This is a genomic window from Allobosea sp. GW822-FHT05A11 (genome assembly GCF_058800455.1).
In genome coordinates this window covers 440,888-483,115 of record NZ_JBXAMI010000006.1, presented here as the reverse complement: position 1 = coordinate 483,115, position 42,228 = coordinate 440,888, and the positions used below count along the sequence as shown (strand labels likewise).

General features: G+C 67.6%; 38 protein-coding genes (1 of these 38 running past the window's edge). 30 read left to right on the top strand and 8 right to left on the bottom strand.

Going from position 1 to position 42,228, the window contains the following annotated elements; translation table 11 throughout:
- On the bottom strand, window positions 1-1,055 hold a 1,055-nt coding region (locus AC1RLU_RS22050), incomplete at its 3' end, for a HAMP domain-containing protein (protein ID WP_492798210.1).
- A gap of 364 nt (window positions 1,056-1,419) precedes the next feature.
- Between AC1RLU_RS22050 and hslV the strand changes: the two genes are divergently transcribed.
- The 18 genes from hslV to trmB all read left to right on the top strand — a co-directional run bounded on the left by hslV (window position 1,420) and on the right by trmB (window position 19,326).
- Complete coding sequence (gene hslV, locus AC1RLU_RS22045; RefSeq protein WP_492798209.1) at window positions 1,420-1,989, top strand: ATP-dependent protease subunit HslV; 570 nt, start codon at window positions 1,420-1,422, stop codon at window positions 1,987-1,989.
- Window positions 1,986-3,005 (top strand): hypothetical protein, encoded by a 1,020-nt coding sequence (locus AC1RLU_RS22040; RefSeq protein ID WP_492798207.1) that lies wholly within the window; start codon window positions 1,986-1,988, stop codon window positions 3,003-3,005. Before hslV ends, AC1RLU_RS22040 begins: the two co-directional genes overlap by 4 nt.
- A 175-nt stretch (window positions 3,006-3,180) precedes the next feature.
- Complete coding sequence (gene hslU / locus AC1RLU_RS22035) at window positions 3,181-4,491, top strand: ATP-dependent protease ATPase subunit HslU (protein ID WP_142114176.1); 1,311 nt, start codon at window positions 3,181-3,183, stop codon at window positions 4,489-4,491.
- A complete protein-coding gene (gene murJ / locus AC1RLU_RS22030) occupies window positions 4,491-6,062 on the top strand; it encodes a murein biosynthesis integral membrane protein MurJ (protein WP_492798204.1) in 1,572 nt (523 codons plus the stop codon). The genes hslU and murJ overlap by 1 nt, the downstream gene beginning before the upstream one ends.
- 46 nt (window positions 6,063-6,108) lie before the next feature.
- Window positions 6,109-7,158, top strand: coding sequence for a tryptophan--tRNA ligase (gene trpS / locus AC1RLU_RS22025; protein ID WP_492798203.1), 1,050 nt, complete (start codon window positions 6,109-6,111; stop codon window positions 7,156-7,158).
- A 73-nt stretch (window positions 7,159-7,231) separates the two neighbouring features.
- On the top strand, window positions 7,232-7,726 hold the full coding sequence (locus AC1RLU_RS22020) for a universal stress protein (protein ID WP_061971136.1): 495 nt from the start codon (window positions 7,232-7,234) through the stop codon (window positions 7,724-7,726).
- A 101-nt stretch (window positions 7,727-7,827) separates the two neighbouring features.
- Window positions 7,828-8,388, top strand: a complete 561-nt coding sequence (locus AC1RLU_RS22015; RefSeq protein WP_142114178.1) for a NifU family protein — start codon at window positions 7,828-7,830, stop codon at window positions 8,386-8,388.
- A gap of 55 nt (window positions 8,389-8,443) precedes the next feature.
- Entirely contained in the window at window positions 8,444-9,130 is a 687-nt protein-coding gene (gene tsaB / locus AC1RLU_RS22010) for a tRNA (adenosine(37)-N6)-threonylcarbamoyltransferase complex dimerization subunit type 1 TsaB (RefSeq protein ID WP_091857695.1), read from the top strand.
- Between the two features lie 71 nt (window positions 9,131-9,201).
- Entirely contained in the window at window positions 9,202-9,681 is a 480-nt protein-coding gene (locus AC1RLU_RS22005) for a GNAT family N-acetyltransferase (RefSeq protein WP_492798202.1), read from the top strand.
- A gap of 84 nt (window positions 9,682-9,765) precedes the next feature.
- Window positions 9,766-10,566, top strand: coding sequence for a lysophospholipid acyltransferase family protein (locus AC1RLU_RS22000; protein ID WP_492798200.1), 801 nt, complete (start codon window positions 9,766-9,768; stop codon window positions 10,564-10,566).
- 105 nt (window positions 10,567-10,671) lie between these two features.
- The gene (gene miaB, locus AC1RLU_RS21995; RefSeq protein WP_492798198.1) at window positions 10,672-12,042 is read left to right on the top strand and encodes a tRNA (N6-isopentenyl adenosine(37)-C2)-methylthiotransferase MiaB; all 1,371 of its coding nucleotides are present in this window, start codon (window positions 10,672-10,674) and stop codon (window positions 12,040-12,042) included.
- Window positions 12,043-12,297: 255 nt separating this feature from the next.
- On the top strand, window positions 12,298-13,404 hold the full coding sequence (locus AC1RLU_RS21990; protein WP_091857694.1) for a PhoH family protein: 1,107 nt from the start codon (window positions 12,298-12,300) through the stop codon (window positions 13,402-13,404).
- Window positions 13,401-13,973 carry an rRNA maturation RNase YbeY gene (gene ybeY / locus AC1RLU_RS21985; protein WP_492798196.1) on the top strand — a complete coding sequence of 191 codons (573 nt, stop codon included), beginning with the start codon at window positions 13,401-13,403 and terminating at the stop codon, window positions 13,971-13,973. The genes AC1RLU_RS21990 and ybeY overlap by 4 nt, the downstream gene beginning before the upstream one ends.
- 11 nt (window positions 13,974-13,984) lie before the next feature.
- Window positions 13,985-14,974, top strand: coding sequence for a hemolysin family protein (locus AC1RLU_RS21980; RefSeq protein ID WP_061971125.1), 990 nt, complete (start codon window positions 13,985-13,987; stop codon window positions 14,972-14,974).
- Complete coding sequence (gene lnt / locus AC1RLU_RS21975; protein WP_492798194.1) at window positions 14,974-16,569, top strand: apolipoprotein N-acyltransferase; 1,596 nt, start codon at window positions 14,974-14,976, stop codon at window positions 16,567-16,569. Before AC1RLU_RS21980 ends, lnt begins: the two co-directional genes overlap by 1 nt.
- A 125-nt stretch (window positions 16,570-16,694) precedes the next feature.
- Window positions 16,695-17,108 carry a helix-turn-helix domain-containing protein gene (locus AC1RLU_RS21970; protein ID WP_061971122.1) on the top strand — a complete coding sequence of 138 codons (414 nt, stop codon included), beginning with the start codon at window positions 16,695-16,697 and terminating at the stop codon, window positions 17,106-17,108.
- A 128-nt stretch (window positions 17,109-17,236) separates the two neighbouring features.
- Window positions 17,237-18,469, top strand: a complete 1,233-nt coding sequence (gene metK / locus AC1RLU_RS21965; protein WP_091857656.1) for a methionine adenosyltransferase — start codon at window positions 17,237-17,239, stop codon at window positions 18,467-18,469.
- 161 nt (window positions 18,470-18,630) lie between these two features.
- The gene (gene trmB / locus AC1RLU_RS21960) at window positions 18,631-19,326 is read left to right on the top strand and encodes a tRNA (guanine(46)-N(7))-methyltransferase TrmB (RefSeq protein WP_492798193.1); all 696 of its coding nucleotides are present in this window, start codon (window positions 18,631-18,633) and stop codon (window positions 19,324-19,326) included.
- Here trmB and AC1RLU_RS21955 read toward each other — a convergent pair.
- A complete protein-coding gene (locus tag AC1RLU_RS21955) occupies window positions 19,301-20,389 on the bottom strand; it encodes a DUF2336 domain-containing protein (RefSeq protein ID WP_492798191.1) in 1,089 nt (362 codons plus the stop codon). The genes trmB and AC1RLU_RS21955 overlap by 26 nt on opposite strands.
- Before the next feature lie 219 nt (window positions 20,390-20,608).
- Here AC1RLU_RS21955 and rimP point away from each other — a divergent pair, with 219 nt between their 5' ends.
- The 7 genes from rimP to AC1RLU_RS21920 all read left to right on the top strand — a co-directional run bounded on the left by rimP (window position 20,609) and on the right by AC1RLU_RS21920 (window position 28,443).
- The gene (gene rimP / locus AC1RLU_RS21950; protein ID WP_492798190.1) at window positions 20,609-21,304 is read left to right on the top strand and encodes a ribosome maturation factor RimP; all 696 of its coding nucleotides are present in this window, start codon (window positions 20,609-20,611) and stop codon (window positions 21,302-21,304) included.
- A gap of 5 nt (window positions 21,305-21,309) precedes the next feature.
- Window positions 21,310-22,902, top strand: a complete 1,593-nt coding sequence (gene nusA, locus AC1RLU_RS21945; protein WP_061971116.1) for a transcription termination factor NusA — start codon at window positions 21,310-21,312, stop codon at window positions 22,900-22,902.
- 14 nt (window positions 22,903-22,916) lie between these two features.
- Window positions 22,917-23,606 carry an RNA-binding protein gene (locus AC1RLU_RS21940; RefSeq protein ID WP_274532900.1) on the top strand — a complete coding sequence of 230 codons (690 nt, stop codon included), beginning with the start codon at window positions 22,917-22,919 and terminating at the stop codon, window positions 23,604-23,606.
- Window positions 23,603-26,425: a translation initiation factor IF-2 gene (infB, locus tag AC1RLU_RS21935; RefSeq protein ID WP_492798189.1), complete on the top strand. Its 2,823-nt coding sequence runs from the start codon at window positions 23,603-23,605 to the stop codon at window positions 26,423-26,425. The genes AC1RLU_RS21940 and infB overlap by 4 nt, the downstream gene beginning before the upstream one ends.
- A 154-nt stretch (window positions 26,426-26,579) precedes the next feature.
- Window positions 26,580-27,038, top strand: a complete 459-nt coding sequence (gene rbfA, locus AC1RLU_RS21930; protein ID WP_061971111.1) for a 30S ribosome-binding factor RbfA — start codon at window positions 26,580-26,582, stop codon at window positions 27,036-27,038.
- On the top strand, window positions 27,028-27,975 hold the full coding sequence (gene truB, locus AC1RLU_RS21925) for a tRNA pseudouridine(55) synthase TruB (protein WP_061971110.1): 948 nt from the start codon (window positions 27,028-27,030) through the stop codon (window positions 27,973-27,975). The genes rbfA and truB overlap by 11 nt, the downstream gene beginning before the upstream one ends.
- Before the next feature lie 6 nt (window positions 27,976-27,981).
- On the top strand, window positions 27,982-28,443 hold the full coding sequence (locus AC1RLU_RS21920) for a DUF3592 domain-containing protein (protein ID WP_492798188.1): 462 nt from the start codon (window positions 27,982-27,984) through the stop codon (window positions 28,441-28,443).
- Window positions 28,444-28,449: 6 nt separating this feature from the next.
- On the opposite strand, the gene hemA is transcribed toward AC1RLU_RS21920, so the two are convergent.
- The 3 genes from hemA to AC1RLU_RS21905 form a co-directional block, all read right to left on the bottom strand.
- Entirely contained in the window at window positions 28,450-29,661 is a 1,212-nt protein-coding gene (gene hemA / locus AC1RLU_RS21915) for a 5-aminolevulinate synthase (RefSeq protein ID WP_492798187.1), read from the bottom strand.
- A gap of 81 nt (window positions 29,662-29,742) precedes the next feature.
- Window positions 29,743-31,002, bottom strand: coding sequence for an allantoate amidohydrolase (locus tag AC1RLU_RS21910; protein ID WP_091857645.1), 1,260 nt, complete (start codon window positions 31,000-31,002; stop codon window positions 29,743-29,745).
- 92 nt (window positions 31,003-31,094) lie between these two features.
- The gene (locus AC1RLU_RS21905) at window positions 31,095-31,841 is read right to left on the bottom strand and encodes an SDR family NAD(P)-dependent oxidoreductase (RefSeq protein WP_113584792.1); all 747 of its coding nucleotides are present in this window, start codon (window positions 31,839-31,841) and stop codon (window positions 31,095-31,097) included.
- Window positions 31,842-32,252: 411 nt separating this feature from the next.
- Here AC1RLU_RS21905 and AC1RLU_RS21900 point away from each other — a divergent pair, with 411 nt between their 5' ends.
- Window positions 32,253-33,059, top strand: a complete 807-nt coding sequence (locus tag AC1RLU_RS21900; RefSeq protein WP_492798184.1) for a WecB/TagA/CpsF family glycosyltransferase — start codon at window positions 32,253-32,255, stop codon at window positions 33,057-33,059.
- Between the two features lie 10 nt (window positions 33,060-33,069).
- The gene (locus tag AC1RLU_RS21895; protein ID WP_091857643.1) at window positions 33,070-33,972 is read left to right on the top strand and encodes a DUF6492 family protein; all 903 of its coding nucleotides are present in this window, start codon (window positions 33,070-33,072) and stop codon (window positions 33,970-33,972) included.
- Here AC1RLU_RS21895 and AC1RLU_RS21890 read toward each other — a convergent pair.
- Window positions 33,964-35,202, bottom strand: a complete 1,239-nt coding sequence (locus AC1RLU_RS21890) for a lipopolysaccharide biosynthesis protein (RefSeq protein ID WP_492798182.1) — start codon at window positions 35,200-35,202, stop codon at window positions 33,964-33,966. The genes AC1RLU_RS21895 and AC1RLU_RS21890 overlap by 9 nt on opposite strands.
- Before the next feature lie 111 nt (window positions 35,203-35,313).
- Between AC1RLU_RS21890 and AC1RLU_RS21885 the strand changes: the two genes are divergently transcribed.
- Window positions 35,314-36,414: an endo-1,4-beta-xylanase gene (locus AC1RLU_RS21885; RefSeq protein ID WP_492798180.1), complete on the top strand. Its 1,101-nt coding sequence runs from the start codon at window positions 35,314-35,316 to the stop codon at window positions 36,412-36,414.
- A gap of 111 nt (window positions 36,415-36,525) precedes the next feature.
- Window positions 36,526-39,042, top strand: coding sequence for an exopolysaccharide transport family protein (locus AC1RLU_RS21880; protein ID WP_492798178.1), 2,517 nt, complete (start codon window positions 36,526-36,528; stop codon window positions 39,040-39,042).
- A gap of 25 nt (window positions 39,043-39,067) precedes the next feature.
- Here AC1RLU_RS21880 and AC1RLU_RS21875 read toward each other — a convergent pair whose 3' ends face one another.
- Window positions 39,068-40,117 (bottom strand): glycosyltransferase family 2 protein, encoded by a 1,050-nt coding sequence (locus tag AC1RLU_RS21875; RefSeq protein ID WP_492798176.1) that lies wholly within the window; start codon window positions 40,115-40,117, stop codon window positions 39,068-39,070.
- Window positions 40,118-40,251: 134 nt separating this feature from the next.
- On the opposite strand from AC1RLU_RS21875, the gene AC1RLU_RS21870 reads away from it, so the two are divergent.
- Window positions 40,252-41,457 carry a glycosyltransferase gene (locus tag AC1RLU_RS21870; RefSeq protein WP_492798174.1) on the top strand — a complete coding sequence of 402 codons (1,206 nt, stop codon included), beginning with the start codon at window positions 40,252-40,254 and terminating at the stop codon, window positions 41,455-41,457.
- A 57-nt stretch (window positions 41,458-41,514) separates the two neighbouring features.
- Here AC1RLU_RS21870 and AC1RLU_RS21865 read toward each other — a convergent pair whose 3' ends face one another.
- A protein-coding gene (locus AC1RLU_RS21865) for an AbrB family transcriptional regulator (RefSeq protein ID WP_091857635.1) crosses the window boundary here: on the bottom strand, window positions 41,515-42,228 show its 3' portion. It continues 396 nt past the right edge of the window; only the last 714 of its 1,110 coding nucleotides appear in the window; its start codon lies off the right edge, out of view; its stop codon occupies window positions 41,515-41,517.

Here is a 42,228-nt window from a genome sequence, read left to right as displayed (position 1 = left end):
GCCGTCTCGACCCGGTTCGTCAGGTCCCCGCCAGCGATCGCAGACAGCGCACCGGCGAACTCCGTCGTCGCACCGTCAACAACCGCGTTGATCTCGTTGATGCCGGCCACCAGCCGCTGCATCTGCTCGTCGGCATCCTCGATCTGCAGGCGCGCCGAGAAATCGCCGGCTGCGGCCGCAGCAACGACCTCGCCGACATCCGAGACCACCGCTTCCATCGATTGCGCCCTGGCGAGGCGCGTGGCTGCGGCGGCCCGTTCCTGTTCCTGTAGCAGGGCGACCTGCTCGGTGCTCTGGCGCAGCACGGATACGGCGCGCGCCATCGTGCCGATCTCGTCCTCGCGCTGGGCATGAGGCACGTCGATGCGGGTATCGCCGGCGGTCAGCTTCTCCATGACCCGGCTGAGATCCAGGATCGGGCGGGTGATCGAACGCTGGGCAAAAATGAGCGCGACACCGACCGAAACCAGCAGCGTCATCAGCAGCACGACCGGCATCAGCCATTGGACCTGCCGGGTGAAGGCAGTCGCCTCGTCGCCGACCGCGATGCTGGCCTTCTCGACGCGCTGGCTGAAATTGATCAGCAGGTCGTTCAGGGCCTTGCGGTTGGTGCGGTTGGCTTCGTTGTTGCCCTGCTCGTTGGCCGCCGCAGGCGAAACCTCGCGGCCCAGCCGGGCGGTCTCGGCCCGGAAGGTGATGAACTCCTCGACCGCCTTGGCGATCTGGTCGACGACAGCGCGTTCTTCCGGCGGTGCGACCTTCTGCAGATCGGCGGAGAACCTGCGCAGCGTCGGGAAGCGATCCTCGATGCCCTTGGCGAAAGGCTCGGCCTCCTTGCTCGTCTTTGCCATGTAGACGCCGCGTGAATCCATCACCACCGCAGTGACCACGCCGTTGATGCGCTGGGTGAGCAGCGCGACATTGGCCTGGAGATCGGCGCGTGTATTCAGGTCGTCGGCCTTGTGCAGGCCGTAGAGACTGATGATCGCCGACAGGATGGCGCCGCCGGCGACGATGGCCAGCATGGCAAGGATTTTCAGGCGGATTGATTTCATGAATGGCGCCCCGAGGCGGCTCCCCGACATTGGAAGCCGCTCTAAATTCTGACCTTTGGGCGTTAATGATAAAAAACTGCTTAAAAGCTTAAGGGGGTGAATATTCTCTGTTTTTCTGCCGATGCTTAAACGCAGCGAAAGGACTCGCCCGCAGCAGGATCGAACTGATCCTTGGCAGGGCTTTCCGGCCATATCGAAAGCTCTGGCTTGTCTTTGAGAGAGTATCCTGACTCAAGGGAAGAGTCCGCCTTCCGCCAAACGGCCTGTCGGGGTGGTCTAGCGGCCTGCCTCTTGATAGAGCCGCCCCGCCTGAACATGTTTGGCGTGACCCGCCGCCCCGTCTCGATCCCCGGTTAGCCATCTCATGTCCGAAAACAGCAATGTCCCCGTCATGCACGCCACCACCATCCTGATGGTGCGCAAGGGCGGGCGCGTCGTCATCGGCGGCGATGGCCAGGTTTCGCTCGGCCAGACCATCATGAAGGGCAATGCCCGCAAGGTCCGCCGCCTCGCCAAGGGCGAGGTGATCGCCGGCTTCGCCGGCGCCACCGCCGACGCCTTCACCCTGTTCGAGCGCCTGGAGAAGAAGCTCGAGCAATATCCCACCCAGTTGCTGCGCGCCTGCGTCGAACTCGCCAAGGACTGGCGCACGGACCGCTATCTGCGCCGGCTGGAGGCGATGCTGCTTGTCGCCGACAAGGAGGTCTCGCTCCTGATCTCCGGCACCGGCGACGTGCTCGAACCTGAGGCGAGCGAGCACGGCGCGGTGATGGCGATCGGTTCGGGCGGCAATTACGCCCTCTCGGCGGCCCGCGCCCTGATCGATGTCGAGCCCGATGCCGAGGCGATCGTGCGCAAGGCGATGAAGATCGCCGGCGACATCTGCGTCTACACCAACCATTCGCTCGTCATCGAGACGCTGGAGGCGGTGTGAGCGCAGAATTTTTTCGAGAGCTGGATAAAGCTGCACGCGAGCGCCAAGTGGCTGACGCCAAGTTCCAGCAAAATGGCGGAATACGGATGTGGCTTGGCTCGCTTGCTTCAGCGGCGGCCCTCTTTGCATTTGGAAAATCTGTGCTGGTTTTCGGCCTGGTGATCGGTGGTTTGAGTGTCATGTTTTTTACATGGCTGTGCGCCGAGCTCGTCAGCCGCCCCTTTCGACTGGCCTTGCCGAGCATCGTGCTTCTCATCGGTTTTTCCGCTGGAGCATTTTTCGCAAGCAGCGGGCTTTTAGACCCCTTGGTGAGACAAATCGCCCAAGAGCCCACCGCGCTAACCGCTTCGCTCAATTCGCATCAAGCGCTTAGGACCGGCGGCAGCTTGATCTTTGCGGCTTTTTTCGTAGGCCTTTACTACTGGCGCTTTAGGGTGCCGCTCGCTGTCTCGGTCGCGTCTGCGCTATTCTTCATTGGCGCATTCAGCCTCTTGTTCTACCAGTCGACCGAAGCCGCCAACCGCTGGGCCTTACCAATTACTCTCTCTTTTGGTCTCGTGATGGTGGCCTTGGCCGTCAGATACGATCTCACGGATCCGTCCCGTGCAACGCGGCGAAGCGATGTTGCTTATTGGCTGTATCTGCTTGCCGGCGTCGCTGGCTCACAAGCGATTCTGGGGAGCTTGGAATCGGAACCCGCCACAAGCGTGCACATGATCGGCTTATCTATACTTCTGCTCCTGTTTGGCGTCATTGGCTTGGTTCTGGAGCGGAATATTCTGTTCAGCGCAACCATTCTTTCTTCAGGGCTATCAGTCGCTTACTCAGCTTGGCGAAGTGCTGATTCTGGGCAATTGAGCCCCTTGTTGTGGTTGCTTTTGGCAGCGCTCGGAATCTTGGGCTCCGCGGTTTGCTGGCGACCCTTGCGCCTCGCGGTAGTCCCGCGTCTGCCATTGGGACGCTTGGCTGATAAATTGTCGCCGATACAACCTGAGAAGACGAGAGCCTGCCCGTGACGGCCAAACCGATTCACGGACATCTCTCCTGCACCGCTTCATGGTTCCCATGATGACTTCTTTATTCCCCCCGCGAGATCGTTCCCGAGCTCGATCGTTTCATCGCAAAGGCGAGCGGGAGCGAAGCCGTCCGATTTCCCAGTAAGACGATGAAGCCCAATAGCGAGTACCAGCAGTGACCAGCTTTTCCCCTCGTGAGATCGTCTCGGAGCTCGACCGTTTCATCGTCGGCCAGAGGGACGCCAAGCGCGCCGTCGCCATCGCCCTGCGCAACCGCTGGCGCCGCCAGCAGCTCGAAGGGCCGCTGCGCGAGGAGGTCTCGCCGAAGAACATCCTGATGATCGGGCCGACCGGTTGCGGCAAGACCGAGATCGCCCGGCGCCTCGCCAAGCTTGCCAACGCGCCCTTCCTCAAGGTCGAGGCGACCAAGTTCACCGAGGTCGGCTATGTCGGCCGCGACGTCGAATCGATCGTGCGCGACCTGCTGGAGGTCGCGATCGCGCTGGTGCGCGACAGCCGGCGCAAGGATGTCCAGGCCAAGGCCCATGTCGCGGCCGAGGAGCGCGTGCTCGATGCGCTGGTGGGCGCCAATGCCAGCCAGGCGACGCGCGATTCCTTCCGCCGCAAGCTGCGCGCCAACGAGCTCGACGACAAGGAGATCGAGGTCGAGGTCGCGGCCGGCGCCGGAGCCTCCGCGCCGATGTTCGAGGTCCCCGGCATGCCTGGCGCCTCGATCGGCGCGATCAACCTCTCCGACATGCTCGGCAAGGCTTTTGGCCAGAAGGGCAAGCCCAAGCGCGTCCTGGTCAAGGACGCCTACCAGCCGCTGCTCGCCGAGGAGAGCGACAAGCTGATCGACCAGGATGCGATCATCCAGGCGGCGATCCGTGAGGTCGAGGAGAACGGCATCGTCTTCCTCGACGAGATCGACAAGATCTGCGCCCGCGAGGGCAAGGGCGGCGCAGACGTCTCCCGCGAGGGCGTGCAGCGCGACCTGCTGCCGCTGATCGAGGGCACCACCGTCGCGACCAAGCACGGCGCGGTGAAGAGCGACCACATCCTCTTCATCGCATCCGGCGCCTTCCACGTCTCGCGCCCCTCCGACCTGCTGCCGGAACTGCAGGGCCGCCTGCCGATCCGCGTCGAACTCAATCCGCTCGACATCGAGGATTTCAAGCGCATCCTGACCGACACGGAAGCAAGCCTGATCAAGCAATCCGTTGCGCTGATGGCGACAGAGGAGGTCTCCGTTACCTTCACGCCCGACGCGATCGACGCCATCGCCCGCATCGCCGTCGAGGTGAATTCCACGGTCGAGAACATTGGCGCCCGCCGGCTCCAGACCGTGATCGAGCGCATTCTGGACGAGATCTCGTTCACGGCACCGGACCGCTCGGGCGAAGCCGTGACGATCGATGCGGCCTATGTCGAGGCCCGCATCGGCGACCTTGCCAAGAATGCCGACCTGAGCCGGTTCATCCTCTGATGGAGAAACCGGCGGTATCAGCGCCGGAATCCTCCCGTCTCGCGCGCGATTCTGCCGTCGTCGGGGCGGCCACGGTCGCATCGCGCCTGCTCGGCTTCGCGCGCGACGTGCTGATCGCCCGCCTGCTCGGAGGCGGGCCGGTCGCGGATGCTTTCCTCGCGGCCTTGCGCCTGCCCAATCTCGTCCGGCGTGTGCTCGGCGAGGGCGGGCTCAATGCGCCCTTCGTGCCGCTCTATCTGGCGATCAAGGGCGAGCGCGGCGAGGCGGCGGCGCGCGACTTCGCCGGCGAGGCCGCTGCGCAGATCGGGTTCTTGTTGCTGGTGCTCGTCGGGTTGGGTGAGCTTTTCGCGCCCTGGCTCGTGCTGGGCCTGGCCGGCGGCTTCGCCGAGGCGCCTGAAACCCTGGCTCTGGCGGCGTCCTACACCCGGCTGATGCTGCCTTTCCTATTCCTGACGACGCTGGCCGCCATGCTGGCAGCACTGCTCAATGCCGAGAAGCGCTTCACCGTCGCGGCCCTGGCGCCGGCGCTGATGAACGCGATCCTGCTCGTCGTCCTGTTGCTGCTGCACGCCAGCGAGACGCAGCCGGAAGCGGGGGCGCGCTGGCTCGCGCTCTGCACCAGCCTGACCGGCCTCGCCCATCTCGTCATGATCCTCGCGGCGCTGCGTGGCCCCGGCCTGCCGCGCCCGAGCCTGCGCTGGTCGCCGGACATGACGCGGCTCGTTCGCACCGGCGGCGCGACCTTGCTCGCTGCTTCCGCCGCCCAGCTTGTCCTGCTGGTCGCGACGCAGATCGCCTCGACCGGGCCGGGCGCCGTCGCCGCGCTCTACTATGCCGACCGCGTCTTCCAATTGCCGCTCGGCTTCGTCGGGGTCGCGATGGGCACCGTCGTGCTCTCCGACATGGCGCTGGCAGCGAATCGCGAGGGTCCCGACGCCATGCTCGGGCAGGCTCTGGCGCTGGGCCTCGCGCTGGCCCTGCCCGCCGCGACGGCGCTCGTCGCCCTGGCCGAGCCGATTGTCTCGGCGCTGTTCGAGTATGGCCGCTTCGACGCCGGCGATCGCGCCCGCACGGCGGCGGCGCTGGCCATGTTCGGTTACGGCCTGCCCTTCGCCATCGCCGCCAAGGTTTTCGGCCAGGTCTATTTCGCGCGCCGGGCGCCGCGCCTGCCGCTGATCTCCGGCGGCGTCGCAGTGCTCGTCGCCGCCTTCGTCGGGTTCAGCCTGGCAGATCAGGGCAATGCGGCGGAAATGGCTGCGCTCGCAGCGACATGCGCCTTCGTGGCGCAGGCCTGCCTGCTCGGCGGAGCGTTGTTGCGGGACGGAATCTGGCGCCCGAGCATCGGCAGCTTGCGGCCGATCGCCGCCAGCCTCGGTGCCAGCGCGATCATGCTCGCCGTATTGGAGCTGTTGCTCAGGCTGCTGGCGCCGCTCCTGGCCTTCGATCAGCTGGCGCTGCATCGGGTCGGGGGGCTTGGTCTGCTCTGCCTCGGCGGGCTGGCGTCCTATGGCGCGGCGGGCCTGATGCTCGGGGCTTTCGGTGCTCTCCCCTTGCGCAAGCGGCGGGGTTGAGCCAGAAGCGCCGCTTCCCTTCTCCATCGTGACGACGGAGTGCCCCATGTCGGGTTTTCATCAGCGCGTATTCTCAGGCATGCAGCCGACCTCGACGCTGCATCTCGGCAATTATCTGGGCGCGCTGACCAATTGGGTCGCGATGCAGAAGACGCATGATTGCGTGTTTTGCGTCGTCGACATGCATGCGATCACGATGTGGCAGGACCCGGCCGACCTGAAGCGTGCCATCCGCGAAGTCACGGCCGCCTATATCGCGGCCGGCATCGATCCCAAGCGCAGCATCATCTTCAACCAGAGCCAGGTGCCCGGCCATGCCGAGCTTGCCTGGATCTGCAATTGCATCGCCCGGCTCGGCTGGATGAACCGCATGACCCAGTTCAAGGAGAAGGCCGGCAAGGATCGCGAGAACGCTTCTCTCGGCCTCTACGCCTATCCGAGCCTGATGGCGGCCGACATCCTGCTCTACAAGGCGACGCATGTCCCGGTCGGTGAGGACCAGAAGCAGCATCTCGAGCTGACCCGCGACATCGCCCAGAAATTCAACAATGATTTCGGGCCGCAGATCGCGGAGCGCGGTCTCGGCACCGGCGAGCTCGGCTTCTTCCCGCTGCCCGAGCCGATGATCATGGGCCCCGCCCAGCGCGTGATGAGCCTGCGCGACGGCACCAAGAAGATGTCGAAATCGGACGCTTCCGATTATTCGCGCATCAACCTGACCGATGATGCCGAGGCGATCGCCCAGAAAATCCGCAAGGCCAAGACCGATCCCGAGGCGCTTCCCTCCGAGGAGAAGGGGATGGAAGGCCGGCCGGAGGCCGAGAATCTCGTCGGCATCTATGCCGGGCTCTCCGGCACGTCGAAGCAGGCGGTTCTCACGCAGTTCGGCGGCGGTCAGTTCTCCGGCTTCAAGGCGGCGCTGGTCGATCTCGCGGTCGAGAAGCTCGCGCCCATCGCCGGCGAGATGCGCCGCCTGCTGGCGGAGCCGAAGCATATCGACGACATCCTCGGCGCGGGCGCCGATCGGGCCGAAGCGATCGCCGCGCCGATCATGCGCGAGGTCAAGGACATCGTCGGCTTCGTCCGGAGCCGGTGACGCTAGGTGGACTTGCGCCGGGGTGCCGGCACAGGCCACCATGCTCGTCCCTGAAGCGGCGGCAGGACAGTTCATGGTCAAGAGACGGCGGTCCTACGAGACGGGCCATCGCCCGAAATTCCTCGCCGTGGTCGATGGCAGCGAGGAATGCGGCAAGGCGATTCGCTTCGCCGCGCGCCGCTGCGCCCGTGTCGGCGCGGCGATCGTCCTGCTCGGCGTCGCCACACCGCCCGAGCACGAGACCTGGCTCGGCGTCGGTGAGGTCATGCAGGCCGAAGCCGAGGCCGAAGCCGAGAAGCGACTGGAGACGGCCGCCGCGGCCGTACGGACCCTTGCGGGACTCGAACCCGAGAAGGTCGTGCGCATCGGCAACAAGGCCGACGAACTGGTCAAGCTGATCGAGGAGGACGAGGATATCTCGTTGCTCGTGCTGGCGGCCGGCACGAGTAGCAAGGGGCCGGGCCCGCTCGTCAGCGCGCTCGCCGGCAAATCCTCGGCGAGCTTCCCGATCCCCGTCGCCATCGTGCCGGGCCATCTTGAGGACGAGGAGATCGACGCCCTCGCTTGAAGGCGTGCGACTGTGATTCCATGCCGCTGGAATGATTCCAGCCGGCGGCCTATATCGGAGCCAGGAACGGCGACCTTGAATCGCCGGTACCGGAGGTATCCATGTTCATCCAGACCGAAGCCACGCCGAATCCGGCAACCCTGAAGTTTCTTCCCGGCCGCGCCGTCATGCCCGACGGCACGCTCGATCTGCGCGATCTCACTGACGCCGAGCGTTCGCCGCTGGCGCAGCGCCTGTTCGGCGTCACCGGCGTTTCCGGCGTCTTCCTCGGCTCCGATTTCATCACCGTCACCAAGTCGGACGGCGAATGGCCGCATCTGAAGCCGGCGATCCTCGGCGCCATCATGGAGCATTTCATGTCGGGCGCCCCGGTCCTCGCAGCCGGCTCGGCAGCGGATGTGATCGAGGAGGGCGAGTTCTTCGACCCCGCCGATGCTGAGACCGTCGAGACGATCAAGGACCTGCTCGAAACCCGCATCCGCCCGGCGGTCGCCGGCGACGGCGGCGACATCACCTTCCGCGGCTATCGCGACGGCACGGTCTATCTCGCGATGAAGGGCTCCTGCTCGGGCTGCCCCTCTTCGACCGCGACGCTGAAGCACGGCATCCAGAACCTGCTGCGCCACTTCCTGCCGGATGTGCGCGAAGTCGAAGCCGTCTGAGCGGAACGGGATTGCTGGTGACGATGAGCGTGGCCTGTCGCGGAATGACATCCTGATGCGCATTCTCGCGATCGATACCGCGCTAGGCGCCTGCTCGGCCTGCGTGCTGGATACGGCCGACATGGTGAAGCCCCTGGCGATCGAGCAGATCGCCATGGAACGCGGTCATGCCGAAGCGCTGATGCCGCTTGTCGAGCGTGTCATGAAGGATGTCGAGGGCGGCTTCGGTTCGCTCTCGCGCGTCGCCGTGACCGTCGGTCCCGGCAGCTATACCGGCCTGCGCGTCGGTGTCAGCGCGGCGCGCGCCATCGCTTTTGCGGCCGGAATTCCCGCCGTCGGCGTCACCACCGTCGCGGCTTGCGCCGCGCCCCTGATCGGGCGCGAATCGGGCCGCGTCATTGCCGCCGCGCTCGATGCCAGGCACGGGCAGGTCTGGTTCCAGGCCCTGACGGCGGAGGGCAAGCCCCTGGTCTCGCTCCGGCAGGTCAGCTACCGCGACGCGGCCCGCGCCATCGGCGCCGGGCCGGTCAGCCTCGTCGGCTCCTCGGCGCTCGCCGTCGCCAACGAAGCCTGGGCGATCGGCCTCGATGCGCTGGTCATCGACGATGCCAGGGCGCCCGACATCGCCTGGGTCGCCCGGCTCGGCTTCATCGCCGATCCCGACAGCGCGCCGCCGCGGCCCCTCTACCTGAAGGCGCCGGAGACGACGCCGCAGGACAAAGCCCGCCTGCCGCGCCGGTGAGCGCATCCCCCAAATGGTGGTTGCCGCGGCGTCAGTCTGTGCGAACAGGCGGCATGGATTGGCTACGCAGATTGCTTCACCCTGATTCGGCTCCGCTGCGCACGATGCGGCTCGATGCCGGCCGCGCCCGTGATGTCGCGACCTTGCACCATCAGGGCGGTTTCGCCCGTGGCTGGGAGCCGGCCGAATGTGCGGCGCTGATTGCCGATTCGGCGGTGTCGACTGACGGCGTCTTCAGCGGCGGCAGCAGGCATCCAGAGGGTTTCGTCATCTCGCGCAAGGCCGCCGACGAGGCGGAAATCCTCAGCATCGTGGTTGCTCCTGCACGCCGCCGCGACGGTTTCGGCCGCGCGCTGCTGGCGTCGCATCTCGCCCGGCTGGCCGAAGAGGGCGTGGCCCATGTCTTCCTCGAGGTCGAGGATGGCAATCTTCCGGCCGAACGGCTCTATCGCCATTTCGGCTTTCGCGAGGTCGGGCGGCGCAAGGGTTACTACCCCAAGCCGGACGGCTCCCGCGCCACCGCGATAGCGATGCGGCTCGATCTTGCGTGACAAGCCGGCGCAATCGCGCCATTGACGGCATCTCGACCTCCCGATGGGATTGCCCGTTCCGCCGATGACCGGACCCGCCTGCGCATGAACGGCCTCCGCATCGGTGCGCTCGCCCGATTGGCGATGCTGTGTACCGGCACGCTCGGGCTTGTCCTCGCCCAGCTCGTCGTCATGCGTGTCGCACCGTCGCGGCGAGGCGCTTTGCCGCTGCGCTTCCATCGCCTGACCTGCTGGTGCCTTGGCGTGCGGCGGCAGGTACGCGGTGCGCCGCCGCCGGCCGGAACCGGTGCGCTGATCGTGTCCAACCACGTCTCCTGGCTCGATATCGGCGTGATCGGTGCCGAACGGGAACTCGCCTTCGTCGCCAAGAGCGAGGTCGGCCAATGGCCGGTGGTCGGCTTCCTCGCCAATCTCCAGCGCACCCTCTACATCGACCGGCAGCGCCGTAGTGCGACCGCCGGCATGGCCGCCACGATGGGCGCACGCATCGCCGGCGGCGAGGAGGTCGTGCTCTTTGCCGAGGGTACGACCGGCGACGGCACGCGCATCCTGCCCTTCCGCTCCTCCCTGCTCGGCGCCGCGCATCAGGCGATGGGCGACGCCACGGCGGATGTGACAGTCTATCCGCTGACCCTCACCTATACCGGCTGGCAGAACCTGCCGGGCGGCCGCGTCGGCCGCGCCGCGCTCGCCTGGTACGGCGATACTGAGCTCTGGCCGCATCTGAAGCATGTGCTGGAATGCGGCGCGATCGATGTCGAACTTGTCTGGGGCGATCCGATCGTGATGGGCCGTGCGACCTCCCGCAAGGAGGCGACGCGACTGGCCGAAGCCTCGGTCCGCAAGGCCCGTCGCCGGGCCGTCACCGGTCGCCCGGAAGCCTGAAGCTGCTGGTCCGCTGCTTGCTTCCCATCCGTTTGCATCCTGCGGCCGTTCCCAAGGCGCCCGATCCGCAGTAAAGGATGCGCTTTGGAGACCCGATCCGCGGCGATGAAGAAAGTCCATATCAAGTCCTTCGGCTGCCAGATGAACGTCTATGACGGGCAGCGCATGGCCGATATCCTGAGCCATCAGGGCTATGAGGAGACGGCGACGCCGGAGGGCGCGGACCTGATCCTGCTCAACACCTGCCATATCCGCGACCGGGCGGTGCAGAAGGTCTATACCGAGCTCGGCAAGCTGCGCGACATCAAGAAGGCGCAAGGCACTGAGGGCCAGGAGACGAAGATCGTCGTCGCCGGCTGCGTCGCCCAGGCCGAGGGCGGCGAGATCCAGCGCCGCCAGCCCGCGGTCGATCTCGTGGTCGGGCCGCAGGCCTATCACCGCCTGCCCGAGCTTCTGGCCGAGGCCGGCAAGCGCCGCGTCGTCGACACTGATCTGCCGGCCGAGGACAAGTTCGGCTTCCTCCCGGCGCCGAAGCGGCAGGCGATTCTGGCGCGCGGCGTCTCGGCCTTCGTTACGGTGCAGGAGGGCTGCGACAAGTTCTGCGCCTTCTGCGTCGTGCCCTATACGCGCGGCGCCGAGTTCTCGCGTCCCGTCGCGCAGATCATGGCCGAGGTCGAGCGCTTGGCCGAGGCCGGCGTGCGCGACGTCACCCTGATCGGCCAGAACGTCAACGCCTATCACGGCGAGGGGCCGGACGGCGCCGTCTGGAGCCTGGCGCGCCTGATGCACCGCGTCGCCGCGGTGCCGGGCATCGCCCGCATCCGTTATACAACCAGCCACCCCAGAGATATGGACAGCGACCTCATCGCCGCGCATCGCGACCTGCCGCAGGTGATGCCCTTCCTGCATCTGCCGGTGCAGGCGGGCTCGGACCGCATCCTCGCCGCGATGAACCGCAAGCATACCGGCGACGAGTATCGCCGCCTGATCGAGCGCATCCGCGAGGCTCGGCCCGACATCGCCTTGTCCTCGGATTTCATCGTCGGCTTCCCCGGCGAGACCGATGCCGATTTCGAGGAGACGATCCGCCTCGTCGACGAGATCGGCTTCGCGTCCAGCTATTCCTTCAACTATTCGCCGCGCCCCGGCACGCCGGCGGCCGAGCTCACGGCGCAGGTTCCGCGCGAACTGATGAACGAGCGGCTCTACCGCCTGCAGGCGCGCATCGAGCATCACCGGCAGGCCTTCAACGCCGCCATGGTCGGACGGACTGTGGATGTGCTCCTGGAAAGAGCGGGGCGGTATCCCGGACAGCTTGCCGGCAAGTCGCCCTATCTGCAGGCTGTGCAGATCGGGAGCGAAACGAATCAGATCGGCGATATCGTGCGCGTGATGATCGAGAGGACGAGCACCAATTCCCTGTTCGGCCGGCTGGTGGAGCCTGGCGACGCCAGTGGGAAGGGTCTGGCCGCTTGAGCGCGCCCCGCCTCGTCACCATTTGCCAGGGATGGGCGGTGGCCTGTCATCAGGCTGAAATTGTTGCGTCCGGTTATGCTGCGAGACGACCCGGCCGGGCGCTCCTGCCCGTCTGGAATAGGTACCGGGGCCGGACCATCCTCCGCCACCCCGGCCTGAAGCGAGGCGACGCATTTGGCACAGGCTGATTCGACGACGCAAAGACCCGACCGGAACCCGCGGCGCGATCTCGCGCCAGCCCGCCCCGAGGGCGGTGTGCGCGAAAGCGCGGGCCGTGACGGGCTGGCGGCGACGGAGGTCGTGCTCTCCTTCGACGACAACGGCCTGGCCAGCCTGGTCTTCGGTCAATACGACCAGAACCTCGCCCATCTCGAGCGCCGCCTCGGTGTCGTGGTCAGTCCGAACGGCAACCACGTCACCGTCAAGGGCCCGCGCGAGACGGCCGAGCAGGCCGGGCGCGTGCTGAAGACGCTCTATGCCCGTGCCAAGGCCGGCGCGCCCGTCACCCTCGGCGAGGTCGACGGCGCGATCGAGGAAAGCAACGTCCAGCGCTCGCTCTTCCCGACGGCCGATGCCGGCAAGACCTCCTTCGACGCGGTCGTGACGCGCAAGCGCGGACCTGTCAGGGCGCGCAATGCCGCGCAGGACGCCTATCTGCGCCAGCTCAAGCGCCATGAGCTCGTCCTCGCCGAAGGCCCGGCCGGCACCGGCAAGACCTGGCTCGCCGTTGGCCATGCCGTCTCTCTGATCGAGCAGGGCGTGGTCGAGCGCATGATCCTGTCGCGCCCGGCGGTGGAGGCCGGCGAGCGGCTCGGCTTCCTGCCCGGCGACATGCGCGAGAAGGTCGATCCCTATCTGCGCCCGATCTACGACGCCCTCAACGACTTCATGGAGGCACGCCATGTCGAGCGCGGCCTGCAGACCGGCATGATCGAGATCGCGCCGCTCGCCTTCATGCGCGGCCGCACCCTGACCAATGCGGTCGTGCTGCTCGACGAGGCGCAGAACACCACCTCGATGCAGATGAAGATGTTCCTCACCCGCCTGGGCGAGGGCTCGCGCATGATCATCACCGGCGATCCCTCGCAGATCGACCTGCCGCCGGGCCAGCGTTCCGGCCTGAACGAAGCGGTGAAGCTGCTCAAGGATGTCGAGGGCGTGGGCTATGCCCGCTTCGAGGAGGGCGATGTCGTCCGGCATGATCTGGTGCGACGCATCGTCATGGCCTATGAGAGCGCAGCGCGCCATGAGCGCGAGGAACGGGAGGAGCGCTTGCGCAATCCCGATGTGCCCCCGGATCTCAACCGGGAAGGCGACAGCGAAGGGCTGAAGCGGATGTTGGCGCGGGAGCGGCCGCGATGAACGATCGACCTCGCGGGCGGCGCCTGGCGCCGCCACCCGAGAAGACGTCTCCGGAAATCCATCTCGACCTCAGGGCGCAGTCGCGCCGCTGGCATGAGCTGGGCAAGCTGGCGAGCCTGCGTGCATTGCTGAACGAGGCGCTCGACGCCGGCATCGCGGTCGCGCCGCGCAAGCCCATGCCCGGCGCCGAGCTCAGCCTGCTGCTCACCGACGACAGGCGCATTCGCACCGTCAACCGCGACTGGCGCGGCTTCGACAAGGCGACGAACGTGCTCTCCTTCCCGACCGCTCCGCCGGAGCGCATCGCGCAGAGCCCGCTGCTCGGCGACATCGTCATCGCCTATGAGACCGTGCTGCGCGAGGCCGAGGCCGAATCCAAGAGCGTGAGCGACCATCTGCGCCACCTCGCCATCCACGGCCTGCTCCATCTCCTCGGCGAGGATCATGAGACCGAGGCCGAGGCGCGCCGCATGGAAGCGCTCGAAATCGCGGCGCTTGCTCGTCTCGGCGTGTCCGATCCCTATGCCGGTGCCGAACTCGTCACGGCGCTTAGCCCTTCTTCCCCGTAAGCCCCACGATCATGAGCGACGACAGTCGACAATCCCAGAACGAAACCGCCGGCCGTGGCCTCGGCCATTGGCTCGGACAATTCCTCGATCGGCTCGGCCTGCGCGGCGGCGGTACCGCCCGCGAGGAAATCGTCGAGGCCCTGGCCGAGGAGAATGGTGAGCTCGCCGATCTCTCCGCCCAGGAACGCGCGATGCTCACCAATGTGCTGAGCCTGCGCGAGCGCCGCGTCGACGACGTGATGATCCCGCGCGCCGATATCGTCGCCGTCCCGGCGGATGCGACGCTGGACGAGCTGCTCGCGCATTTCCGCACCGCCGGCCATTCGCGCCTGCCGGTCTTCGACGACACGCTCGATGATCCCCGCGGCATGGTCCATATCCGTGACTTCCTCGAATACATCGCCGAGAAGGCACGGCCCGGGGAGAACCGGCCGCCGGAAGAGAACGGCAAGCTCGCCATTCCGCATACGCTCTCGGCTGTCGACCTCTCGACGCGCCTGTCCGAGACGAAGCTGCTGCGCCCCGTCCTCTATGTTCCGCCCTCGATGCCGGCGGTCGACCTGCTCGTCCGCATGCAGTCGACCCGCACCCATATCGCGCTGGTCATCGACGAATATGGTGGCACCGACGGCCTCGTCTCGATCGAGGACCTGATCGAGATCGTCGTCGGCGATATCGAGGATGAGCATGATCTCGAGGAGACCCCGATCGTGCCCGCCGGCGAGAACCGCTTCACGGCGGATGCGCGCGCGACCCTCGCCGAGCTCAAGGAAGCGACCGGCGTGGACCTCTCCGGCAACGAAGTGGCGGATGACATCGATACGCTCGGCGGGTTGATCGTCACGCTGGCAGGCCGCGTGCCGACCCTTGGAGAGATGGTGAAGGGGCCGGATGGCCTCAGCTTCGAGATCCTCGATTCGGACCAGCGCCGCGTGAAGCGCCTGACCATCCATTGTCACGGCGAGCCCGCCACGGAGGAACCGGCGATGGAGCCGGGCTGATGGGGCTGTCGGGGGCAGCGGAGGCCGTCATCCTGGGCTGGGGCTGGCGGAAGCGCCTGGTCGCGCTCATCGCCGGGGCGAGCGGCGCGCTTGCCTTGCCGCCGCTCGACCTCTGGCCACTCGTCGTCGTGCCGATGACCATCGCGGTCTGGCTGATCGACGGCGCAGTGGGCACCAGCGCCTGGCGCCGCTTCCGGGCCGCTTTCTCGGTCGGCTGGTGGTGGGGCTTCGGCTTCTTCCTCGCCGGCCTGTGGTGGCTCGGCGCCGCCTTTCTCGTCGAGGCCGACAAGTTTGCCTGGGCGATGCCGCTCGGCGTCGTTGCCCTGCCCGCTTTCCTCGCGCTCTTCCCGGCCTGCGCCTTCGGCCTGGCGCGGCTGGCCTGGCCCAGGGGCGCCGGGCGCATCCTCGTGCTCGCGGCCATGCTCGGCATCAGCGAATGGCTGCGCGGCCATGTCCTGACCGGCTTTCCCTGGAACCTCTACGGCATGATGCTGGCAGGCGAGATCCATCTCGCGCAGGCCGCCTCGCTGGTGGGGCTCTACGGCCTGACCCTGTTCGCGGTGGCGATCGGCGCGGCCCCGGCCGTGCTCGGAACGGCCCGGACGCCGGCGGGGCGCAACCTGCCTCTGCTGCTGGCGGCGGTGGCCTTGGCCGGCCTCTTCGCCTTCGGATACTGGCGCCTGCCGTCCGGCCCGTCGCCGCTCGTGGCAGGGGTGAAGCTCAGGCTGATGCAGCCCAACCTGCCGCAGGATGCCAAGTTCAACGGCAATAACGGCGCGGCGATCCTCGAACGCTATCTGGAGCTGAGCGATCGGGCCACCAGCCCGACCACGCCGGGCCTCCAGAGCGTCACGCACCTGATCTGGCCGGAATCGGCCTTTCCCTTCCTGCTCGGCCGCACGCCCGGCGCCCTGTCGCGCATCGGCGCGGTCCTGCCGCCGGACGTGACGCTGATCACCGGTGCGGCGCGCGCCGGCGAGACGCTACCCGGCGAGAGCCGGCCGCCGATCTACAACGCGATCCAGGTGGTCAATGACGAGGGCGTCATCGTCGCCAGCTACGACAAGGTCCATCTCGTCCCCTTCGGCGAATACCTGCCGCCGTTCCTGGAGACGCTGATCCGCCGGGTCGGTCTCTCCGAGTTCGTTTCGATTCCCGGCGGCTTCGCTTCGGGCAGCGCGCGGATGCCGCTCGCGATCAAGGGGTTGCCGACGGCGGCGCCGCTGATCTGCTACGAGGCGGTGTTTCCGGGCGACGTCGCCGCCCGCGGCCCGCGGGCCGGCTTCTTCCTGAACCTGACCAATGACGGCTGGTTCGGCCAGACCAGCGGCCCTTACCAGCATTTCGCGCAGGCGCGTCTGCGCAGCATCGAGGAAGGCCTGCCGCTGGTGCGCGTTGCCAATACCGGGATTTCCGCGGTGGTCGATCCCTACGGCCGCACCGTGGCGAGCCTGCCGCTGGGCGTCGAGGGCGTGCTGGACTCGAGCCTGCCGCGCAGCGGCCCCGTCACGCTTTACGCCAGGGCGGGGGATATCGCCTTCGCGGGATTGCTGCTGCTTTTTCTCGCTTTTTCCCGGTTTCGGGCCCGGAATTAATCCCGATTGGAACTTTTTCGCGGCAAAGGGTGGATTAGCTGCGGCGCCTATAATAAAGGACGGCTACCGCGCCGACCAGGATGGCGGCTCCTGGTCATGACACTGATGCCTAAGCAGGGTGAATCATGATCAAGAAGGTCCCCAATCCGATCGACAAGCATGTCGGCAGCCGCGTCCGCATGCGTCGGATGCTCGCGGGCGTCAGCCAGGAGAAGCTGGGCGATGCACTCGGGCTGACCTTCCAGCAGGTGCAGAAATACGAGAAGGGCTCCAATCGCATCAGCGCGAGCCGCCTCCAGCAGATCGCCAAGATGCTGGATGTGCCGGTGGCCTTCTTCTTCGATGGCGCTCCGACCGGCGACCTGCCGGAGCCCGGCTTCGCCGATTCCGCCGCGACGACCTATATTTCCGAGTTTCTGGCGACCAGCGAGGGCGTGCAGCTCACCAAGGCCTTCACGCAGATCAAGAGCGGCCGGGTTCGCCGGCGCATCATCGATCTCGTCGAGGCGCTCGCGGAGGAAGACGCCGGAAAGGCGTGATATCGTCCTCGTTTCGTTCGATGTGACGAACGATCCTCCCGATAAGCGGACTTTTCCGCTTGACGACGAACGCGTCCGCTGTAATGACGGGTCCTCGTCGGGCTGGCGCCGCCGCGCCGGCCTTTTCCATGTGCCGATTCAGGGAAGCGCCGACCGTGTCACGCCAGAATTACCTGTTCACCAGCGAGTCCGTCTCGGAGGGGCATCCCGACAAGGTCTGCGACCGCATCTCCGATGAGATCGTCGATCTGTTCTTCAAGGAAGCGGCCAAGGCCGGCATGGATGCGAGCAAGGTCCGCGTCGCCTGCGAGACGCTGGCGACCACCAACCGCGTCGTCATCGCCGGCGAGGTTCGTACCTCGCTCGACGAGAAGGCGATGAAGAGCAAGGTCAAGTCGGCCGCGCGCAAGGCGATCAAGGCGATCGGCTACGAGCAGGACGGCTTCCACTGGAAGAAGTGCAAGATCGACGTGCTGCTGCATCCGCAATCCGCGGATATCGCCGTGGGCGTCGATGAGGCCGGCAACAAGGATGTCGGCGCCGGCGACCAGGGCATCATGTTCGGCTATGCCAGCCGCGAGACGCCCGAGCTGCTGCCCGCCCCGATCTATTACGCCCACAAGATCCTCGAGACGCTGACGCTCGCCCGCAAGAAGGGCGAGGGCGCGGCCGCCAAGCTCGGCCCCGACGCCAAGAGCCAGGTCACGGTCAAGTACGAGAACGGCAAGCCGGTCGGCGTCACCCAGATCGTGCTCTCGACCCAGCATCTCGACGAGTCGCTGACCTCCGCCGACGTCCGCAAGATCGTCGAGCCCTATATCCGCCAGGCGCTGCCGGATGGCTGGATTTCCAAGGACACGGTCTGGCACATCAATCCGACCGGGAAGTTCGTGATCGGTGGCCCGGACGGCGACGCCGGCCTGACCGGCCGCAAGATCATCGTCGACACCTATGGTGGTGCTGCTCCCCATGGCGGCGGCGCCTTCTCGGGCAAGGACCCGACCAAGGTCGACCGCTCGGCGGCCTATGCGGCGCGCTATCTCGCCAAGAACGTGGTCGCGGCCAAGCTCGCCGATCGCGCCACGATCCAGCTCTCCTACGCCATCGGCGTCGCCAAGCCGCTGTCGATCTATGTCGACCTGCACGGCACCGGCAAGGTCGACGAGGCCAAGCTCGAGGAGGTCCTCGGCAAGCTGGTCGATCTCTCGCCGAACGGCATCCGCAACCATCTCGGTCTCAACAAGCCGATCTATGCCAAGACCTCGGCCTATGGCCATTTCGGCCGCAAGGCCGGCCGCGACGGCTCCTTCTCCTGGGAGAAGACCGATCTCGTCGACGCGCTGAAGAAGGCCGTCGCCTGAGACTGACCGTCGGGTCATGAATGGAAAGGCCGGGGTTCACCCGGCCTTTTTTCTTTGACTTGATGGATCAGGTCGCTGAAACACCGCCGTCGTTCCGGATCTCCACTGCGCTGCGCCCGGAATGACGACGCTCTATCGGACAAAGCGATACGAATACGATCATGACCCACGACCCCGATCATGACGACCGCGCCTTCTATGGTCGCCGCAAGGGCAAGGCCCTGCGCGACGGCCAGAGCCATCTGATCGAGCACACGCTGCCGCGCCTGCGCCTGCCGGAAGGCGAGATCGCCGATCTCAAGGCGCTGTTCCCGCAAGCTGTCGAGGCGGTCCGGCTGGAGATCGGCTTCGGTGGCGGCGAGCATCTCTTGATGCGGATGCGCGAGAGCCCGCAGATCGGCTTCATCGGCGTCGAGCCCTTCATCAACGGCATGGCCAAGTTCCTGGCCTTCGCCGAGCGCGAGGGGCTGACCAATATCCGCGTCTGGGACGACGATGCCGCCCTTCTGCTGCCGCGCTTCCCGGCCGGCAGCCTCGATGCGATCGATCTGCTCTATCCCGATCCCTGGCCCAAGCGCCGCCAGCGCAAGCGCCGCTTCGTCTCCGAGCATACGCTCGGCCTGTTCGCCCGCGCGCTCAAGGCCGGCGGGCGCTTCCGCTTCGCCAGCGATATCGACGACTATATCGGCTGGACGCTGTCGCGCCTGATGGCCTCGCCCGATTTCGACTGGACCGACGAGCGGCCGGGCGACTGGCGCACGCCCTATCCCGGCTGGATTCGCACCCGCTACGAGGCGAAGGCGGTCCGCGAGGGGCGCATCTCCAGCTATCTCACGGCTTTGCGTCGCGCATCCTGAGGAAGCCGAGCACGCGCTGGGCGGTCCCCTGGGCGAGGTTGCGGAAGCTTTCGCGGGCGCGGTCGACGGAGGCCTGTGACTTGCCGAAATCCTTGCGCAGCGAGATCAGCGCCGCTGTGGTCTCCCACGACCAGCCGAGCGCGCGCGCCACCAGCAGCACCGCTTCGCGGTCGCTGCCGAGAATGATCTGCTCGCTCGCCGGCAGGCCGAGCTGCGCCAGCACGGCGACGCCGCAGATCGCATGTTCGGCCGCGCCGTCGCGGGCGTAGTCACGGACCTTGGCCTCGTCGAGCAGGCCGGCTTCGTTCAGTTCGCGGATTTCGACGAGGGCGGCGCTGATGGCACCGAGCTCGCCGGGCATCTGGCCTCCGGCGGCGATCGCGTCCGCTCCGCGTTCGACCGCGCCGTCGACCTCGCCCGCCAGCACGGGTTCGAGGCTCTCGCTGAGCCGGCGCCGGGCGGAGTTCTTGGCGGCAGTCATGAGCTGGTCGACGAGTTCCGCCGGAATGTCGCGCCTCAAGCCCAGCGTATGCTGGAGCGCATCGTCTTGCGCCGCCCGCATCACCAGCACGCCCATGCCGTGGCGGGAGAAACGCGCGGTCTGGTTGGCCGCGACCGCATGGGTGACGACGCGCCCGCCGCGCAGGATCAGGAAATCGGTGACGGGCTCGCCGAGTTCGGGCCGTTCGGTGATCGCGAGCATATGGTCGCGCCCCTTGGCGGCGGAGATCGCCACGAGATCCTGGTCGTTCAGGCGCGGCGACTGCACCAGCACGGCGCGCGCCACGGCGATCTCGTCGAGGGCGAGCTGGCGCACGATGCCGCTCGGCGCATTCGGCACCGGCGCGAGCCGCTCCGACAGTTCGACGCGGGCACGCAGTTCGATGGCGCGCGACAGCCGCCCGATTACGACGTCGAAGACGCCGACCTGCTCCTCGTCCATATGGACGGCCGTGGCCAGGAACAGATCCGTCAGCCGCGACAGGACGTCGGCGCGCTCTTCGTTCGAGCCGCGCAGCATCGTGGATTCGAGATCTCGCAGCAGCGAGCCGACCGCACTCATACCTGATCCTCAACCGCTATCCCGTCATGCAGTCTGGCATGCGAAGGATGACCATCGGGTTAGCGCCGCCGTAACCGAGCTTGCATATCGGGGCGATGCGGACTAAATAGCGGGCAACAGCTCTGGTATCGGTTAACGCCGATGATCAAGAGCGGGCCCACCGGCCCGCTCTTTTTTATTGGCCGCGACCCGCCGGAGGCAGACGGAACGGTCCGGGCCATGAGTGAACCCACCCACGAGCCGACAACGGCACCCGATCAGGAACCCCGCCTCGTCGTCGAGGGTGGCGTCGCGGCGCGTGTCGCCGTGATCATCGAACCGGCGATCGTCGATCTCGGCTACCGGCTGGTGCGTGTGCGCGTCAGCGCCCAGAATGGCTGCACCGTGCAGATCATGGCCGAACGGCCGGACGGCACAATGAATGTCGAGGGCTGCGAGGCGATCAGCCAGGCGGTGTCGCCGGCGCTCGATGTCGACGACCCCATTCAGGCGGCCTATCATCTCGAGGTCTCGTCGCCGGGCATCGACCGGCCGCTGGTGCGCGCCAGCGATTTCGAGCGCTGGGCCGGCCATCTCGCCAAGATCGATACGAGCGAGCTGGTCGCCGGGCGCAAGCGCTTCCGTGGTATCCTGCGCGGTGTCGCGGGCCAGGACGCGCTGCTGACGCGCGACGACGCCAGGAGCGAGGAAGAGCGTGACGTCGCGATTCCGATGCGGGCGATCGCCGAGGCCCGCCTCGTCCTGACCGACGCGCTCGTCACCGAATCGCTGCGCCGCGGCAAGTCCGGCCTGCCGCCGGAGATGCCGGCCGCCGAAGAGATCGCCAGCCCTAGGAAGGGCCGAGGGAAATCGCTGGGACCGCGGCCGACGAAGGCCGGCGAGACGGCCCCGCCAGACAATAACGAAGAGGAGTGAGCGTCATGGTCGTCAGCGCCAACCGGCTCGAACTGCTGCAGATCGCCGACGCGGTCGCCCGCGAGAAGTCGATCGACCGCCAGATCGTCGTCGACGCCATGCAAGACGCCATCGCCAAGGCCGCCCGCTCGCGCTACGGCGCCGAGACCGACGTCCATGCCGAGATCAACACCAAGACCGGCGAACTGCGCCTCGCCCGCCATCTCCAGGTCGTCGACCTCGTCGAGAACCCGGCGATCGAGATCACGGTCGACGAGGCCAAGCGCCATAATCCGGCGGCCCAGGCCGGCGACGTCATCGCCGATCCGCTGCCGCCCTTCGATTTCGGCCGCATCGCCGCCCAGTCGGCCAAGCAGGTCATCGTCCAGAAGGTCCGCGAAGCCGAGCGGGACCGCCAGTACGACGAGTACAAGGATCGCATCGGCGAAATCGTCAACGGCGCGGTCAAGCGCGTCGAATACGGCAATGTCTTCGTCGATCTCGGCCGTGGCGAAGCCATCATCCGCCGCGACGAGATGATCCCGCGCGAGACCTTCAAGGTCGGCGACCGGGCCCGGGCCTATGTCTACGACGTGCGCCGCGAGCCGCGTGGCCCCCAGATTTTCCTGTCGCGCACCCATCCGCAGTTCATGGCCAAGCTGTTCGGCCAGGAAGTCCCCGAGATCTATGACGGGATTGTCGAAGTCAAAGCTGTCGCCCGCGACCCTGGCTCGCGCGCCAAGATCGCCGTCATCAGCCGCGATTCCTCGATCGACCCGGTCGGCGCCTGCGTCGGCATGCGCGGCTCGCGCGTGCAAGCCGTCGTCGGCGAATTGCAGGGCGAGAAGATCGACATCATCCCGTGGTCGCCGGATGTCGCGACCTTCGTCGTGAACGCCCTGCAGCCGGCGGAAGTCGCCAAGGTCGTGCTCGACGAGGAAGCCGACAAGATCGAGGTCGTGGTGCCCGACGAGCAGCTCTCGCTCGCCATCGGCCGCCGCGGCCAGAACGTCCGCCTCGCTTCGCAGCTCACCGGCTGGGACATCGACATCCTGACCGAAGCCGAGGAATCGGAGCGCCGCCAGAAGGAATTCGTGCAGCGCACCGACCTGTTCATGAACGCGCTGAACGTCGACGAGACGGTCGGCCAGCTCCTGGCCTCGGAAGGCTTCCGCAATGTCGAGGAGGTCGCCTATGTCGACCTCTCCGAGCTCGCCTCGATCGAGGGCTTCGACGAGGACACCGCCGGCGAGATTCAGAGCCGCGCCCAGGAGCATCTCGCCGCGGTCGAGGCAGAGTTCGACGAGAAGCGCCGGGCGCTCGGCGTCGAGGACGCCTTGCGCGAGGTCGAGGGCGTCACCACATCCATGATGGTCGCGCTCGGCGAGAACGACGTGAAGAGCGTCGAGGATCTCGCGGGTTGCGCCACCGACGATCTCGTCGGCTGGACCGAGCGCAAGGATGGCGAGACCACCCGCCACGCCGGCTATCTCGATGGGTTCGACCTGTCGCGCCAGGAGGCGGAAGCGATCATCATGGCCGCGCGTATCCACGCCGGCTGGATCGAGGCGCCGGCCGAGGAGCCTGAGGCGGAAGCCGACGAGGCGGCCGAGGCCTGAGCGGAGCCCGCGTAGTGAAAGCGGCGGCGCAGAAGGAATCGGAACGGAGTTGCGTGGTCACCCGTGCGGTGAAGGCGCCTGACGATCTGATCCGCTTCGTTGCCGGGCCGGACGGCACTTTGGTGCCGGATTTGCGGCGGAAACTGCCCGGACGTGGCGTCTGGGCCAGCCTCAGCCGCAAGACGGTCACCGAGGCGATCAAGCGCAAGGCCTTCGAGCGCTCGCTCAAGGCGAAGGTCGCGGTTCCCGCCGACCTTGCGGAGATGATCGATGCGCTGATGCTGCGCGATGCGCTCCAGGCGCTGTCGATGGCCAACAAGGCGGGGCTCGTGATCGCGGGCTTCGCCAAGGTCGAGGCCCTGATCGGCTCGGGCCGTTGTATCGGCGTCATCGCGGCCAGCGATGGGGCCGATGACGGCAAGCGCAAGATCGGCCAGGCCATCAGGCGGATCGGGGTGGCCCGTGAAGCCGAAGGGCTCAAGGCCCGTGAACTGCCCGTCGTCGCTATTTTCACGGCGGCGGATTTGGAATTGGCGTTGGGGCGGGCACATGTGATACATGCCGCCCTTGCTCCGGGACCAGCGGCCGAGGGCGTCCTCTCCCGCTGGCGTCGGCTCGTCCGCTACCGGACGGACGATGCCGCCGCATCCGACCAGAACGATACCGAAGACACGACCGAACCGGCAGGACCGAACGCGGAATGACCGATACCAAGACCCCGGGCGACAAGACGCTGACCGTCAACCCGCCCAAGACCCTGTCGCTGAAGCGGCCTGTCGAGCAGAGCACTGTTCGCCAGAGCTTCTCGCATGGGCGTACGAAGCAGGTCGTCGTCGAGGTGAAGCGCCGCGCCGCCGGGCACGAGGTCAAGGAGCCGGTCGCGCCGCGTGCGCCCCAGGCCCCGGCTCCCCAGGCGGCCCCGCCCCGCCCGGCCGCTCCGCAGCCGCCCCAGCGCCCGGCCAGCAGCATGCTGCTGCGCACCCTCTCCGATGAGGAGAAGGACGCCCGTCAGCGCGCCCTTTCGGAGGCCCGCAGCAGCGAGGCCGAGGCCCGCCGCATCGCCGAGGACGAGGCGCGCCAGCGTGCCGCCGCCGCCGAACGCGAGCGCCAGGAGCGTGAAGCCGCCGCCGCGCGTCAGCGCCAGGAGGAAGAGCGTCGCCGTCAGGAAGACGACCAGAAGCGCCGGGTCGAAACCGCCGCGCGTCAGCGCGACGACCAGCCCGCCCGTCCGGCTTCGCCGCCGCCGCCAGCCCGTGAGGATGCGCCTGCGTCCCAGGCGCCTGCGCCGCAGCCGACCCAGTATTTCGGCCGTCCGGCTCCCTCAGGTCCGCGCGAGTTCACCTCGCGTCCGCCGGTGCGCGATACCGGTGCGCGCCCGCCGCGGCTCGACAGCCGCCCGCCGCGTTCCGATGCGCCGCGCACGCCCCGCATCGACACGACGGCCCCGTCCGAGCCCGCGATCGCCCGGCCGGTGCGCCAGGCGCCTTCGGCCAACACGACCCGCAACCGCTCGGATGATGTCGACGTCAAGGCTGCGTTCCGCCGCCCCGGCCTGAGCGCCGGCGCCGGCCGTGGCCCGGCTCCCGCCGCGCCCAAGACGCCGAAGACCACGAATGACAAGCCGCGCGGCCGCCTGACGCTCTCGACCGCAACCGGGAGCGAGGACGAGCGGACACGTTCGGTCGCCTCGTTCCGCCGGCGCGTGCAGCGCATGACCGGCCATCGGGCTTCCGATGTCCAGAAAGAGCGCGTGATGCGCGAGGTGATCATCCCCGAGACGATCACCATCCAGGAACTCGCGAACCGCATGACGGAACGCGGCGTCGACGTCATCCGCCTGCTGATGAAGCAGGGCGCGATGCACAAGATCACCGACGTGATCGATGCCGACACCGCCCAGCTCATCGCCGAGGAAATGGGCCACACCGTCAAGCGCGTCGCCGAATCCGACGTCGAGGAAGGCCTGTTCGACACGCCGGATACCGACGAGACCCTGGCCTCCCGCCCGGCGGTCGTGACGATCATGGGCCATGTCGACCACGGCAAGACCTCGCTGCTCGACGCTATCCGCAAGACCAAGGTCGTCACCGGCGAAGCCGGCGGCATCACCCAGCATATCGGCGCCTATCAGGTGACGACCCCGCTCGGCACCCAGGTGACCTTCATCGATACCCCCGGCCACGCCGCCTTCACGGCGATGCGCGCCCGTGGCGCCAAGGTGACGGACGTCGTCGTGCTGGTCGTGGCCGCCGATGACGGCGTCATGCCGCAGACGGCCGAGGCGATCCATCATGCCAAGGCGGCCGGTGTGCCGCTGATCGTCGCGATCAACAAGGTCGACAAGGCCGATTCCAACCCGGATCGCGTGCGCGCCGAGTTGCTGCAATACGAGATCCAGGTCGAGACGCTCGGCGGCGAGACGCTGGAAGTCGAGGTCTCCGCCAAGACCGGTCACAACCTCGACAAGCTGCTGGAAGCGATCTCGCTTCAGGCCGAGCTGCTCGATCTCAAGGCCAATCCCGATCGCGCGGCCGAAGGTACGGTCATCGAGGCCAAGCTCGATCGTGGCCGCGGCCCGGTCGCCACCGTGCTCGTCCAGCGCGGCACCCTGCGCACCGGCGACATCATCGTGGCCGGCGCCGAATGGGGCCGTGTCCGCGCCCTGATCGCCGATACCGGCGCGCAGGTGAAGGAGGCTCCGCCCTCCATGCCGGTCGAGGTTCTCGGCTTCAACGGCACGCCCGAGGCCGGTGATCGCGTCGCGGTCGTCGAGTCCGAGGCCCGTGCCCGCGAGATCACCGATTACCGCGAGCGTCAGCGTCGCGACCGCCTCGCCGCCCGCGGCGCGGCCTCGGGCGCCGGCCGCTCGCTCGCCGAGATGATGCGCGAACTCAAGGAAGGCGCCGGCCGCAAGGAATTCCCGCTCGTCGTCAAGGGCGACGTGCAGGGTTCCGTCGAGGCCATCGTCGGCGCTCTTGAAAAGGTCGGCAACGAAGAGGTTCGCGCCCGCGTGCTCTCGTCGGGCGTCGGTGCCATCACCGAGTCGGATGTCACGCTCGCCCAGGCTTCGGGCGCGGTGGTCGTCGGCTTCAACGTGCGCGCCCACAAGGAAGCGCGCGAGGCGGCCGACCGGGCCGGCGTCGAGATCCGCTACTACAACATCATCTATAACCTCATGGATGACGTGAAGGACGCGATGTCGGGCCTGCTGGCGCCGACCTTGCGCGAGACCATGCTCGGCAACGCGACGATCCTCGAGATCTTCAACGTCTCGAAGGTCGGCAAGATCGCCGGCTGCCGCGTCACCGACGGCACGATCGAGCGCGGCGCCAATGTCCGCCTGATCCGCGACAACGTCGTGGTTCACGAGGGCAAGCTCGGCCAGCTCAAGCGCTTCAAGGACGATGCCAAGGAAGTCGTGGCCGGCCAGGAATGCGGCATGTCCTTCGAGAACTATCAGGACATGCGTGCCGGCGACGTGATCGAGTGCTATCGCGTCGAAGAGATCAAGCGCAGCCTCTAAAGGCCGCGCTTCCTGAAACAGCGCGTCATGGCCGGGTTGCAAGCCCGGCCATCTCGTGACGAGAAGAGCGCGTCCAGCGCCTTATCTTCCTGAGACGGCGGGCTCTGTCCCGCCGTGACGTTTGATCCGGTCCGATCCCGGAGAAACGAGAACCATGGCAAAACCTGCGAAACCCACCGGTCCTTCCCAGCGGCAGTTGCGCGTCGGCGAACTGATCCGCCACGCGCTCGCCGAGATGCTGGCGCGCGGCGACATCCATGACGATGTGCTGGCAAAGCACGTCATCACCGTGCCGGAGGTGCGCCTCTCGCCGGATCTCAAGCTCGCGACGGCCTACATCATGCCGCTCGGCGGGCAGGATATTAAGCCGGTGCTCAAGGCGCTCGAAGCCAACAAGCGCTATATGCGCGGTGAGATCGCGCATCGCGTAAACCTGAAATACGCGCCGGATATCCGCTTCCGTGCCGATGAGAGCTTCGCCGAGGCCGAGCGCATCGACGCGCTGCTCGATACCGACGAGGTGCGCCGCGATACGCAGGTCGAGCGCCTCAGGATCGACCAGGACCACGAAGACCAGGCTCCCGAAGAAGACCGCCGTGACGATGACCGCTGAGAATCCATCCGAAACCGTCCCGGACCAGGAAGCCACCCCGGCGCCGCGCCCGAAGAAGCGCGACGTCCATGGCTGGGTCATCCTCGACAAGCCGATCGGCATGACCTCGACCCATGCGGTCAGCGTCGTGAAGCGCGCTTTCGGCGCCAAGAAGGCGGGCCATGCCGGCACGCTCGATCCGCTGGCCTCGGGCCTGCTGCCGATCGCATTGGGCGAGGCGACCAAGACCGTTCCCTTCGTCATGGACGGCCGCAAGGCCTACCAGTTCACCGTCGCCTGGGGCTCTCAGACCAATACCGACGATACCGAGGGCAGCGTCATCGCGACCTCGGACAAGCGCCCCGACGAAGCCGCGATCACAGCCCTGCTGCCCCGCTTCACCGGCACGATCCTGCAGACGCCGCCCAAGTTCTCGGCGATCAAGATCGCCGGCGAGCGCGCCTACGATCTCGCCCGCGATGGCGAGGAGGTCGAATTGCAGGCGCGGCCCGTCGAGATCGACGCGCTCACCATCGTCAGCCATGACGGCGCCACCACGACCTTCGAGGCCGAATGCGGCAAGGGCACCTATGTCCGCGCCATCGCCCGCGATCTCGGCCTCGCGCTCGGCTGCCTCGGCCATGTCGCGCATCTGCGCCGCACCCGCGTCGGGCCGTTCACGGTGGCTGAGGCCGCAAGCGTCGAGACCCTGCGCGAGAGCCCTGAGAGCGCGCTCTCGGCCCTGCAGCCGGTCAAGGCGGCTCTGACGCTGATCCCCGAGATCGTGCTCCACCGTGATGCCGCCGCCCGCCTCAAGCGCGGCCAGAGCGCCCTGCTGCGTGGCGCCGGCGCCCCGATCGAGCTGGAGGCCGCCTACGCCACCTGCGCGGGCACGCTGGTGTCGACGGGCTCGGTCCAGAACGGCGAGTTCGTCCCCCACCGCGTCTTCAATCTCTGAGGGCGGATGGGCGAAAGCCGCAGGAAGCAGCAGTTCGGGGGCCCGGCCCAGGATGGCCGGCTCCTGTTCTGGCGCATCGGCTGCGTTTTCGGCATTGTCGCCGTCATCCTCACGACGGTCTGCTACTTCATCTACAGCCACAACCAGAAGCTGCTGGCGCGTGCCGACCGCGCCGCCGGGACCGTGGTCGAACTGCGGCACGGCGGCGGGGATTCCACCTATCGGCCGGTCGTGAGCTTTCAAACGGCGCAGGGACGGTCCGTCACCTTCGTGACCTCATGGGGCACGAGCCCGCCGGCCTATAGCAGGGGCGACCGGGTGACCGTCCTCTATGACGCTGCGACCCCGGAAAAGGCCGAGATCGAGGGCTTCCTGTCCCTGTGGATGGGAACCCTGATCCTCGGTGGACTGGCGACGGTCTTCGCGCTGCTTTCGGCTGTCCTGATGATCGTGGCGAAGCGGGGCTGAAAAGCCTCAGGCCGCCCGCTTCAGCCCGTCGCGCGCCCAGATCGCACTGAGCGCCGCCACCAGCGTGTCGATATCGGCGTCGGAATGGAACGGCGACGGCGTGATCCGCAGACGCTCCGTGCCGCGCGGCACGGTCGGGTAGTTGATCGGCTGGACATAGATGTCGAAACGATCGAGCAATTCGTCGCTGATCGCCTTGCAGGCCTTCGCCTCGCCGACCATCACCGGCACGATATGGCTGGGATTGGCGAGATGCGGGATGCCGGCCCGGTCGAGCTTGCGGCGCAGCGCCGCGACGCGGTCCTGCTGGCGCTCGCGCTCCGCGGAGCTTTCCTTGAGATGCCGGATCGCGGCGATGGCACCGGCCGCCACGGCCGGCGGCAGCGAGCTGGAGAAGATGAAGCCGGAGGCGAAGCTGCGGATGAAGTCGCAGAGCGCGGCCGAGCCGGTGATGTAGCCGCCGATCACGCCATAGGATTTCGCAAGGGTGCCCTGGATCAGGGTGAGCCGGTCGGTCAGGCCCTCGCGCTCCGAAATGCCGCCGCCGCGCGCGCCGTAAAGGCCGACGGCATGGACCTCGTCGATATAGGTCATCGCGCCGAACTCGTCGGCGATGTCGCAGAACTCGCGGACCGGCGCGATGTCGCCATCCATCGAGTAGATCGACTCGAAGGCGATCAGCTTCGGCCGGGCGGGATCGAGCGCCGCGAGCTTGCGGCGCAGGTCGGCCGGGTCGTTATGGGCGAAGATGTGCTTCTCGGCGCGCGAATGACGGATACCCTCGATCATCGAGGCATGGTTCAGCCCGTCGGTCAGCACGATGCAGCCGGGGATGCGCGCGGCCAGCGTCGAGAGCGAGGCCCAGTTCGAGACATAGCCGGAATTGAAGATCAGCGCGGCTTCCTTGCCGTGCAGATCGGCGAGCTCGCGCTCCAGCAGGACATGGTAATGGTTGGTGCCGCCGATATTGCGGGTGCCGCCGGCGCCGGCGCCACTGCCGTCGAGCGCCTGATGCATCGCGGCGAGCACCTTGGGATGCTGGCCCATGCCGAGATAGTCGTTCGAGCACCAGACGGTGACCTCGCGCGGGCCGCTCTCGCCATGATAGGTCGCGATCGGGAAGCGGCCTGCCTGGCGTTCCAGGTCGGCAAAGACGCGGTAGCGGCCCTCGCCGCGCAATCCGTCGAGTTCACGGCGGAAGAAATTCTCGAAATCCATGGCCAGCCTCCTGCGGCGCGCTTTTCCTAGGCCTTTCGGACGGCCTTCGGAATGGTGCGCGGTGTCGCGGCTGGAATTGTTCTACTTCGCCTGTTCGGCCAGCTCCAGAATCGTTTCGATGAGGACGCGGATGGCGATGCCGGCATCGGCCTCGGTCATGTTCTCCAGGGGCGAATGGCTGATGCCCTTTTCATTGCGCACGAAGAGCATGGCGACGGGCGCGACCGCCGCGATCGCCATCGCGTCATGCCCGGCGCCGGACGGCAGGCGGCGGCCGGCGAGGTTGCTGCCGCACCGGGCGATGCCGGCGGCGAGCGCATCCTGCAGCCTGGGCTCCATCGGCACGGCCGCAGCCCTGGCATAGGGGATGATCTCCAGCCCGACACCGCGCCGCTGTGCGATTTCGCCGAAGCGTTTGCGGATCTCCGCATCCATCGCCGCAAGGGTCGCATCCTTCGGGGCGCGAAAATCGATGGTGAATTCTGCCGAGCCGGGAACGACATTGGTCGCGCCGGGGTCAGGCCTGAACACGCCGACGGTGCCGACGGCGAGCTCGTGCGCAGCCGCGATCTGCTCGAGTGCCAGCGCCATCTCGGCGGCGGCGGTCAGCGCATCCTTGCGCAGCGCCATCGGCACGGTGCCGGCATGGCCCGCCACGCCGGTGACGCGCACCTGTGCCCGGCTCTGGGCATTGATGGCGGTGACGATGCCGACCGGCTCGTTCTCCGCCTCCAGCACCGGCCCCTGCTCGATATGGACTTCGAGATAGGCCTGGATCGAGCCGGGCTTGCGCGCGAGCGCTGCGATCCCTGCCGGATTGCCGCCGAAGGCGACGAGCGCATCGCCGAGCTTGACCCCTTCGCTGTCGCGCGCTTCCAGCCAGGCCGGATTATAGGCACCCGCCAGCGCTTCCGAGGTCGAGAGATGCGTCGGAAACCTGACGTTTTCCTCGTCGCCGAAGCCGACCACCTCGAGCGGGAAGGGTAGGCTGATCCCGGCGTCGCGCAAAGCCTGCGCTGCCAGGATGCCCGCGACGACGCCGAGATTGCCGTCGAAGCGTCCGCCATCCTTGACCGTGTCGATATGCGAGCCGATCAGCACGGCAGGCGCGCCCGGCACGGTGCCTTCGCGCCGTCCCTGCACCGAGCCCGCGGCATCGATGAAGGCGCTGAGCCCCGCCACCTCCATCGCGCCCTTGACCCACTCCGCCGCCTGCTTGTGCGCAGGCGAGAGATAGAGCCGCGTCAACTTGCCGGGCTCGTCGCTGAAGCGGTTGAGACCGGCCAGCGCCGCGAAGGCGCGGGCGCCGAGGACGGCGGCGGAGGGGAGCGTCTGCGTCATGCCGCCAAGCTAGATCAGGGTTTCGAAAACCGCGACCGGCAATTTCGCTAAGCAGCTTCTCCCCGGCGGCATGATCCGCCGCGCTCGCCCCGTCAGTACGTCGCGCGGCCGCCCGAGAGGTCGAACACGCCGGCCGTGGTGAAGCTGTTCTCGGCCGAGGCCAGGAAGGCGACCATGGAGGCCACCTCGTCCGGCAGCAGGAAGCGTCCGCGCGGAATCTTCGCCAGCATGTAGCCGATATGCTCCTCGCTCATCTGGTCGAAGATGCGGGTGCGCGCCGCCGCCGGCGTGATGCAGTTCACGGCGATGTCCTTGTCGGCGAGCTCCTTGCCGAGCGACTTCGTCAGCGCGATCACCGCCGCCTTCGAGGCGGAATAGGCGGAGGCATTGGGATTGCCCTCCTTGCCGGCGATCGAGGCGACCAGGACGATGCGCCCGTAATTGCGCTTGACCATGCCTGGGATCACCGACCGGCAGCAATGCAGCGTGCCGTCGACATTGAGCTTCATGACCTTGGCCCAGTCCTCCAGCGGATATTCCCAGGTCTTGTGATTGGGTCCGGCGATGCCGGCGCTGGTGACGAGGATGTCGATGCTGCCATGCTGGGCCTCCAGCGCGTCGCTCGCCTTCTGGACGGCAGCCGCATCGGTCACGTCCACGCCGACGCCGATCGCGCCATGGCCGATCTCGGCCGCGGCCTTGGCTGCGAGCGCGGCATCCACATCCCAGATCGCGACGGTCGCGCCGCTCTGGGCAAAACGTTCGGCGACGGCGCGGCCGATACCTTGCGCCCCGCCGGTCACGATGGCGACGCGCTTCTTTAAATCGATTTGGTTCATGCCCAGCCCTCCCGAACGTCTTATGCGAATCACCCTAGCCGGCCGGATTGGCACCGGCCAGAGGGCATCGCCGCTTCGGTGAAATGCGCAGGGCCGCTATGCATTTCGTTAAGGATGATCGCAAAAAGATCAGAGCCGAGGGTCTTCGCCGCGTGCCGGATCGGGGCAGCCGGGCCGGGCTCTGTTTCGGGGCGGCACGGCACCCGGAGGGGTGCGGCGGCGTGGCCCCGGTTATCGTTCCGGTTCGGTACAAGGCCTTGTTGCTGCAAGAGGATTGCCATTAACGCGCCTTCGCGGATCGCGGGAAGAAGCCGTTCACCTTTCAGCCGGCTTTGCCTTGACCCGAGGCCCGGAACGGCCAAGACATCGTGATGTTCGCAATGGGCCGCTGCGCCCCTGATCGAGAGCACCGTGTCCGCAACCGCCTCCATCACGATCGCTCGCGAAGCCGGAAGCCGAAAGCGACCGGGCTATGCCAAGCGCGATATCGGCGGGATCGGCATCGCCGTGATGGAGCGTGAGGCGGCGATCGCCGAGGTCACCGACGCGGTGCTGACAGGCGGCCACATGAAGCTCGCCTTCTGCAACGCCAATCTGGTGAATGTCGCGGCCGACAATGCCGCTCTGCAGCGCAGCCTCTCGACCTTCCTCGTGCTGGCCGATGGCATCGGCGTCGATCTCGGCAGCTGGATGCTCTACGGCAAGGCCTTCCCGGCCAATCTCAACGGCACGGATTTCTTCCCCACGCTCTTCGCCCGCTCCGAGCGGCCGATGCGGGTCGCCCTGCTCGGCGGCCGACCGGGCGTCGCCGACCGCGCGGTCGCCAATCTGGCGCAGCGCTATCCGGCACATCGCTTCAGCGTCGTCTCGCACGGCTATTTCACCGCCGACGAGGAAATCGTGCTTCTCGGCAAGCTGAAGGTCGAGCGTCCGGACCTGCTGCTGGTGGCCATGGGCAATCCGCTGCAGGAGCGCTTCATCGCCGACAAGCTCGGGCCGCAGCATGGCTCGGTCGCGGCCGCCGTCGGGGCGCTGTTCGACTTCTTCGCCGACGAAGTGCCACGTGCGCCCGAGCTGATGCGCCAGATCAGACTCGAATGGATCTACCGGCTCTGGCTCGAGCCGCGCCGGCTCTGGCGCCGCTACGTTCTCGGAAATCCCGCTTTCCTCCTGCGCATGGCCCGGCAATATGCCGTGGGGGGCCGACGGAGCGGGTGAGTCCAACCAATTGAATGAAACTTTTGCCCTGGCGACGCCGAGCTACAGGGGCGATATCGAGCGTTGCCGGCTGCTCTGCGCCAGCATCGATCGCTTCGTCACCGGCCATGCGGTCCATTATCTTCTGATCGAGGACCGCGACGTCCCGCTGTTTCGGGATCTCGAAGGGCCGCGTCGCCGCATCCTGCCGGAATCGCAATTATTGCCGGGCTGGCTGCAATCGCGGCCCGATCCGCTGAGCTTCGGCACGCGCCGGCTCTGGACCGGGTTTCAGGCGCTGGCGCGCGGCATCCCGCCGCTGCGCGGCTGGCATGCCCAGCAGCTCAGGAAATTCGCGGTCGCAAAAACCTGCGCCGAAGACGTCATCCTCTTCGCCGATTCCGACATGCTGTTCGTGCGGCCCTTCGACCTGACCAGCTTGTCGGATGACGGTGCGATCCGGCTCTATCGCAAGCCGGATGCGATCACGGCCGACATGGCGCGCCACATCCCCTGGTGTAACCATGCCAGCGCCCTGCTCGGGCTCGATGCGCCATCGTTCCCGAGCCCGGACTACATCAACAATCTGGTGAGCTGGCGCCGCGACCATGTGCTGGCCCTGCTCGACCATGTCGAGAGCGTCAGCGGGCGCGACTGGGTCTCCGCCATCGCGCGCGAGCGGCAGTTCTCGGAATATGTGATCTACGGCTATTTCGTCGAACGCGTGCTGGGGCTCGAGGCCGCCGGCCACTGGCCGGACGCGCGCGAGCTCTGCAAGGTCTACTGGTTCAGCGAGGATGTCGCCGGGATGGATCGGCTCGCCTCCTTCGAGGAGGTTCTGGAACCCTGGCAGGTCGCCATCGGCATCCAGTCCTTCATCGGCGAGCCGCTCGATCGCATCCGCGCCCTGTTCGAGCGGCAGGCCTCAGCGTAGCGGCCTGCGACCCTGCGCCAGCAGCGTGTAGGTGAAGCCGGCCGAGGCGAGATAGACCACGCCGAAGACGAGGTTCATTGAGGCGGCCCAGCTTCCGGCCTCCGGGAACCGCGTCATCACCACCGAGATCAACCCGGCCTTGATCGCGGTGAGCAGGCACAACAGAGCGATGCGCGAGCCGGTGCGCTCGCGGGCGTAGAGCAGTTCGGCGTGGTACTCGACGAGATTGCGGAAGGCCGGGACCAGCAGCATCGGTGCGAACAGATAGGCGGCTTCCGAGACGTTGCGGCCGAGCAAATGCGGGAAGGGCTTGAGTGCGATGATGACGGCGACGAGCCCGGCGACCGAGACGAGCGCGATTCCCGCTTCGTAAGCCGCAAGCCGCCTGAAGCCGCCGACGCCACGCTCCTGCATGATCTTCTGCACCAGCATCTGGTTGAAGCTGCGCACCGGCATCGCGGTGAGGTCGATCACCCGGAGCGCGATGGCATAGAGGCCGGCGGTGCGCTCGCCGGCGAGGCCGAGCACCAGGAGCTTGTCGAGTTCTGACTGGACGTAGAACACGATATCGGCCGCGCCGGCGAAGACGGCGTCCGCCATGCGGCGCGGATAGAGGCTGCGCACGAAGCGCCAGCGTGCCGCCGGCAGGAAGGCGAGGAGCGCAACAGCCGCGCTCGCCATCGTCGCCCCGCAATAGGCAAAGGCCCAGATCTCGAGGCTGGCATGGCCGAAACCGGCGAAGAGCAGGGCCGCGATCGTGCGCAAGCCCGAGCCGATGATCACGAGCAGGGCCGCCTGCCGGAAGCGCCTGAGTCCGTTATTGACGATGGCCACAACCTCGACGAGGCGCCAGCCCAGGACCTCCGCGACGATGATCGCCGCGAAGGGCAGGAGTGCGAGGCGCTCCGCGAAGAGCAGCAGATAGGCGGCGCCGGCGACCAGCGTGATCAGCGGCAGCGAGAATGCGGACAGGCCCGCGAAGCCGGACAGATAGGCACCGAGCAGGCGCGGCTTGACGGTGGCGACCCGGTAGAGCGGCGAGATGAAACCGAAGGCCAAGAGCCGTGACAGGATGAGCCCGGTCGAGGACGCCGTGGCGAACAGACCGAATTCGCCGAGGGTCAACGTATTCGCAACGATGAGGAAGTAGACAAGGGAGATCACGAGCCGGCCGGCGGAGCCGCTCAGGATGGTGAGGTAGGCGAAGATGGTGGCGCGATCCGGCAGCATGACCTGTTTCCGCGGCGGCTGGCCCGGCGCGTGCCTCAAGCGTTGCAATGTGACGAATCCCTCTTAGCCCAGAGGCGTTGAACGACCCTAAACGATACGGAAGCGTCCCGATTGACTGAGCAGCAACCCGAAACGGACCGGAATGAGGCGTCGCCGACGCGCCGCGACCTGCTGCGCGGAGCCGCGGCCGGCTTGATGGCGGGCAGCCTGGGAGGACCGGATTCCGCGCTTGCGGCCGCCCGGCCGATCCCGTTCGGCTCTGCGGCGGAGATCGACACCTTCCGCAAGGACGCGCGCTATCGCGAGGCGCTGAAGCGCTATTGCGACGTCATCGTGCCGATGAACGACCTGAAATGGGAGGCGCTGCGGCACGACCGGCCGCGCTTCGATTTCTCCGGTGCCGACGAACTCGTCGCCTTCGCCGAGGCGAACAGGAAGGTGCTGCGCGGCCACACGCTGCTCTGGGGCGAGGCCCTGCCCAACTGGGCCAGGGAGATGACGACGCGGGCCGAGGCCGAGCGCGAGCTCGTCAACCACATCGAGATCGTGGTCGATCGCTACAAGGGGCGGATCGCCACCTGGGACGTGGTCAACGAGGTCATCAAATACGATCCCACCGAGGGCGGCCCCTGGCGCGACACGATCTGGCAGCGCCTGCTCGGGCCGGAGCATGTCGACATCGCCTTCCGCACCGCGGCGCGGGTCGACCCGAAAGCCCGGCTCGTCCTCAACGATTTCCATTTCGAGGAGCCGGTCCCCGGCGCCGCTGCCCGTCGCAAGGTCGCGCTCGATATCTGCCGTCGCCTGAAGGACAAGGGCATCCCGGTGCATGGCGTCGGCATGCAGGCCCATCTCTATGCCGACAAGGGCATCGACGTGGACGGCCTGCAGCGCTTCATGCGCGATCTCGACGAACTCGGCCTCGATGTCGAGATCACCGAGCTCGACGTCATCGACTGGAAGCTGCCGGCCGACGCGGCGAAGCGCGACAAGACCGCCGCCGCCCTGGTCTCGACCTTCCTCGACGCTGTCGTCTCGGCCAAGCGGCCGAAGGCGATCGTCACCTGGGGGCTGACCGACCGCTATTCATGGGTTCACGAAACTTTCCCGCGCAAGGACAGCGCCCGCGCCCGGCCCCTGCCGCTTGATGCCGATTACCGGCAAAAGCCGATGATGGCCGTGCTCGAACGCTACCGGCGTGGCACAGTGTGATGCGGGACAGTGAAGCGTAGCGTCATGTTCACAACCGAGCCGGCTGCAAGCGAAGCACAGGACAGGCATGATCGCCACGGGCAAGACCGCCGCGAGCGGCCGGCTGTTGCCATGCCTGCCCAGCTTGCCCGTCTCGCTGATCCCGTCTGGATTATCGGGACGCTCTGGGCGCGGCGCGGGCTGATCCTGCTGATGGCCGTGCTCGGTCTTGCCCTGGCGATCCTCGCCGGGCTGCTGATGACGCCGAAATACGTCTCGACCGCGCAGCTCTTCATCGATCCGCGCGATCTGCGCGTGCTCCAGAACGACGTCTCGCCCAATACCGTCGGCAGCGACCCGACCTCGATCACCGGCTATCTCGAAAGCCAGGCGCGGGTGATCGCCTCCGACAGCATCAAGTCGCGGGTTGTCGAGCGGCTGAACCTCGATCGTGATCCCGATTTCGGCGGAGCCTCGGCCGGCTTCCTCTCCCGCCTGCTGGGTACTGACACCGGCCCGTCGCCGAAAGCGACGCTCTACGCGCTGGCGGCGCTCGACCGAACGGTCGGCGTCCGGCGCGGCGAGCGCACCTTCGTCATCGACATTTCCGCGACGGCGCAGGACCCGGACAAGGCGGCGAAGATCGCCAATGCGCTGGCCGAAGCCTATCTGGAGGACCAGACGGCGGTCCGATCCGAGGCGGCGCAGCGCGCGACCACGGCCTTGACCGGCCGGCTGGAGGAATTGCGCAACCGTCTGCGCATCGCCGAGGAAAAGGCGGAGAAATACAAGGAAGCCAACAACATCGTCGGTGTCGGCACCCGCTCGCTGAGCGAGGAGCAGTTGTCGCTCAACAACACGCAGCTCGTCGCGGCCCGGACCCGCGCAACCGAGGCCAAGGCCAAGTACGACCAGATCACGGCGACGCGTGCGACCAATATCGAGGCCGGCGCGATTCCCGAAGCCGTCGCCTCCAACACGATGACCGCGCTGCGCGCCCAGCTCGGCGCGGCGCTGGCGCGCGAGGCGGATCTCGTCTCATCGCTCGGCGCACGTCACCCGGCACTGGCAGCGTCGCAGTCGCAGGTGCGCGATGCCCGCCGCCAGATCGCCGACGAACTCTCCCGCATCGCCCGCGCCGCCAAGGCGGAATATGACCGCGCGGTCGAGGCCGAGCGCCAGCTCGCCCGCCGCGTCGACCAGCTCACGGCTGGGCAATACGCCGCCGGCCGCGCCTCCGTGCAGTTGCGCGAGCTCGAACGCGAGGTCGAATCCTCGCGTGCCATCTATGACGCCTTCCTCAAGCGCGCCCGCGAGACCGGCGAGCTCGGCGGCATCGATACCACCAATGCCCGCATCATCAGCCCGGCCATGCCGCCGCTCGAAAAGAGCGGCATGAGCCGGCGGACGCTCGCCATGCTCGGCGCCTTCGGCGGCGGCGGCGCAGGCGCCATGCTGGCGCTCGGCCTCGCCCTGTTCGCCGTGCCGCGACCTCCGGCCAGCAGAGAAACCCGCCCCCGCAAGCCGTTCTGGCGCCGTGCGCCGCGTCCCGTCGCGGCGGAGGCGGTTGCGGAGGAGCGGCCGATATCCGCGCCTCCCGCGCCCGCGGCTCCTCCCTCCCCTCCGCCGCAAGCCAAGCCGTTCTGGCGCCGCGCGCCGCGCCCCGTTGCCGCCGAAGCGGCCGAGGACGCGCGGCCAGCACCCAGGTCAGCCTCGCCAGCCGCTGCCTCGCCCCAGCCCGCGGCAATGCGGCCGGAGCCGTCGTCGCCGGCGGCTTCCACGGGGCTGGGGCCGGCGGGCTGGCGGCGTCTCATGGCGATTCAGGGTGGGCAGGCGGAGCACGCCGCGCGCCAATCCGCGCCGGTGGCCCAACCGATTCCCGAGCCGATACGCCGCTCCGTTCCCGCGAGGGTGCTCGAGGCAGCTCCCGAACCTGCCTCCCAGCCCGCTGCCCTGCCGACGCTGGGCACCATCCCATCCGTGCGCAACCGCCGCTGGCGGCGTGGTGTGGCGGAGGCGCGCTCGGTCTTCCAGGGACAGGCGCACCTGGTCGATGTCATCGACAAGCCGCAAGGCAGCTTCGCCGAGGCCGTCTCGGCCATTCGCCTCGCGCTGGCCGGAGCAGCGGGGGGCGAGCAGCGCCGCCGCGTCCTTGTTCTCGGCGTCGAGCCGCAGGCGGGGGCGACCACGCTCGCCCTTAATCTCGCGCTGGATGCGGCCCGGTCCGGTCTGCCGGCGCTGCTCGTCGATGCCGGCGACGGCGCTCACGGCCTGACCCCGGTTTTCGCCGCCGATGCGCCGCTTGGGCTTGGCGACGTGCTGGCAGGGCGTGCGGCCCTGGCGCGTGCGATCCTCAAAGACGAAGGCACCGGCCTAACCTTCCTGCCGCTTGCCGGAAACCCGGCGCCGGCAGGGCAGGGCTCGCTGCGGACCGGGCCGTTCGCGGCGGCGCATCGTTTCGGGCCGATGATCGTCGATGGCGGCAGCCTGCCGATCGCGGGGCTGATCGGGCGCTTTGCCGAGGCGGTCGACGATATCGTTCTGGTCGCGCGCGACGCTGGTTCCGCCAAGGCAGTGGCAGAAGGCTGGCAGAAGGCGCTCGGGCCCCACGCGAACAAGCTGCGCGGCCTCGTGATCAACGCGGCCTGAAGCGTCTGCCGCGGCGAAAGCCGGGTCAGTTCTTCTCGGGCTTGCGGTATTGCTCGTTGGCGACGCCGAATTCCGACATCAACCGGCCGATCGCGACCTGCGCATGGTAGAGCCCGATCAGCCCGGAACCGGTGCGGATGCCGAGCGCCAGCCCCCGCGGAACCGCCGCTGCGAGCAGGGCCAGGGATTTCGTCAGCACCCGCAGCCTGCCGGCGGTTCCAGGATTCTGCCGCCGCTCGATCGCCGCCGAGATCGCCCCGTTGCGCAGACCGCGCGCGTGGATCCAGGCGAATTCGCTGCGCCGTGCCGGCATGGTCTCGCACTGCGCCGCCTCCTGCACCCACCAGAAGCGGAAGCCGGCTGCCTTGGCGCGGGTGAAGAAATCGGTGTCGCCGCCGCCGGTGAAATCGAAGCTCTCGTCGAGGAAGGGGAAGCCGAGCCTCTCGAGCACGCTGCGCCGGATCAGGTAATTGGCGCTCGAATAGAGCATCGGCGCCGGCCCGGAGGCGCTGTAATGCGACCGGAACACCGGATGCGCCGACAACCAGGCGCGCGAGGCGTCAGTGAAGACCGGCGTGACCGAGCCGCCGAACAGCTCTGCCGGTGCGGTCCGGGCGGCCTTAACGAAGGCGTCGAGCCAGCCCGGCTCCGCCTCCTCGTCGTCATCGATGCCGAGGATCTGTTCCAGGGCCGGGAAGCGCGTCAGGGCGCAGCGCCAGGCGGCGTTATAGGCCTTGCAGTTGCCCTGGCGCGGCTCGACGAGAACGAAGCCCTTGAACAGCCCCGCCGCGAGCAGGGCACTGGCGCGGGCCGCCCCGGCGCGCTCGATGCCCTCGTTCTCGACCACGATCACCGCGAAATCATGTCCGCCCTTTTGGCTGGCGAGCGAGCGCAACGTCGCTTCCAGCATGTCCGGACGCTTGAAGGTCGGTACGCAGACGACGCTCGTCACGCCCGCCAGCGCTTCTGGCGCCGAACCGGCCACAACCGCGAAGCTTTCGGGCGTGCCGAAGACCGGCCCGGCGGGGTGGTCCGGCCCGCCTCCCGGCGTGCTCTGGGCTGTCTGGCTGGCCATGGTCATCGGCCCGCAAGCTAGGCTGCGGCAGCTTAAGGTTCGGTGTCCGCCTTCGCCGAAAGAGCGGCCGATCCCGCCAACTCCTATTGATCATAGCCGACGGCGCAGCTTGACCTGCCCGGCCAATGAGACGAGTGGAGTTACCACCTGTCGACGAGCTTTCCGCCTTGCGTCTTGCTTTCCTGACCTCGCTCATTCCCGTCGCCCGGCCGGATACCGGCTTCGAGATCGCCAATGCGGCGATCCTCTTGGCGTTGCGCGCGGCCGGGCACAAGGTCACGGCGATCGGCTTCCTGCGCCCCGGCGAGGTTCCGGCCGAGCCGGAGCAGGCGGTCGTGGTCGCCGAGGCCGATATCGAGAACGCGGTGGTGCCCACCGCCCAGAAGCTGCGCTGGCTGGCGGCTGCCGTGCGGCTCGGCTTGCCGGTTGCCTGCGCGAAGCTCAGGCTCGCCGGAGCGGGCCGCCTCGTCGAGGCCGTCCGGGCTCACGGGCCTTTCGACGCGCTGGTCCTGAATTCCGTCATGCTGCCGGGTGCTTTTCCGGAATTGCTGCGGCTCGCGCCCTGCATCCTCGTCGAGCACAATGTCGAGCATGTTTCGGCCGGCCAGAACGCCGATCATGCCGAAAGCCTGCTGTTACGCCGGCTCTACCGGCGCGAGGCGGGCTTGCTGGAGCGGCTGGAGCGACGGCTCTGGCACGAGGCGCGCTTCATCTGGACGCTGGCCGAGGAGGACCGGCAGGCGCTCGGCCTCGCCTATCGGGAGAAATCCTGCGCCCTGCCGCTGGTCTCCTCTCATAGCCCGGCCGCGTCGCCACCCGGTAATCCCGGCGAGGCCCCGGCCTTCGATGTCGGCCTGATCGGCACCTGGACCTGGGGCTCGAACCTGATCGGCCTGGAATGGTTCCTCAAGGAGGTCTGTCCACTCCTGCCGGACGACATCCGCATCGCTGTCGCCGGCCGGGTGCCGCCCGAATTGCGAACGCCGCTGAACGTGACGCTCGTCGGGCGCGTGCCCTCGGCCGAGCATTTCCTGCGCTCCTGCCGGCTGATTGCCCTGTCGAGCCGGGCGGGTACCGGCGTGCAGCTCAAGACGATCGAAGCGATGCAGCTCGGCCTGCCGGCGGTCGCGACCGCTCTGTCCTGTCGCGGCTTCACGACGTTGCCGGCCAACTTCACCTCTGCCGATACGGCGGCGGATTTCGCCCGGGCGGTGACGGAGCGCGTCGCCGCGATCCGTGCCGGCGATCGGCAGCGCATCGATGGCGCCGCCTTCATGGAGGGGCAGCGTCTGGCGCTGGCGGACGGGCTCGCGCGCGGGCTTGCCGTTGCCGCGGCGTAGATCATCGCGCGTCCGATAGGACGCGGTAACGATGATCTATCCGATGCTAAAGGGCGGCTATTCGGCTGCGGCTTTGCGGTCCCGGCGGCCGATCAGGCCGAAGATCGGCCCGGCCGAGACCATCACCAGGAAGACGCGGATGATGTGATGGGCCGCGACGAAGGCGACCTCCGTATGGAGCGCCAGCGCGATCAGGCTCATCTCGGCGAGGCCGCCCGGCGAATAGGCCAGGATCAGCGGGACATGGCCGTGCACGGACATCAGCGCGACGAGCCAGGCGAAGCCCAGCGTCAGCGCCAGCAGAATCATGGTCGAGCCGACCGAGAGCAGCAGCACCCGCAGGATGATGCGCGGCGCCGTGCCGACGAAGCGGCAGCCGATCGTCACGCCCAGAACGAGCTGCGCCGCATTGACGATCTCCGACGGCGGCATCGCGGCGCTCAGGCCGGTGACATGCACGATCGCGCTGACCAGCATCGGGCCGAGCAGGTATTTCGCGGGCATCCGCAGCCAGTGGCCGACGATGACGCCGGCGATGCCGCAGCCGATCAGCCAGAGCTCGGAACCGAGCGGCGTCTGTGTGATGGAAGGGCCGGCGACGCGCCCGCCGCTCAGCGTCACCCCGCCGATCCATTGCACGATGAAGGGCAGCGTCATCACCACGAGCAGGATGCGGGCCGAATGGATCAGCGCGATGATGCGGGCATCGCCGCCCTTTTCTTCGCCGACGGTGACCATCTCGATCAGGCCGCCGGGCATGCCCGAGAAGAA

Coding starts and splice junctions, on each gene's coding strand:
- infB (WP_492798189.1), top strand. CDS start 23,603: ATGACCGATACCAAGACCCCGGGCGACAAGACGCTGACCGTCAACCCG.
- metK (WP_091857656.1), top strand. CDS start 17,237: ATGTGCCGATTCAGGGAAGCGCCGACCGTGTCACGCCAGAATTACCTG.
- murJ (WP_492798204.1), top strand. CDS start 4,491: ATGGAGAAACCGGCGGTATCAGCGCCGGAATCCTCCCGTCTCGCGCGC.
- AC1RLU_RS21905 (WP_113584792.1), bottom strand. CDS start 31,841: ATGAACCAAATCGATTTAAAGAAGCGCGTCGCCATCGTGACCGGCGGG.
- AC1RLU_RS21890 (WP_492798182.1), bottom strand. CDS start 35,202: ATGCTGCCGGATCGCGCCACCATCTTCGCCTACCTCACCATCCTGAGC.
- AC1RLU_RS21910 (WP_091857645.1), bottom strand. CDS start 31,002: ATGACGCAGACGCTCCCCTCCGCCGCCGTCCTCGGCGCCCGCGCCTTC.
- AC1RLU_RS22020 (WP_061971136.1), top strand. CDS start 7,232: ATGGTCAAGAGACGGCGGTCCTACGAGACGGGCCATCGCCCGAAATTC.
- tsaB (WP_091857695.1), top strand. CDS start 8,444: ATGCGCATTCTCGCGATCGATACCGCGCTAGGCGCCTGCTCGGCCTGC.
- rbfA (WP_061971111.1), top strand. CDS start 26,580: ATGGCAAAACCTGCGAAACCCACCGGTCCTTCCCAGCGGCAGTTGCGC.
- hemA (WP_492798187.1), bottom strand. CDS start 29,661: ATGGATTTCGAGAATTTCTTCCGCCGTGAACTCGACGGATTGCGCGGC.
- nusA (WP_061971116.1), top strand. CDS start 21,310: ATGGTCGTCAGCGCCAACCGGCTCGAACTGCTGCAGATCGCCGACGCG.
- ybeY (WP_492798196.1), top strand. CDS start 13,401: ATGAACGATCGACCTCGCGGGCGGCGCCTGGCGCCGCCACCCGAGAAG.
- AC1RLU_RS21920 (WP_492798188.1), top strand. CDS start 27,982: ATGGGCGAAAGCCGCAGGAAGCAGCAGTTCGGGGGCCCGGCCCAGGAT.
- lnt (WP_492798194.1), top strand. CDS start 14,974: ATGGGGCTGTCGGGGGCAGCGGAGGCCGTCATCCTGGGCTGGGGCTGG.
- AC1RLU_RS21880 (WP_492798178.1), top strand. CDS start 36,526: ATGCCTGCCCAGCTTGCCCGTCTCGCTGATCCCGTCTGGATTATCGGG.
- trmB (WP_492798193.1), top strand. CDS start 18,631: ATGACCCACGACCCCGATCATGACGACCGCGCCTTCTATGGTCGCCGC.
- trpS (WP_492798203.1), top strand. CDS start 6,109: ATGTCGGGTTTTCATCAGCGCGTATTCTCAGGCATGCAGCCGACCTCG.
- AC1RLU_RS22015 (WP_142114178.1), top strand. CDS start 7,828: ATGTTCATCCAGACCGAAGCCACGCCGAATCCGGCAACCCTGAAGTTT.
- AC1RLU_RS21980 (WP_061971125.1), top strand. CDS start 13,985: ATGAGCGACGACAGTCGACAATCCCAGAACGAAACCGCCGGCCGTGGC.
- AC1RLU_RS22000 (WP_492798200.1), top strand. CDS start 9,766: ATGAACGGCCTCCGCATCGGTGCGCTCGCCCGATTGGCGATGCTGTGT.
- hslV (WP_492798209.1), top strand. CDS start 1,420: ATGTCCGAAAACAGCAATGTCCCCGTCATGCACGCCACCACCATCCTG.
- AC1RLU_RS21970 (WP_061971122.1), top strand. CDS start 16,695: ATGATCAAGAAGGTCCCCAATCCGATCGACAAGCATGTCGGCAGCCGC.
- rimP (WP_492798190.1), top strand. CDS start 20,609: ATGAGTGAACCCACCCACGAGCCGACAACGGCACCCGATCAGGAACCC.
- AC1RLU_RS21955 (WP_492798191.1), bottom strand. CDS start 20,389: ATGAGTGCGGTCGGCTCGCTGCTGCGAGATCTCGAATCCACGATGCTG.
- AC1RLU_RS21875 (WP_492798176.1), bottom strand. CDS start 40,117: ATGGCCAGCCAGACAGCCCAGAGCACGCCGGGAGGCGGGCCGGACCAC.
- miaB (WP_492798198.1), top strand. CDS start 10,672: ATGAAGAAAGTCCATATCAAGTCCTTCGGCTGCCAGATGAACGTCTAT.
- truB (WP_061971110.1), top strand. CDS start 27,028: ATGACCGCTGAGAATCCATCCGAAACCGTCCCGGACCAGGAAGCCACC.